Annotated in this window: 47 protein-coding genes, 1 tRNA gene and 1 pseudogene (2 of these 49 running past the window's edge); 16 read left to right on the top strand and 33 right to left on the bottom strand. The window is 73.4% G+C overall.

What is annotated here, in order from left to right; genetic code table 11:
* Positions 1–661, bottom strand: partial view of a MerR family transcriptional regulator gene (locus ACWGIS_RS05125; protein ID WP_453361028.1) — the 5' portion only. Its footprint begins 107 nt before the window's first position; 661 of the gene's 768 nt are visible here — the first part of the coding sequence; its start codon is at positions 659–661; its stop codon lies beyond the left edge, outside the window.
* Positions 662–771: 110 nt separating this feature from the next.
* Here ACWGIS_RS05125 and ACWGIS_RS05120 point away from each other — a divergent pair, with 110 nt between their 5' ends.
* Together ACWGIS_RS05120 and ACWGIS_RS05115 are read left to right on the top strand one after the other, a co-directional pair.
* Positions 772–2,046 (top strand): ion channel protein, encoded by a 1,275-nt coding sequence (locus tag ACWGIS_RS05120; protein ID WP_453361027.1) that lies wholly within the window; start codon positions 772–774, stop codon positions 2,044–2,046.
* Between the two features lie 34 nt (positions 2,047–2,080).
* Positions 2,081–3,487, top strand: a complete 1,407-nt coding sequence (locus tag ACWGIS_RS05115; RefSeq protein WP_453361026.1) for a glutamate decarboxylase — start codon at positions 2,081–2,083, stop codon at positions 3,485–3,487.
* A 19-nt stretch (positions 3,488–3,506) separates the two neighbouring features.
* On the opposite strand, the gene ACWGIS_RS05110 is transcribed toward ACWGIS_RS05115, so the two are convergent.
* From ACWGIS_RS05110 to ACWGIS_RS05085, 6 genes are all read right to left on the bottom strand, one after another.
* Positions 3,507–4,235, bottom strand: a complete 729-nt coding sequence (locus ACWGIS_RS05110; protein WP_453361097.1) for an ABC transporter permease — start codon at positions 4,233–4,235, stop codon at positions 3,507–3,509.
* Positions 4,236–4,297: 62 nt separating this feature from the next.
* Positions 4,298–5,251, bottom strand: a complete 954-nt coding sequence (locus tag ACWGIS_RS05105) for an ATP-binding cassette domain-containing protein (protein WP_453361025.1) — start codon at positions 5,249–5,251, stop codon at positions 4,298–4,300.
* A gap of 87 nt (positions 5,252–5,338) precedes the next feature.
* Entirely contained in the window at positions 5,339–5,980 is a 642-nt protein-coding gene (locus ACWGIS_RS05100; RefSeq protein ID WP_453361024.1) for a PadR family transcriptional regulator, read from the bottom strand.
* Positions 5,981–6,028: 48 nt separating this feature from the next.
* The gene (locus tag ACWGIS_RS05095; RefSeq protein ID WP_453361023.1) at positions 6,029–6,577 is read right to left on the bottom strand and encodes a DinB family protein; all 549 of its coding nucleotides are present in this window, start codon (positions 6,575–6,577) and stop codon (positions 6,029–6,031) included.
* 102 nt (positions 6,578–6,679) lie between these two features.
* The gene (locus tag ACWGIS_RS05090; RefSeq protein ID WP_453361022.1) at positions 6,680–8,140 is read right to left on the bottom strand and encodes an aldehyde dehydrogenase family protein; all 1,461 of its coding nucleotides are present in this window, start codon (positions 8,138–8,140) and stop codon (positions 6,680–6,682) included.
* 159 nt (positions 8,141–8,299) lie between these two features.
* Positions 8,300–9,124, bottom strand: a complete 825-nt coding sequence (locus ACWGIS_RS05085; RefSeq protein WP_453361021.1) for a helix-turn-helix domain-containing protein — start codon at positions 9,122–9,124, stop codon at positions 8,300–8,302.
* A 360-nt stretch (positions 9,125–9,484) separates the two neighbouring features.
* Here ACWGIS_RS05085 and ACWGIS_RS05080 point away from each other — a divergent pair, with 360 nt between their 5' ends.
* Positions 9,485–9,994 (top strand): ATP-binding protein, encoded by a 510-nt coding sequence (locus tag ACWGIS_RS05080; RefSeq protein ID WP_453361020.1) that lies wholly within the window; start codon positions 9,485–9,487, stop codon positions 9,992–9,994.
* Between the two features lie 108 nt (positions 9,995–10,102).
* On the opposite strand, the gene ACWGIS_RS05075 is transcribed toward ACWGIS_RS05080, so the two are convergent.
* From ACWGIS_RS05075 to rpmG, 8 genes are all read right to left on the bottom strand, one after another.
* Entirely contained in the window at positions 10,103–10,366 is a 264-nt protein-coding gene (locus tag ACWGIS_RS05075; protein ID WP_453361019.1) for a DUF397 domain-containing protein, read from the bottom strand.
* Positions 10,367–10,539: 173 nt separating this feature from the next.
* Complete coding sequence (locus tag ACWGIS_RS05070) at positions 10,540–11,049, bottom strand: SRPBCC family protein (RefSeq protein WP_453361018.1); 510 nt, start codon at positions 11,047–11,049, stop codon at positions 10,540–10,542.
* Positions 11,046–11,390 (bottom strand): ArsR/SmtB family transcription factor, encoded by a 345-nt coding sequence (locus tag ACWGIS_RS05065; RefSeq protein ID WP_453361017.1) that lies wholly within the window; start codon positions 11,388–11,390, stop codon positions 11,046–11,048. The genes ACWGIS_RS05070 and ACWGIS_RS05065 overlap by 4 nt, the downstream gene beginning before the upstream one ends.
* A 7-nt stretch (positions 11,391–11,397) precedes the next feature.
* On the bottom strand, positions 11,398–11,772 hold the full coding sequence (locus tag ACWGIS_RS05060) for a VOC family protein (RefSeq protein WP_453361016.1): 375 nt from the start codon (positions 11,770–11,772) through the stop codon (positions 11,398–11,400).
* A gap of 72 nt (positions 11,773–11,844) precedes the next feature.
* Complete coding sequence (gene rpsR, locus ACWGIS_RS05055; protein WP_453361015.1) at positions 11,845–12,075, bottom strand: 30S ribosomal protein S18; 231 nt, start codon at positions 12,073–12,075, stop codon at positions 11,845–11,847.
* A 3-nt stretch (positions 12,076–12,078) separates the two neighbouring features.
* Positions 12,079–13,278, bottom strand: coding sequence for a CobW family GTP-binding protein (locus ACWGIS_RS05050; protein ID WP_453361014.1), 1,200 nt, complete (start codon positions 13,276–13,278; stop codon positions 12,079–12,081).
* Complete coding sequence (locus tag ACWGIS_RS05045; protein WP_453361013.1) at positions 13,278–13,532, bottom strand: type B 50S ribosomal protein L31; 255 nt, start codon at positions 13,530–13,532, stop codon at positions 13,278–13,280. Before ACWGIS_RS05045 ends, ACWGIS_RS05050 begins: the two co-directional genes overlap by 1 nt.
* 5 nt (positions 13,533–13,537) lie before the next feature.
* The gene (gene rpmG, locus ACWGIS_RS05040; protein WP_037717627.1) at positions 13,538–13,702 is read right to left on the bottom strand and encodes a 50S ribosomal protein L33; all 165 of its coding nucleotides are present in this window, start codon (positions 13,700–13,702) and stop codon (positions 13,538–13,540) included.
* Positions 13,703–13,764: 62 nt separating this feature from the next.
* Here rpmG and rpmB point away from each other — a divergent pair, with 62 nt between their 5' ends.
* The 4 genes from rpmB (at position 13,765) to ACWGIS_RS05020 (ending at position 15,735) form a co-directional block, all read left to right on the top strand.
* Positions 13,765–14,001 (top strand): 50S ribosomal protein L28, encoded by a 237-nt coding sequence (rpmB, locus tag ACWGIS_RS05035; RefSeq protein WP_453361012.1) that lies wholly within the window; start codon positions 13,765–13,767, stop codon positions 13,999–14,001.
* Entirely contained in the window at positions 14,001–14,306 is a 306-nt protein-coding gene (rpsN, locus tag ACWGIS_RS05030) for a 30S ribosomal protein S14 (RefSeq protein WP_453361011.1), read from the top strand. The genes rpmB and rpsN overlap by 1 nt, the downstream gene beginning before the upstream one ends.
* A 59-nt stretch (positions 14,307–14,365) precedes the next feature.
* Positions 14,366–14,881: a hypothetical protein gene (locus ACWGIS_RS05025; RefSeq protein ID WP_453361010.1), complete on the top strand. Its 516-nt coding sequence runs from the start codon at positions 14,366–14,368 to the stop codon at positions 14,879–14,881.
* A 320-nt stretch (positions 14,882–15,201) separates the two neighbouring features.
* Positions 15,202–15,735, top strand: coding sequence for a DUF4232 domain-containing protein (locus ACWGIS_RS05020; protein ID WP_453361009.1), 534 nt, complete (start codon positions 15,202–15,204; stop codon positions 15,733–15,735).
* A 49-nt stretch (positions 15,736–15,784) separates the two neighbouring features.
* On the opposite strand, the gene ACWGIS_RS05015 is transcribed toward ACWGIS_RS05020, so the two are convergent.
* Entirely contained in the window at positions 15,785–16,927 is a 1,143-nt protein-coding gene (locus ACWGIS_RS05015) for a DUF2786 domain-containing protein (RefSeq protein ID WP_453361008.1), read from the bottom strand.
* 127 nt (positions 16,928–17,054) lie between these two features.
* Here ACWGIS_RS05015 and ACWGIS_RS05010 point away from each other — a divergent pair, with 127 nt between their 5' ends.
* From ACWGIS_RS05010 to ACWGIS_RS04995, 4 genes are all read left to right on the top strand, one after another.
* On the top strand, positions 17,055–17,801 hold the full coding sequence (locus ACWGIS_RS05010; protein ID WP_453361007.1) for an ABC transporter ATP-binding protein: 747 nt from the start codon (positions 17,055–17,057) through the stop codon (positions 17,799–17,801).
* On the top strand, positions 17,795–20,029 hold the full coding sequence (locus tag ACWGIS_RS05005; RefSeq protein ID WP_453361006.1) for an FtsX-like permease family protein: 2,235 nt from the start codon (positions 17,795–17,797) through the stop codon (positions 20,027–20,029). Before ACWGIS_RS05010 ends, ACWGIS_RS05005 begins: the two co-directional genes overlap by 7 nt.
* A gap of 31 nt (positions 20,030–20,060) precedes the next feature.
* Positions 20,061–20,798 carry a Clp protease N-terminal domain-containing protein gene (locus ACWGIS_RS05000; protein WP_453361005.1) on the top strand — a complete coding sequence of 246 codons (738 nt, stop codon included), beginning with the start codon at positions 20,061–20,063 and terminating at the stop codon, positions 20,796–20,798.
* Positions 20,799–21,169: 371 nt separating this feature from the next.
* Complete coding sequence (locus ACWGIS_RS04995) at positions 21,170–22,870, top strand: bifunctional 3'-5' exonuclease/DNA polymerase (protein WP_453361004.1); 1,701 nt, start codon at positions 21,170–21,172, stop codon at positions 22,868–22,870.
* 25 nt (positions 22,871–22,895) lie between these two features.
* On the opposite strand, the gene ACWGIS_RS04990 is transcribed toward ACWGIS_RS04995, so the two are convergent.
* Both ACWGIS_RS04990 and ACWGIS_RS04985 read right to left on the bottom strand, forming a co-directional pair.
* A complete protein-coding gene (locus ACWGIS_RS04990; protein WP_453361003.1) occupies positions 22,896–26,996 on the bottom strand; it encodes a BTAD domain-containing putative transcriptional regulator in 4,101 nt (1,366 codons plus the stop codon).
* A gap of 352 nt (positions 26,997–27,348) precedes the next feature.
* Positions 27,349–28,242, bottom strand: a complete 894-nt coding sequence (locus tag ACWGIS_RS04985; protein WP_453361096.1) for a glycosyltransferase family 2 protein — start codon at positions 28,240–28,242, stop codon at positions 27,349–27,351.
* Positions 28,243–28,510: 268 nt separating this feature from the next.
* Here ACWGIS_RS04985 and ACWGIS_RS04980 point away from each other — a divergent pair, with 268 nt between their 5' ends.
* From ACWGIS_RS04980 to ACWGIS_RS04965, 4 genes are read left to right on the top strand one after another with little or no spacing between them, the layout of a single operon-like run.
* Positions 28,511–28,927, top strand: a complete 417-nt coding sequence (locus ACWGIS_RS04980) for a hypothetical protein (RefSeq protein ID WP_453361002.1) — start codon at positions 28,511–28,513, stop codon at positions 28,925–28,927.
* A complete protein-coding gene (locus tag ACWGIS_RS04975) occupies positions 28,924–29,565 on the top strand; it encodes a hypothetical protein (protein WP_453361001.1) in 642 nt (213 codons plus the stop codon). Before ACWGIS_RS04980 ends, ACWGIS_RS04975 begins: the two co-directional genes overlap by 4 nt.
* A 12-nt stretch (positions 29,566–29,577) precedes the next feature.
* Entirely contained in the window at positions 29,578–34,353 is a 4,776-nt protein-coding gene (locus ACWGIS_RS04970; protein WP_453361000.1) for a putative T7SS-secreted protein, read from the top strand.
* A 14-nt stretch (positions 34,354–34,367) separates the two neighbouring features.
* Positions 34,368–35,138 carry a hypothetical protein gene (locus ACWGIS_RS04965; RefSeq protein ID WP_453360999.1) on the top strand — a complete coding sequence of 257 codons (771 nt, stop codon included), beginning with the start codon at positions 34,368–34,370 and terminating at the stop codon, positions 35,136–35,138.
* A 76-nt stretch (positions 35,139–35,214) separates the two neighbouring features.
* Here ACWGIS_RS04965 and ACWGIS_RS04960 read toward each other — a convergent pair.
* From ACWGIS_RS04960 to bldG, 11 genes are all read right to left on the bottom strand, one after another.
* Positions 35,215–35,288 (bottom strand) — tRNA-Thr (locus tag ACWGIS_RS04960).
* A 107-nt stretch (positions 35,289–35,395) separates the two neighbouring features.
* Positions 35,396–37,054 carry an alpha/beta hydrolase gene (locus ACWGIS_RS04955; RefSeq protein WP_453360998.1) on the bottom strand — a complete coding sequence of 553 codons (1,659 nt, stop codon included), beginning with the start codon at positions 37,052–37,054 and terminating at the stop codon, positions 35,396–35,398.
* Between the two features lie 85 nt (positions 37,055–37,139).
* On the bottom strand, positions 37,140–38,345 hold the full coding sequence (locus ACWGIS_RS04950) for a DNA polymerase III subunit delta' (protein WP_453360997.1): 1,206 nt from the start codon (positions 38,343–38,345) through the stop codon (positions 37,140–37,142).
* Positions 38,346–38,764: 419 nt separating this feature from the next.
* Entirely contained in the window at positions 38,765–42,088 is a 3,324-nt protein-coding gene (gene tmk, locus ACWGIS_RS04945; protein WP_453360996.1) for a dTMP kinase, read from the bottom strand.
* A 144-nt stretch (positions 42,089–42,232) separates the two neighbouring features.
* Positions 42,233–45,046 carry a type I DNA topoisomerase gene (gene topA / locus ACWGIS_RS04940; RefSeq protein ID WP_453360995.1) on the bottom strand — a complete coding sequence of 938 codons (2,814 nt, stop codon included), beginning with the start codon at positions 45,044–45,046 and terminating at the stop codon, positions 42,233–42,235.
* 259 nt (positions 45,047–45,305) lie between these two features.
* A complete protein-coding gene (locus tag ACWGIS_RS04935) occupies positions 45,306–45,503 on the bottom strand; it encodes a hypothetical protein (protein ID WP_453360994.1) in 198 nt (65 codons plus the stop codon).
* Between the two features lie 481 nt (positions 45,504–45,984).
* Complete coding sequence (locus ACWGIS_RS04930; RefSeq protein ID WP_453360993.1) at positions 45,985–47,502, bottom strand: DUF7059 domain-containing protein; 1,518 nt, start codon at positions 47,500–47,502, stop codon at positions 45,985–45,987.
* A gap of 246 nt (positions 47,503–47,748) precedes the next feature.
* The gene (locus tag ACWGIS_RS04925; protein WP_453360992.1) at positions 47,749–48,339 is read right to left on the bottom strand and encodes a small secreted protein; all 591 of its coding nucleotides are present in this window, start codon (positions 48,337–48,339) and stop codon (positions 47,749–47,751) included.
* A gap of 205 nt (positions 48,340–48,544) precedes the next feature.
* Positions 48,545–50,953 carry a sodium-translocating pyrophosphatase gene (locus ACWGIS_RS04920; protein WP_453360991.1) on the bottom strand — a complete coding sequence of 803 codons (2,409 nt, stop codon included), beginning with the start codon at positions 50,951–50,953 and terminating at the stop codon, positions 48,545–48,547.
* 316 nt (positions 50,954–51,269) lie between these two features.
* Positions 51,270–51,713, bottom strand: coding sequence for an ATP-binding protein (locus ACWGIS_RS04915; RefSeq protein WP_453360990.1), 444 nt, complete (start codon positions 51,711–51,713; stop codon positions 51,270–51,272).
* Positions 51,714–51,841: 128 nt separating this feature from the next.
* Positions 51,842–52,183, bottom strand: a complete 342-nt coding sequence (gene bldG / locus ACWGIS_RS04910) for an anti-sigma factor antagonist BldG (RefSeq protein ID WP_010986038.1) — start codon at positions 52,181–52,183, stop codon at positions 51,842–51,844.
* A gap of 81 nt (positions 52,184–52,264) precedes the next feature.
* On the opposite strand from bldG, the gene ACWGIS_RS04905 reads away from it, so the two are divergent.
* A complete protein-coding gene (locus ACWGIS_RS04905) occupies positions 52,265–54,865 on the top strand; it encodes a DEAD/DEAH box helicase (protein WP_453360989.1) in 2,601 nt (866 codons plus the stop codon).
* Positions 54,866–54,911: 46 nt separating this feature from the next.
* Here the strand turns inward: ACWGIS_RS04905 and ACWGIS_RS04900 are convergent.
* The 4 genes and pseudogenes from ACWGIS_RS04900 to ACWGIS_RS04885 all read right to left on the bottom strand — a co-directional run.
* Positions 54,912–55,109, bottom strand: a pseudogene (locus tag ACWGIS_RS04900) (Rv3654c family TadE-like protein); the annotation flags it as partial.
* A gap of 1,250 nt (positions 55,110–56,359) precedes the next feature.
* Complete coding sequence (locus ACWGIS_RS04895) at positions 56,360–56,761, bottom strand: TadE family type IV pilus minor pilin (RefSeq protein ID WP_453360988.1); 402 nt, start codon at positions 56,759–56,761, stop codon at positions 56,360–56,362.
* Between the two features lie 157 nt (positions 56,762–56,918).
* A complete protein-coding gene (locus ACWGIS_RS04890; RefSeq protein WP_453361095.1) occupies positions 56,919–57,161 on the bottom strand; it encodes a DUF4244 domain-containing protein in 243 nt (80 codons plus the stop codon).
* Positions 57,162–57,295: 134 nt separating this feature from the next.
* A protein-coding gene (locus ACWGIS_RS04885) for a type II secretion system F family protein (protein ID WP_453360987.1) crosses the window boundary here: on the bottom strand, positions 57,296–57,671 show its end. The gene runs 389 nt beyond the window's last position; only the last 376 of its 765 coding nucleotides appear in the window; the start codon falls outside the window, past its right edge; its stop codon occupies positions 57,296–57,298.

Raw genomic sequence — 57,671 nt, 5'->3', positions numbered from 1 at the left:
TCTCGCCGAGTCCCCGGTGCGTCTCGTACGGGCACGGGTAGAACCACTCGGTGATGTGCAGGCGGTGCTCCTCGGCCATGTCCATGGCCGGGCGCCCGGACGGGGGTTCGCCCGCCGCCATGAGGGCGCCGTAGCGCTCGCCCCAGGAGGCGACCTCCGCCTGCATCCGCTTCCAGTCCTCCTTGGTGTAGCGGGCCGCGCGGCGCTGCGACTCGGCGTACGCCTCCGTGCCGCCCCAGCGCCGTTCGGCCTCCTCCGCGTGCTCCTCGGGGTCCTTGCCCCCGAAGACCTCGAACTTCTCCTCGGGTGTCAGGTCGATGCCCATCGTGCGTGCCTCCATGGCGTGTTCCACGGCCGCGACCATCTTCTGCAGCTTCTCGATCCGGGCGGTCAGCAGTCCGTGCTGGCGGCGCAGGTGCGCGCGCGGGTCCGCCTTCCCGGTGGCCTGATCGTCGAGCAGGGCCGCGACCTGGTCGAGCGGGAAGCCGAGCTCCCGGTAGAACAGGATCTGCTGGAGCCGGTCGAGGTCGGCGTCGCCGTAGCGGCGGTGCCCCGCGGGGCTGCGCTCGCTCGGCACGAGCAGGCCGATCCCGTCGTAGTGGTGCAGCGTGCGCACCGTGACGCCGGCGAACCCGGCGACCTGGCCCACTGAGTAGCTCACTTCCGCTCCCTTCCGAGTACGTCCCTCAGCCTGCGCCCTGACGTGGCGTGAGGTGCAAGCCGGAATTCCTCGGGAGGTTATGCGGCTTATGTCCGTCTAGGGTGTGGCTCGTGAGCACCGAAGCCCCGGCTGCGCCGGGCCGGACCCCCGCCCGGCGTCTGCTGCCGCTGATCGTGCCGTCCATACTCGTAGGCATCGCCGCGGCGCTCGTCCTGCTGGGCGTCAGCTGGGTCGCCGACCGGCTCCAGGACGTCCTGTGGCAGACCCTCCCGGACGCGCTCGGGATCGGCCGCTACTCGTCGCTCTGGATGATCGTGGTCCTCACGGCGACCGGCATCGCGGTGGGCCTGGTCATCTGGAAGGTGCCGCGGCACGCGGGCCCCGATCCGGCGGCCAGCGGCCTCGTCGACCCTCCGCTGGCGCCCGCGGTACTGCCCGGACTGCTCGTCGTCACCGTCCTCGCGCTGGCGGGCGGGGTCAGCCTGGGCCCCGAGAACCCGATCACGGCGACCAACATCGCCCTCGCCTGCTGGCTGGGCGCCCGGATCGCCCCCGGCTCCCCCACCATGCTGTGGCTGTCGCTGGCGGCGGCGGGAACGGTCGGTGCCCTGTTCGGCACCCCGGTGGCCGCCGCGCTGATCTTCTCCGAGGTGCTGGCCGAGCAGCCGGGACGCGGCGCTCTCTGGGACCGGCTGCTGCCGCCGCTGCTCGCGGGCGGCACGGGCGCGCTCACCGTCACCCTGCTGGCCCACCCGAGCTTCGACCTCTCACTGCCCGCGTACTCGGGGCCGCACTGGGGCGACCTGCCCGGCGCCCTGGTCGTCGCCTCGCTCGGGGCGCTGGCCGGCATGGCGGCGGTCTACGCCCTCCCGTACGTCCACGGCCTCTTCGCGCGGCTCGGGCGCCCGTGGCTGGCGCTTCCCCTGGGCGGTCTGGTGCTCGGCCTGCTGGGCGCGCTGGGCGGGCATCTGACGCTCTTCAAGGGCCTGGACGAGATCAAGGTCCTGGCCGCGAACCCGGACGGCTGGTCCTCCGGGGAGTTCGCGCTGATGACCGTCGTGAAACTCGCCGCGCTGCTCGTCGCGACCTCCTGCGGGTTCCGCGGCGGCCGGATCTTCCCCTCGGTCTTCGCGGGGGTGGCCCTCGGCCTGTGCGCCCACGCCCTGGTGCCCGAGGTGGACGTCACGCTCGCCGTGGTCTGTGCCGTGCTCGGGGTGCTGCTGGCCGTCACCCGGCAGGGCTGGATCAGCCTCTTCACCGCGGCCGTCCTGGCCGCCGACACGGCCGTGCTGCCGCTGCTCGTCATGGCGTCGGTGCCGGCCTGGCTGCTGGTGACCGGGCGCCCCCAGATGCAACTGCGCGCCGACGGAACCCCGCTCCGCTGACCCCACTCCCCCACCTCATCCGCACGGAGGCGACATGGCGCTCCACAAGGGCCCCGCACAGCACGAAGACCGCCCCCTGTCCGTCAACCCCTTCTACGGGCAGACCAACCCCGTCAGCTGCATGGAGGAGGCGCCGCCCACGCACCGCCTCCCCGACGGCCCCCTGCCGCCCACCACGGCGTACCAGCTGGTCCACGACGAACTCATGCTGGACGGCAACGCCCGGCTGAACCTCGCCACCTTCGTCACCACCTGGATGGAACCGCAGGCCGGGGTGCTGATGGCGGAGTGCCGCGACAAGAACATGATCGACAAGGACGAGTACCCGCGCACCGCCGAGCTGGAGCGGCGCTGCGTGGCCATGCTGGCCGACCTGTGGAACGCGCCCGACCCGGCGGCCGCCGTGGGCTGTTCGACGACCGGGTCCAGCGAGGCGTGCATGCTCGCCGGCATGGCGCTCAAGCGCCGCTGGTCCACCCGGAACGCGGACCGCTACCCCGGCGTCCGCCCGAACCTCGTGATGGGCGTGAACGTCCAGGTCTGCTGGGACAAGTTCTGCAACTTCTGGGAGGTCGAGCCGCGTCTCGTGCCCATGGAGGGCGAGCGCTTCCACCTCGACCCGAAGGCCGCCGCCGAACTGTGCGACGAGAACACCATCGGTGTCGTCGGCATCCTCGGGTCGACCTTCGACGGGTCGTACGAGCCGATCGCCGACCTGTGCGCGGCCCTCGACGAACTCCAGGAGCGCACCGGCCTGGACATCCCCGTCCACGTCGACGGCGCGTCCGGCGCGATGGTGGCGCCCTTCCTCGACGAGGACGTGGTCTGGGACTTCCGGCTGCCGCGGGTGACGTCCGTCAACACCTCCGGGCACAAGTACGGCCTCGTCTACCCCGGCGTGGGCTGGGCGCTGTGGCGCGACAAGGAGGCGCTGCCCGAGGAGCTCGTCTTCCGGGTCAACTACCTGGGCGGTGACATGCCGACCTTCGCGCTCAACTTCTCCCGGCCGGGCGCGCAGGTGGTGGCGCAGTACTACACGTTCCTGCGGCTGGGCCGCGAGGGCTACCGGGCGGTGCAGCAGACGACCCGCGACGTGGCCCGCGAACTCGCGCGCCGGATCGAGGGGATGGAGGACTTCCGCCTCCTGACCCGGGGCGACGAACTGCCGGTGTTCGCCTTCACGACGAAGCCCGAGGTGACGGCGTACGACGTCTTCGACGTGTCCCGGCGGATGCGCGAGCGCGGCTGGCTGGTGCCCGCGTACACCTTCCCGCCGAACCGGGAGGACCTGTCCGTGCTGCGCGTCGTGTGCCGCAACGGCTTCTCGATGGACCTGGCCGACCTCTTCGTGGACGACCTGAGCCGGCTGCTGCCCGAACTGCGCCGGCAGCCGCGCCCCTCGACGCACGACAAGGGCGCGGCCACCGGTTTCCACCACTGAGGCGGGGCGCGGGCCCGCGTCAGCGGCTGAGGCGGGCGAACCTGCGCACCGCCAGCGGGAAGAACACCGCGAGCAGGGCGAGCGGCCAGGCCACGGCCGCCCAGACGTGGCCCGGCTCGCCGCCCGGGCCGCCGACGAGGTCCCGTACCGCCGTCGCCGTCTGCGACATCGGGTTCCACTCGACGGCCGTGCCCAGCCAGCCGGGCATGGCGTCCGGGGCCGCGAACGCGTTGGAGAGGAAGCCGACCGGCCAGACCAGGATCTGCACCGCCTGCACCCACTCGGGCTTCCCCGCCACCATCGCCAGCAGGATGCCGATCCAGAGCATCGCGAACCGGAAGAGGAGCAGCAGGCCGAGGGCGCCCAGGAAGGCGCCCGGGCCGCCGTGCACGCGCCAGCCGATCGCGTACCCGACCCCGGCCAGCACGAGCAGGGACAGCGCCGACTGGAGCATGTCGGCGGCCGAACGGCCCACCAGGAAGGCGCCGTCGGCCATCGGCATCGAGCGGAAGCGGTCCACGACGCCCTTGTTGAGGTCCTGGGTGACCGCGAGCATCGTGCCCTCCAGGCCGAAGGCCATGGTCAGCGCGAGCATGCCGGGCACCAGGTAGTCCACGTAGGCGCCGTCCACCTCCCGGCCGCCGCCGACCAGATGGGCGAACATCAGCAGCAGCATCACCGGGAAGACCAGGCCGACGAGCACCCTCACCGGCTGCCGTGCCCAGTGGGCGAGTTCGCGGCGGGTCATGGTCCAGCAGTCGGTCAGGGCACGGCCCCCCGAGCCGATCCGGCCCGTCTCGTACGTGGTGCTCACACGGCCTCCTTCACGCGCCGGCCGTCCCCGGTGAGGTGCAGGAACACCTCGTCCAGGGTGGGCCGCCGCAGGGCGATGTCCTCCGCCTCGATCCCGGCCTCCTCCAGGGCGCGCACCACCCCGGCGAGTGCCGCCATCCGGTCGGTGACCGGCGCGCTGAGCAGGCGCCGGTCGACGTCCACCGAGACGTCCTCGGCGGGCAGCGGCAGCAGGGCCGCGGCGGCGCCCAGCAGGCCGCCCTCGCGCAGCACCACGTCGATGCGGTCACCGCCGGTGCGCGCCTTGAGTTCGTCGGCCGTGCCGTCCGCGACGACCCGGCCCCGGTCGACGAGCGAGATGCGGTCGGCGAGCTGGTCCGCCTCCTCCAGGTACTGCGTGGTGAGCAGGACCGTGGTGCCGTCGCCGACCAGGGACCGCACCGCCGACCACACCTCGGCGCGCCCGCGCGGGTCGAGTCCGGTCGTCGGCTCGTCCAGGAACAGCACCTCCGGTCCGGTGATCAGGGAGGCCGCCAGGTCCAGCCGGCGGCGCATGCCTCCGCTGTACTTCCCGACCGGCTTGCGGCCGGTGTCTTCGAGGCCGAAGCGCTCCAGCAGCTCGCCGGCCCGCACGCGCGCGTGACGGGCGCCCAGGTGGTGGAGCCGCCCGAACATCTCCAGGTTCTGCCGGCCGCCGAGCTCCTCGTCGAGCGCGGCGTGCTGGCCGAGCAGGCCGATGCGGCGCCGTACCCGGGCGGCCTCGCGCACCACGTCGCACCCGGCGACCTCCGCGCGCCCCGCGTCCGGCCGCAGCAGGGTGGTCAGCACCCGCACCGCGGTGGTCTTGCCCGCCCCGTTCGGCCCCAGCAGCCCGTGGACGGTGCCCCGCCGCACCGCCAGCTCCAGCCCGTCCAGCGCCGCGCTGTCCCCGTACCGCTTCTCCACGCCCTCGACGGCGATCGCGTCGGTCATCCGGCTCCCTCCACCCAAGAACTCCGAGTAGTCAAACTTGACCACCAGGGCGAAGGTACGGCCCGGAACCTCATTCGTCAAACTTGATTAGTCGCGGTCCCCGGGATGCGGCGTCCCCGTCGCGTACGGGTTCTCCTCGCCCTCCGCCAGCACCCCGACGAACGGTTCACCCTCGCCCGCGAAGGTGTACGCGCCGCCCTCGACGCGCTCGATCAGGCCCCGGGTCCACTCGGCGTCGGCGTCCGCGGTGTGCACCCAGAGGTTCATGATCTCGCCGATGTGGCCGAGCTGCTCCGGACCCTCTTCGGGCACGTAGTGCCCGGTCACCGCGGAGCGCCACGCCTCGATCCGGCGGATCCGCTCCTTCAGCAGCCCCACCGCCTCGTCCCGCGGCAGCTCGACGAGGAAGCCGATGCCGGCCGACTTCACGTCCATCTTCTGGTCGTACGAGGTCAGCGACTCCCGCAGGAGGGCCAGGAACTCCTCGGTGCCGCGGTCCGTGATCTCGTACTCGGTGCGCGGCGGCCCGCCGGCCGTGGAGGGCGCGATCTCGTGGGCGAGCAGCAGTCCCTGCTTCGCCATCTGCTTGAGCGCGTGGTAGATCGAACCCGGCTTGGCGTTGGACCACTCGTGCGCGCCCCAGTACTCCAGGTCGTTGCGCACCTGATAGCCGTGGGCCCGCCCGTGCTGGCGCACCGCGCCCAGCACGAGGAGACGGATCGCTGACATGGGGTCCAGATTAGGACCCCGCCCCCCACGGACCCGCCGCCGGGCCGGTCAGCCCCGGCCGCCGCCCCGCTCCTCGGCGACCAGCTCGAAGGCCGTCCGCCCGTCCAGGGACTCCCGGACGATGTCGGCGTGGCCCGCGTGCCGGGCCGTCTCGGAGATCAGCCGCAGCATCACCCAGCGCATGGACACCCGCTCGTCCGGCGGGAACCAGGGGTCGTTCGGCAGCGGGAAGGTGTCGTCCAGACTCGGCACCGAGCGGATGAACGCCTCGGTGGCCGCCGCGACCTTCTCCCAGTACGCGAGCACCCACTCCGGGGTCTCGTCCCCCACCAGCACGAAGCACTCGTGCCAGGTCGACTCGTCCCGCCGGACGGCCGGCGGCTCGCCCTGGGCGCGGGCGATCCACCCCTGCTCGACCTCGGCGAGGTGCTTGGCCAGCCCGGCCAGGGACAGCGCGCTCGCGCTCGGCCGGCTCGTCGCCTGCTCCGCGGTGAGCCCGAGCAGGGTGCGCCGGACGCCGCCGCGCTCGCCCTCCAGGAACGCGAGCAGCGCGCCCCGCTCGTCGCCGTGCGCTTCCGCGGGAACGTGAGTGACCATGACGGGCCGCCTTTCGTGGATGCCGTTGCCGTTCTCTCCGACACCCACGACGCTACGGACCCTTGCGGTCAGGTGCTGTCCGCAAGGGAGCGCGAAACGCGGCTAGAACGGGAAGAAGCTGCGCCCGTGCTGGACGGAGATCCACTTCTGCGTGGTGAACGCCTCGACCGTCGCCTCGCCGTTGAGGCGACCGATGCCGGAGCGCTTCTCGCCGCCGAAGGCGACCAGCGGCTCGTCGTGGACGGTGCCGTCGTTCACGTGGAACATGCCGGTGTCGATCTGCTTGGCGAAGGCGACACCGCGCTCGACGTCCGCCGTGTGGACGGCGCCGCTGAGGCCGTACGGGGTGTCGTTCACCAGGCGCACCGCCTCCTCCTCGCCGTCGAAGGGGACGAGCAGCGCCACCGGGCCGAAGATCTCCTGGCGGAGGATGCCGGAGTCGGCGGGCAGGTCGGTCAGCACGCTCGGCTCGACGAGGTTGTCGGTGGCCGCGCCGCGCAGCAGGGCCGTGGCGCCCTCGGCGAGGGCCTGGTCGACGACGCCCGTGATCGCGTCCGCCTGGGAGGAGTTGATGACCGGGCCGATGACCGTCCGCGGGTCGCTCGGGTCACCGGTCTTCAGGCCCTTGACCTTGGTGACGAACTTCTCGGTGAACTCGGCCAGCACGGAGCGGTCCACGAGGATCCGGTTGGCCGCCATGCAGACCTGGCCCTGGTGCACGTACCGGCTGAAGACCGCCGCGTCCACGGCGTAGTCGACGTCCGCGTCGTCCAGCACCACCAGCGCGCTGTTGCCGCCGAGTTCGAGCACCGAGCGCTTGAACTGCGAGGCGCAGACGGTGGCGACGTGGCGGCCCACCGCGTCCGAGCCGGTGAAGGAGATGACCTTGGGGACCGGGTGCTCCAGGAAGGCGTCGCCGATCTCGGCGATGTCGGTGATCACGACGTTCAGCAGGCCGCCGGGCAGACCCGCGTCCTCGAAGACCTTGGCGACCAGCGAGCCGCCGACGATCGGGGTGTTCTGATGCGGCTTGAGGACCACGCCGTTGCCGAGCGCGAGGGCGGGCGCGACGGACTTCAGCGACAGCAGGAAGGGGAAGTTGAAGGGGCTGATGACACCGACCACGCCGACCGGGACGCGGTAGACGCGGTTCTCCTTGCCGTCGACCGGCGACGGCAGGATGCGCCCCTCGGGACGCAGCGCCAGCTGGATCGACTCGCGCAGGAACTCCTTGACGAGGTGCAGCTCGAAGCCGGCCTTGAGGTGGGTGCCGCCGAGCTCCGCGATGATCACCTCGGTGATCTCCGCCTCGCGCTCCTCGATGATCCTGAGGGCCCGCTCGAAGACGGCGCGGCGCGCGTACGGGTTGGTCGCGGCCCACTCCTTCTGGGCGCGCTGGGCCGCGCGGTACGCCTCGTCGACCTCGTCGACCGTGGCTATCGTGATCGAGGCCAGCTTCTCCCCGTCGTACGGGTTGAAGTCGATGATGTCCCAGGATCCGGTACCGGGACGCCACTCGCCGTCGATGTACTGCTGTGCCAGGTCGGTGAAGTAGGACGACATGTGATCCCTCAATCCCAGTGCTGCCGGGGCAGACGTCCGGTCAACGTCTGATCACACGTCATCGTACTGGTGTGCAAAGGGAGTTGAGGGCCGCTCGGGACAGTCGGCGAGGACTCCCCGCAGCCCCCGGGGACCGCGCGGAACGCCCGGCCGACCGCGTTAGGAGAGCTGGAGGAGGCCCCTCAGCAGGTCCCGGCTCTCGGACGGCCCGGGGCTGTCCTGCTGGAGCTCCTTGAGCGCGCCCTCGTACTGGGTGACGTCCTCGCGCTTGTCCAGGTAGAGGGCGCTGGTGAGCTGCTCCAGGTAGACGACGTCCGACAGGTCGGACTCGGGGAAGCTCAGGATGGTGAAGGAGCCGCTCTCCCCGGAGTGGCCGCCGAAGCTGAACGGCATGACCTGGATCTTGATGTTCGGCCGCTCCGACAGCTCGATCAGGTGCTGGAGCTGCCCGCGCATCACCTCGCGGTCGCCGTAGGGACGGCGCAACGCGGCCTCGTCCAGGACGCAGTGGAACTCGGGGGCCCGCCCGGAGACGAGGTGCTTCTGGCGCTCCAGGCGCAGGGCCACCCGCCGGTCGACGTCCGCGGCGCTCGCGCCCTTCATGCCGCGCCGGACGACCGCGTGCGCGTACGCCTCGGTCTGCAACAGGCCGTGCACGAACTGCACTTCGTAGGAGCGGATGACGTGCGCCGCGCCTTCGAGGCCGACGTAGGTCGGGAACCAGCTGGGCAGGACGTCGGAGTAACTGTGCCACCAGCCCGCGACGTTGGCCTCTTTCGCGAGGGAGATGAGAGACGTCCGCTCGGCCTCGTCGGTGATGCCGTAGAGCGTCAGCAGGTCCTCGACGTCACGCGTCTTGAAGCTCACCCGTCCCAACTCCATGCGGCTGATCTTCGATTCGGAGGCGCGGATCGAGTAGCCGGCCGCTTCCCGGGTGATCCCGCGCGTCTCCCGCAGGCGCCTCAGGTGCGACCCCAGCAGCATGCGCCGCACCACCGAGCCTCCGCCAGCCTCCACTGCGGTCGACCGGGGGTACCCCCATGCCTCACCAGCGCTCACGTTCTCCGCCTCCCCAACCGTGTGCAGGGGCCGAAGTCTGCCACTAAAACACTTCAAGCTGTACTCGTTCGGTTACAGAAACGGAAAGCAACCACAGGAAAGGATCAGTTGAGGGCAAACAATGGGGAAGAAGGTGACAGAAGAAATGCGCAGGAATGGGTGTCAGAGGTATCGATTCCGGCGCGTGCACGTGCATCTGCCCTTGCATCTGCTGAACGCTTTCGGAACCATGGCTCCCGCGCCACCGCTGCATCGCCACGACCGCGAACCCCGGGAGTGCCTCGCATGGGGACGAATGGATCGACCATGCTCGAGCCGTTACGGCAGGGGCTTCCGCCGCTCGACCCTGCGGCCGTGTCCAGCGCCGCCTCGTGCGCCCTGCCCGCCCGCTTCGAAGCGGTGCGTGAGGCACGGCAGTTCACCCGCAGGACACTCGACCAGTGGGACATCGGCGACCGCTTCGACGACGTCTGTCTGGTCGTCTCCGAACTCGTCACCAACGCCCTGCGGCACGCGCTGCCCGCGGACACCCCGCGCGCCGGCGAACAGGACCCGCCGGTGCGGCTGCACCTGATGCGCTGGACGACGCGACTGGTGTGCGCCGTGCGCGACCCCAGCAACGAGAGTCCGGTCGCACGCGACTCGGACGACTTCTCGGCGGAGTCGGGGCGCGGCCTCTTCCTGGTCGAGTCGTTCGCCGACGGCTGGGGCTGGCATCCGCTCGCGGGCAGACTCAGCGGCAAGGTCGTGTGGGCGCTGTTCCGCCTGCCACCGGCCGGGGCCGCCACCGAATGACGGACCGCGGCGCCTCTTGGCGCCGCGGTTCTACGCGCGTCACCACGCAATTACCGAGCGTCACACGAGATCGCGGCCGCCGGGCGTCCCGGACCGCGGCGGCCGCACTCAGGCGCCCGCTATCAGGTGGTCGAACTCGCCGTCCTTGATGCCCAGGAGCATGGCCTCTATCTCCGCGCGCGTGTAGACCAGCGCCGGCCCCTCCGGGAAGCGCGAGTTGCGGACGGCCACGTCGCCGCCAGGAAGCCGCGCGAACTCCACGCAGGAACCCTGCGAGTTGCTGTGTCTGCTCTTCTGCCAGTTCACCCCATGCAGCGCCGTGGCCGCCATGCCGTTGTACACGTCGTCCACGTCGCACACGTCGTGGTCCACAGGTTGCTCCCCGGGTGGTGCATTGGCTGATGTGACCATTGATGCAGCGGTCAACTGTCCCGGATCATAGCTGTGTTCATGTGCAGATGCATGAGCAGATGCACGTGCACGCGGGGTGGTCCCACGGTTACAGCTGTTACCGGTTCTTGACCGCTGCACGCCGTCCCGGCCGCCTACAGCCGGTCCAGCGCCTGCCCGAGGGAACGCAGCACCTGCGAACGCCAGCCGCCGCCCATGATCTTCCGCGCCGTCAGCTGCGCGGGGTCGTCCGGGTCGAACCCTTCGTGCACTAGGAAGAGACGCGTCCCGCGCCCTTCCTGTTCCAACGTCCACGTGATGGTCCAGTCCGCGGGACGCGCGGGGTCGGCGTCGGCCCAGCGGACGCGCAGCATCCGCTCGGGCTCGTAGGCGAGCACCCGTACGTCGACCGTGCCGGAGAAACCCGTGTTGGGCCGGGGGACGGAGGTCAGCGTGTACCGGTGACCGACCTCCAGCCGGAAGTCCTCCGAGCCCGGCATCTGCCACTGGGCGAGGAGGCCGGGGTCGGTGAGCGCGCGCCAGACCTTGGCCGGCGGGTGCGGGAAGAACTGGTCGACGCGGACGGTCGTCAGGTCGTCGTCGACGGCGAAGTCCTGGGCGGGTCCGTCAGCGGGTCCGCCTGCGGGTTCGTCTGCGGGGCTCATGGCTCGTCATGGTCGGGCATGCGGTCCAGCAGATCGCCGAGGCCCTTCAGCCGGTCGCGCCAGAACCGCTCGTACGGATGGAGCCAGTCCTGCACCTCGGCGAGCGGGGCGGCCTCCAGCCGGTAGATGCGCCGGCGCCCGGCCCGCTCCTCCGACACCAGGCCGGCGTCCCTGAGCACCTTGAGGTGCTCGGAGAGGCTCGGCCGGCGCATGTCGAAGTGGTCGGCGAGGGCCTGGACCGGCTGCGGTCCCTCGTCGCGCAGCAGCCGCAACACCTCGCGGCGGGTGCCGTTGGCGAGCGCGGCGAAGAGGCGGTCCTCACGGGCCCCGGTGATCGTCATGTCGCGTTCAGAAGCCTTCCTTCTCCGTCAGCAGCATCAGACCGTTGCCGTCCGGGTCCCGGAAGGAGGCCATCCGGCCCCAGGGCAGGTCGCCCGGCCCGTCCACCTCGACTCCGGCGGCCGTGAGCCGGGCGCAGTCGGCGTCGACATCGGTCGTGACCAACATGATCCCCCGGGTCTCACCCGGCACGAAACCACCCATGCCGGGTCCCGAGAGCGTGAAGACGGTCTGCGCGCCCCTCGGCGCGACCTGGAGCCAGCGGCCGGGAGGCGTCTCCCGGTCTGCGGTGACCTCGAAGCCGAGGACCTCGGTGTAGAAGCGCAGGGCCCGGTCCTGGTCGGCGACGGGGAGGGTGACGAAGGAGGCGTGGGTGATGTCCATGGGCATCACGATAGGTAGGAGTTTCCCTACGAGTCAAGCGTAGGGAGACTCCTACCTGTTGGTGGGCGCAGGTCAACGGGAGGAGTAGGGCAGCAGCGCCATCTCCCGGGCGTTCCTGATCGCGCGGGCGAGCAACCGCTGCTGCCGCGCCGTCACACGGGTGACCCGGCGGCCGCGGATCTTCCCCCGGTCGGAAAGAAACCCGCGCAGCAGATCGGTGTCCTTGTAGTCGATGTACGTGACGTCGGCCCGGATCGGCGGGCGGGAGCGGGACGGGGCGGTCCCACGGGCGGCTCGGGGCACGGGTCAGACCTCCAGCAGGGAGTCGAAGGCGGGCGGGAGCAGCTTCCAGGCGTCGGGCCCGGCGGCGTACTCGGCGTCGGTCAGCAGGCAGGACTCCAGGAGCGGTCCGAGTCCGTCCCGGTCCAGGCCGGGTGAGGTGAAGACGAGGTGCTGGCAGCGGTCACCGTGCTCGGGATGCCAGTCGAGTGCCGCGGCGGCACGGCGGACCGGCGGGACCAGGTCCCAGGCGGCGTCCGGCAGCGAGGCGAGCCAGGGCCCGGCGTTCTCCACGCACAGGGCGCCGCCCGCCGCGTCCCAGTGCAGCAGCGTGTCCGGCCGGTCGGCGAGCCAGAACCGCCCCCGGCTGCGGGCCGCCGCGCAGGTCAGGTCCTCCAGCGCCGCGTACAGCCGCTGCGGGTGGAACGGACGCCGCCGACGCCACACGAAGGTGGCGACCCCACTCGCGTCGTCCTCGGCCGGCAGCCGCGCGCAGGCCGGATGCTGGGCCGCGGCCGCCGCCTCCACGTCGAAGCCGGCGAACGCGGCCCGCACCAGCGCGGACCGCGCCGGACGTACGGGCGGCACCGGCGCCCCCTCCCGGGCCGGGTGCACCGGGGCAGCGGGCGTGCCGACCGCCACCCGGCGGGCCGTCGGGTGGAGCTGGGTGAGCAGGGCGTGGTCCTCCTCGTCCGCCTCCGCGGAGGCGGTGACGGCGAGGACGGGGGCATACTCCAGCTGCCGTGCGAACGTGTCGGCGACCGTGCGCCGGTCGGTGGCGGCGGCGGCCAGACCGCGGTCCGCGAGGTCGTCGCCGTTGGCGAGGCAGGGCAGGACGAGGGCCGGGTCGACGGCGGTGATCACGCCCGTCACCGTCAGTCCGGCGGCCGCGACCACCTCGGTCATCGCCCTGGGCTCGACGGAGTCCCAGAGCTCGACCACCGCGAGCCGGGTGCGCCCCTCGTACGAGAGCCGCCGCAGCTCCGGCACGAGGTCCTCGCGCAGGGCGCAGCAGGCGCAGTCGCCGACGAGGGGTGTCTCCCCCGCCGACACGATCCCGGCCGCGTCCCTGACCGTGCGCGCGACCGTGCCCCGCACGGCCGACGCGAGGTCGTGGTGGAGGGCGACGCTGTCCGGCACCTCGGCGAGCAGCTGGGCGACGGCGGCCCGCCGCGCGTCCGCGTGCAGGCCGCCGACGATCACGACGGACAGGCCGCGGGACCCCATCAGCGGTCTCCGCGCTTGCCGTACCGCCGCTCGAAGCGCTCCACCCGGCCCGCCGTGTCCAGGACGCGCGCGGTGCCCGTGTAGAAGGGGTGGCTGACGTTCGAGATCTCCACGTCGACGACCGGATACGTCCGCCCGTCCTCCCACTCGACCGTCTTCGCGCTCCTCATGGCCGAGCGGGTGAGGAAGGCGTGGCCCGCGGCGCGGTCGCGGAAGACCACGGGTCCGTACGGGGGATGGATTCCCTCGCGCATGCCGCTCAGCGCTCCTCTCGGAAGTCGACGTGCCGCCCGGCGACCGGGTCGTACTTGCGCAGGGTCATGCGGTCCGGGTCGTTGCGGCGGTTCTTGCGGGTGACGTAGGTGAAGCCGGTCCCCGCCGTGGACCGGAGCTTGACGACCGGACGGAGTTCGTTGCGTGCCATGCTGCTACCTTACTGAAAACGACTCCCATTACCAATACGAGAAAAAGAGAGGTGCGTCACCCGTGTCCGCCCACTGCATGCTGACCGGCGCCCGCCCGGGCTTCGGCAACTCCGTCTCCCACTCCCACCGGCGCACGTCGCGCCGCTTCGATCCCAATGTCCAGCGCAAGCGCTACTGGCTGCCGAGCGAGGGCAGGTTCGTGCGGCTGCGGCTGAGCACGAAGGGGATCAAGACGGTGGACTCCATCGGCGTCGAGGCGGCCGTCGCCCGCATCCGCGCCCGCGGGGTGCGGATCTGATGGCCAGGAAGAGCAAGATCGCGAAGAACGAACGGCGCCGGGAGACCGTCGCGCGCTACGCCGCCCGGCGCGCCGAACTCAAGGAGATCCTGCGCCGGCCCGGCTCCACCGCGACCGAACGGGACGCCGCCCGGAAGGAGTTGAGCGGGCAGCCCAGGGACGCCAGTGCCACCCGCGTACGCAACCGGGACGCCGTGGACGGGCGCCCGCGCGGCTACTTCCGCTCCTTCGGCCTCTCCCGGGTGAAGCTGCGTGAGCAAGCGCACGCCGGATTTCTCCCCGGGGTCCGCAAGTCGTCCTGGTAGCTTGCTGCGGTCGTCCCGGCGACCTCGGTCGTCACCCGCCCACCCTTGGGGGACTTGCAGTGACTTCGGCGACCTTCCCGCGCCAGCGGGTGCGGAGCGCGGCCGCGGCCGCGGGACTGGCGGCCGCACTCGTGCTGACCGCCTGCAGCAGTGACGGCGACTCGGGCTCCGGCTCCGCCACCTCGGCGAGCCCGACGGCCACCGCGAGCGGTGACACCGGAGGTTCCGGGGGCTCCGGGGGCTCCGGGGGCACGGGCGGCTCGGGGAAGCTCCAGGGCAGCTGGCTCGCCACGACGGACGGCAAGGCCGTGGCGCTGGTCGTCAACGGCAAGGAGGCCGGTCTCTTCGCCACCGGCGGCACCGTGTGCAGCGGCACCGCGGGCAAGGAGGCGGACATGCAGATGATCCACCTCAAGTGCACCAAGGGCGCCGCCGACCGCACCGACGGCATGGTCGAGTCCATCGGCGCCACGACCATGAAGGTCAAGTGGGAGGGCGGCCTCGTGGAGACCTACCGCAAGGCCGAGGGCGGCAAGCTGCCCTCCGGACTGCCTTCGGCGGGCCTCGGTTCCTGAGCCGTCCGACCGTCAGCCGTGTACCGACCCACGGGCCGCGCGATCCTTCGGGGTCGGCGGCCCGTGGGCGTTCGGGGCCGGCGGGCCTCGGTTCCTGAGCCGTCCGACCGTCAGCCGTGTACCGACCCACGGGCCGCGCGATCCTTCGGGGTCGGCGGCCCGTGGGCGTTCGGGGCCGGCGGCCCTTGGGCGTTCGGGTCGCCGGAACCGTCTGGGCCGTCGGCGGTCGCGATTCGGGTGCGAAAAGGTGGGGCGCGCGGTGGACGCGGGCCGGGTTGCGTGATGATCCATGTGCACCGTCACGACCACTGGGGGAACCCATGCGCGCCCTTCCCATCGCCGTCACCGTCCTCACGGCGGCTCTCACCCTGTCCGCCTGCGACGACGGCGGCGCAGGCGGCGACACCGACGCCAAGCCCTCCGCGGCCTCCGGCACCTGCACCGCCGACCACGTCGGCATCGAGGTCGGCCCCGGCAACGCCGCTCCCGCCGCCGGCGACACCGGCAACATCCCCGTCACCGTCACCAACCGCGGCCCCGCCGACTGCACCCTGCACGGCTTCCCGCGCGCCGCGCTGCTCGGCGGTTCCGACAGCTGGACCATCGCCACGCAGGAGGGGGCGAACCCGGTGAAGGTGAAGCTCAAGCGGGACGAGGCGGCGGCCTTCACGATCACGTACGTACGGGGACCCGCGGGCGACTCCGCGAAGAGCGCCGACGCCGAGAAGGTGGAGATCGGCCTGCCCGGGTCGGACGCCACGCAGTCCTTCCCGTGGACGTACGGCCCGGTCACCCTGAAGGGCGGATCCGCGCCGGACGCCTCGGTCAGCCCGTTCCAGACGGCGGGCGACTGAGCCGGGCCCGTACGCCCGGCGGAGTCCCGGCGTACGGGCCCGGCTCGGGTCAGTCCAGCCGGGGGCGGGAGCCGACCTGGGCGCGGTCGGCCGCCGCCGCGCCCTCTTCCCAGCCCGCGGCGTCCGTGATCCCGCGCAGCCGGGTGGTCACCGTCCGCGGGAACATGTCCTCCATCCGGTCCGCGACGGCCACGTCGCGGGCCGCGAGGACCGGCAGCAGCTCACCGGCCGACTCGGACACCTGCCCCTCGGCGGCCGCCGCGAGACGGTCGCCGATCCGGTGCGCGTACGCCGCCAGGAAGGACTGCCGGAACGTCTTGGTGCGCTTGCGTCCGCCCGCCCGCTGCGCGGCCTCCGCCTTCGTCATCGCGGTCGTGGCCTGCACGAGCAGCGAGGTGTGGAGGAGTTCGACGGCCTCCAGGTCGGGCTCGAAGCCGACCACGGTGGAGAAGCCGAGGTCGTCGTTCCACACCGCCCGGCAGCGGTTCGCCCGGGCCACCGCGTCCAGCAGCACCGCCTTGGCCGTCTCGTACGGCGCCTCCACCCCGACCCGGCAGGCGCCCGGCGCGTCCTTGGCGTGCGTACGGGCCGCGAGCAGCGCCTCGTCGATGCTGTGCCGCGCCATCAGCTCCTGGGCCTTGGCGCTCAGCGCCTCCGCCTCCTCCGGGAACCCGGTCGCCTCCGCCTTGGCGAGCAGCGCGCGGATCCGCCCGAGCATCCGGGAGTCCTGGGCGGTCCGCCCGGAGTCGCGGCCGGAGGCGGGGCGGGGTGCGTCGAGCGGCTCGATCGAGGGCAGCCGCAGCAGCAGCCGGTACAGCTCCAGGACGGCCGTCGCGTGGGAGAAGCGGTCGGTGGGCGGAGCCGGCTTCCCGGCCGCGAGTTCGTCGAGCTGCGCCGCCCAGCGCGGCCCCCGGGCGCCCTCCTGCCGCCGCTTCGACTGCGCCACGATCAGCTCCGACGCCAGCCGCACGTGGACGTCGTCCAGCTCGCGCCGCACCAGGCGTACGACATCGGCGGGCTGCCAGCCCCGGCGCCACGCGGCGGCGACGAACTCCTCGCCCCGCCGGGCCAGTTCGGCGTCCGAGGCGGGGTCGGCGGCGAGCAGCGAGGCGCCCGCGTCGAGGGCGGAGTCGGTGTCGGCGTAGAGGGCCTCGAAGGCGCGCTCCACGGTGCCGGGCGTGCTGCTGGTCATCCCTCGATCGTGCCACGCCGGCGGACCGGGCCCCGCCCGGCCTGCGGGGAGGGTGGGTCCAGCCCTACCCCGGGGACGCCCGCTGGTGGTCGTGTGCGCGGGCGCGGCGGGCGGTTCGCTGGGAGGCATGACCACCACAGCCGTGCGCATCCGATCCCTGCGCCGTCACTACGGCGCCGTCGCCGCCCTGAACGGGGTCGACCTGGACTTCGCGGAGGGGAGCTTCACCGCCGTGATGGGGCCCTCGGGGTCGGGCAAGTCGACCCTCCTGCACTGCGCGGCGGGGCTTGACCGGCCCACCTCCGGGACGGTGACCGTGGCCGGGACCGAGCTCGCCGCGCTGAGCGAACGGCGGCGGACGCTGCTGCGGCGGGAGCTGATCGGGTTCGTGTTCCAGTCCTTCGGTCTGCTGCCGTCGCTCACCGCGGCGCAGAACGTCGCGCTGCCGGCGCGGCTGGCCGGGCGGCGCCCCTCGCGCGGGGCGGTGCGGGAGGCGCTGGAGCGGGTGGGGCTGGCCGGGCGTGCCGGGCACCGTCCCTCGCAGCTGTCGGGCGGCCAGCAGCAGCGGGTCGCCCTGGCCCGGGCACTGATCACCCGCCCCGCCGTCCTCTTCGCGGACGAGCCGACAGGGGCCCTGGACACCGTGGCCGGCCGCGAAGTGCTGCTGCTCCTGCGGGAGTCGGTGGACCGGGAGGGGCGGACGACCGTGATGGTCACGCACGACCCGGTGGCCGCCGCGTACGCGGACCGCGTGGTCTTCCTGGTCGACGGGCGGCTGAGCGGGGAGCTGTCGGCGCCGACGGCGGCGGACGTCGCCGCGCGGCTGGCCCGCCTGGAGGGCCCGCGCACGGCTCCGGCGGGTGCGCCGTGCTGACGGTGGCGTCGCTGCGCACGCGATGGGCCTCGCTCCTCGGCTCGTTCGTCGCGGTGGCGCTCGGGGTCGGGGTGACGGCGGCGATGGGGCTCTGCCTCGCCGCGGCGCAGGACCCCGGCGCCCGGGGGCCCCAGCGCTTCGCCGGGTCGCCGGTCGTGGTCATGGGCCGGGACACGCTCACGGTGGAGGTGCGGCGGGGGCCGTCCACCGCGCACGTGTCGAAGAAGCTGGCGCATCCACACCCTGTGGACGGCGAACTGCTGCGTCGGCTCAGGGACTTGGGGCCCGTACGGATCGACGGGGCGGCCCGGCACGCGGTCGGCGTCGACGCGCCCGCGGCGGCCGTGCGCGAGGTGGTCCGCAGGTTCTCGTCGGAGGCCCGGTCCCCGGCGGAAGCCGGGTCCTCGGCGGAGGCCGACGGGGGTGGCCGGGCGCGCGTGCTGACGGGAGCGGACCGCCGGCTGGCCGATCCGGCGGCGGCGCGGGACGCCGGGGCGCTGGTCGGCGTCGACGCTCTGCTGGGGACGGCGGCCGGGGTCACGGTGTTCGTCTCCGTCTTCGTGACGGCGTCCACGTTCGCCCTCGCGGGGGCCCTGCGGCGGCGGGAGTTCGGGCTGCTGCGGCTGGCCGGGGCCACGCCCGGGCGGGTCCGGCGGCTGCTGCTCGGGGAGGCCCTCGCGGTGGGCGTCGCGGCCTCGGCGGCGGGGTGCGCGCTGGGGGCGTGGGGAGCGCCGCGGCTGGTGCGGGCGCTGGTGGAGGGAGAGGTGGCGCCGCCGTGGTTCGCGCTGCGGGGGACGACGTACTGGCCGTACGAGGTCGCGTGCGCCGTCGGCCTGTCGGTGTCCGTCGCGGGCGCGTGGGCCGCAGCGCGCCGGGCCGGCCGGACCTCTCCTGCCGAGGCGCTGCGCGAGGCGGCGGTGGACACGGGAGTGCTGCCTCGGCCGCGACGGGTGCTCGGGCTCGTGCTGCTGGCGGCCGGGCTCGGTCTGCTGGCCTGGCAGCTCGGGACCGAACCGGCCGAGCTGCTCAAGCGCAAGACGTACACGACCCGGCCGATGCTGCTGGTCACGGCGGTGGCCGCGCTGGCACCCGCCCTGGTCCGGCCGCTCGCGGGGCTGGTCCGGCTGCCCGGCGCGACGGGTCTGCTGGTCCGCGAGAACGCGCGCGCCTCCGTGCGGCGGACGTCGGCCGTGGCCGCCCCGGCCCTGGTGACCGTGGCACTGGCCGGCTGCCTGCTCGGGTCGGCGGGAACCGTCGCGGAGTCGGGGGCGAGGGAGGCCCGTGACCTGACGCGCGCCCGGTTCGTCGTGACCGGCGACGCCCTCAGGCCGGTGCGGGTGCCGGGCGCGACGGTGTCGGGCACGGCATCCACGGCCGTGTTCGTCCGGGAGGAGGGGACGGCGCTGATCCGGTCGGAGGCGCGGGCGGTGACGGACGTGGCGGCGTTCGCGTCGGTGGCACGGCTGCCGGTGGTGGCCGGGGACGTACGCGACCTCGACGACCGCTCCATCGTCGTGAACGAGGAGTGGGAGCGGCACGAGGTGGGTTCCCGGGTCCTGGTGTGGCTCGGCGACGGGCGGCCGGCCCGGCTGCGGGTCGCCGCCGTGCTGGCGCGGGGCACCGGCGACAGCGGGGCGTACGTGACCGCGGCGAACGCGCCCCGGGCCCCTCTCGACCGGCTCGACGTGGGGGTGCGGAAGGGCGCGGACCCGGCGGCCGTCGCGGCCCGCCTGCGGGCGGCCGGCACCGGCGGGCAGGTCCGTACGACCGGGGCCTGGCTCGCGGCGGCACATCCGCGCTCCGGTCCGCAGACCCGGCTCGGGCTGTTCGTGGTGCTGGGCATCGCCCTGGTCCACGCCGTCCTGTCGCTCGCGGGCACGTCGCTGATGGCGACCTCCGCGCGGGGTGCGGAACTGCGGTCGCTGCGGCTGGCGGGGGCCACCCGGGCACAGGTGCTGCGGGTGGTCGCGGGCGAGTCGGTGGTGGGGGTCGCCGTGGGCGCGGTCCTCGGCGTCGCCGTGACCGCCGTGAGCCTCGGCGGACTCGCGATCGCCCTGGGGCGCCTGTCGGCCCCGGTGACGGCGGCGGTGCCGTGGGGGCTGCTCGGCGGCTGCGCGGGGGTGTGCCTGGTGGTCGCGGTGGGTGCCTCGGTGGCGGGCGCGGCGCGGCTCACCCGTCTCGACCACCCGTCGGCGGGCCGCACGAAGGGGATGTCAACTTCGGGTTGACACCCTTCCACTGTCAACCTACGGTTGACACATGACGACGAACCCGGCGGGCAAGGCGACCGTGCGCCTCGACGACCTGATCGAGGCCATCAAGAAGGTCCACACCGACGCACTCGACCAGCTCCAGGACGCGGTGATCGCCGCGGACCACCTCGGCGAGGTGGCCGACCACCTGATCGGCCACTTCGTGGACCAGGCCCGGCGCTCCGGCGCCTCCTGGACGGACATCGGCAGGAGCATGGGCGTCACGCGGCAGGCCGCCCAGAAGCGTTTCGTGCCCAAGGCCGAGTCGGACCTCGACCCGAGCCAGGGCTTCGGGCGCTACACCGAGCGCGCCCGGAAGGTGGTGATGGCCGCGCACAACGAGGCCAAAAGCGCGGGGAACGCCGAGGGCCTGCCCGAGCACCTCGTCCTCGGCCTGACCAGCGAACCCGAGGCACTCGCCGCCCGGGCGGTCACGGCGCAGGGCGTGACCCTGGACGCCGTCCGCGCGGCCGCCGCCGGCGCGCTCCCGCCGGCCTCCCCCGAGGTCCCGGAGCTCGTGCCCTACGGCCCCGCGGCGAAGAAGGTCCTGGAGCTCACCTTCCGCGAGGCCCTGCGCCTCGGCCACAACTACGTCGGCACGGAGCACATCCTCCTGGCCCTGCTGGAGCACGAGAACGGCGAGGGCGTCCTGACCGGCCTCGGCCTGGACAAGCCGACGACCGAGAACCACGTCACGCGGGCCCTCGCGGACATCCAGCAGCGCCTGGCCCAGACGGCGGAGTGACCCGACCCGGGGCACGGCGGACCGGGCGGAACGGTCGGACCGGGAGGCGCGGTCGGGACCGGGAGGCGCCATCGGGACCGGACGAGCGGGGCCGGGCAGGACCGAGCGGGATCAGAGGCGTCGGCGTCGGACCCGGACCGCGTGTCCTGGGGCGCCCTCCGCGACCCGGGTCACCCTGTCCCCGTCGCCCGCCGGCCCTTGGTCCCCCGCCCCCGTCGCCCGCAAGGGCGGGCTGGCGCCCCTCGGACGGGCACCCGCCACCGCTCCCCGTCCGGCCCCGCGCGGGCAGGCGTCCGGGACACGGACGCGGCGGCGCGCGGCGCGCGGCGCGGAAAACGCCGATGTCAGACCCCCCTGCGACACTCGCAGACATGACGGACCGGTGGGCGCTCGCCCCGGCCGAGGACGGCGGCGCCGAAGTCGTCGCCCTCGGCCGGGACGGGCTGCCCGCGGGACCGGTCCGGCGCGAGGCGGACCTCGTCGAGGCCGTGCGGACACGACCCGACGTGGTCCGGTGGGTGTGGCGGTCGACGGCCGAGGTGTATCCGCGCCTGCTCGCCGCGGGGGTGCGAGTCGAGCGGTGCTACGACATCGAGGCGGCCGAGACCCTGCTGCTCGGCCACGAGGGGCGCCTCGGTGAACCCCGGTCGGCGGCCGCCGCCCTCGCCCGGCTGCGCGGCGGCCCCGTGCCCCAGGACCCGCCCCAGCGTTCCGCCGAGCCCGGCTCGCAGTCCTCCCTCTTCGAACCGCGCCCCACGCGCGTACCCCTGGGCGACCTCCTGGAGGTGTACGCGGACCAGCAGCGCCGGCACGACGCGGCGGCGCACCCGGACCGGATGCGGCTGCTGACGGCGGCCGAGTCCGCGGGCATGCTGGTGGCCGCCGAGATGAACGGCTCGGGGCTCCCCTGGAGCGCGGACGTCCACCGCGAGGTCCTGCACGAACTGCTCGGCGAGCGGTACGCGGGCGGCGGCGAGCCCCGCCGCCTGGCCGAGCTGGCGGACGAGGTGTCGGCCGCCTTCGGCCGGCGGGTGCGCCCCGACCTGCCGGCGGACGTCGTGAAGGCGTTCGCCCAGGCCGGCATCAAGGTCAGGTCCACCCGGCGGTGGGAGCTGGAGTCCGTCGACCACCCGGCCGTGAAGCCCCTGCTGGAGTACAAGAAGCTGTACCGGATCTGGGTCGCGCACGGCTGGTCCTGGCTCCAGGACTGGGTCAGGGACGGCCGTTTCCGCCCCGAGTACCTGCCGGGCGGCACGGTCACCGGCCGCTGGGTGACGAACGGCGGCGGCGCCCTGCAGATCCCCAAGGTGATCCGCCGCGCCGTCGTCGCCGACCCCGGCTGGCGGCTCGTCGTGGCCGACGCCGACCAGATGGAACCGCGCGTACTGGCGGCGATCTCCCGCGACCCCGGCCTGATGGAGGTCGCCGGCCGTGAGAGCGACCTGTACCAGTCGGTGTCCGACCGGGCCTTCTCCGGTGACCGCGCCCAGGCGAAACTCGCCGTCCTCGGCGCGGTGTACGGGCAGACGTCCGGCGACGGACTGAAGAACCTGGCCCTGCTGCGCCGCCGCTTCCCCCAGGCCGTCGCCTACGTCGACGACGCGGCCCGGGCGGGCGAGGAGGGGCGCCTGGTGCGGACGTGGCTGGGGCGGACGTGTCCCCCGGCGGCGGGTTCCGGCGAGGGGGCGGAGGAGGCCGGCATCCCCCAGGACACCCCGGCGGACGCGGGCGGCACGGACACCGCCGACCAGGGCTGGGTCCCCGGCTACGCGTCCAGCGACTCCCGCGCCCGGGGCCGCTTCGCCCGCAACTTCGTCGTCCAGGGCAGCGCCGCCGACTGGGCCCTGCTGGTGCTCGCCGCCCTGCGCCGCACCTGCGCGGGCCTCGCCGCCGAGCTCGTCTTCTTCCAGCACGACGAGGTGATCGTGCACTGCCCCGCCGAGGAGGCCGACACGGTGGTGACCGCGATCCGCGAGGCGGCGGAGCTGGCGGGCACGCTCACCTTCGGCCGCACCCCGGTCCGCTTCCCGTTCACCACGGCCGTGGTGGAGTGCTACGCCGACGCGAAGTGAGCGGCCCGCACGAAGCGGCGGCAGGTCACCTCGCGGCGAGCAGCGCGGCCAGCTCCTCGACCACCGGCGTGTCCCTGCCCGCCAGCGCGTCGAGCGCCGACTCCCACTCCGCGTAGGCCTCATCGATGCGCCCCCGGGCACGGAGCAGCAGCCCGCGCTGGTGGCGGGCGAGCCCCTGCGTGAACCGGTCCGCACGCCGGTCGGCCCGGCGGAGCAGCACCTCGCACTCCCGGGCGGCGCGTTCCACCGACCCGAGCCGGCGCAACGCCCGCACCAGCCCCAGCCGGGTCTGCGACTCCCCGTGCCAGTAGCCGTGCCCGTCGAGGATGCGCAGGCTCTCCTCGAAGTGCGGTACGGCGGCGGAGGGTTCACCGAGGGTGAGGTGCGCGAAGCCGATGTTGCAGTGGGCGGAGTGCCGCAGGATCACGTCGTCCGTCGCGTCGCCGATCGCGAGGCTGCGCTTGTGGTGGGCGATGGCGGCCCGGGGGTCCGTGTGCTCGTACAGGTTGCCCAGGTGGCTGTAGGTGACGGCCTCCGTGTGCGGGTCGCCCAGCGTGCGGGAGAGCTCCAGGCTCTGGAGCAGCGCCTCACCCGACTCGGCGTAGCGTCCGAGCCCTTCGAGCAGCATCCCGCGGTTGTTCAGTCCCCGGCGCACGCAGGACAGCACGCCGAGCCGCCGCCAGACGGCCAGCGCCTGATCGTTCAGGGCGAGCGCGTCGGTCGTGCGTCCCGTCATGAAGTGCAGTCCCGCCAGGTCGCCGAGCGCGTACGCCTCCGCCGCCTCGTCGCCGAGCCGTCGCGCCGCCCCGAGCGCCGCCCGCTGGATCACCTCCACCTCGGCGACCCGGCCGCTGCGCTGCACGTACGGGTGGATCAGGCGCGCCAGGACAAGGACGTGCGGGTGGGAGTGCGCGTAGCGCTCGACGAGGGCCACCACGTTCTCCAGCTCCTGGTCACCCCAGGCGAACGCCTCCCCGGCCGAGGCGAACGGCGGCACGGACCCGACGTCGGCCGCGTGCGACGGGGGCTGCGAGGCGGTCGGGCGGCTCCGGTCCTCGCGGTCCGGACCGGACTCGACGATGGCATCGAGGGACCGAGCGGCGACGGCGGCGTACCAGCGCAGGGCACGCTCGACGACGCAGGCACCATCGCCCCCGAGACCGGCGCCCCCGCCAGCACGGCCACCGACGGACGGGACCGGGCTTGCGTCACCGGTGCCTACGCCGGCCCCAACACCAGTGCCGGTGGACCGGGCCGGGCTTGCGTGGCCGGTGCCTACGCCGGTGCTGGTGGACCGGGCCTGGCCTGCGTCACCGGTGCCTACGCCGGCCCCAACAGCGGTGCTGGTGGACCGGACCGGGCTTGCGTCACCGGTGCCTACGCCGGCCCCAACACCGGTGCCGGTGAGCCTTTCCGTCCCGCTGAGTCCGGTCGGCTCCGTGCCGCCGGTCCCGCCGTCCTCCGGCGCCCCTACGTCATCCGTCCCGGATCGCCCTCCGGTCCCAGCGGGCCCACCTGTCCCGCTGACCCCGGTCGCCTCCGTGCCGCCGTCCCCCGTCGACGGCCGCGCGATCTCGCGGGCGAAGTCGCGGACCAGGTCGTGGGGTGCGTAGCGGCCGTACGCCGTCTCCTCCAGGAGGGCGACGTCGACCAGCCGGTCCAGCGCGGCCTCGGCCCGCCGAGCGTCGGTGCCGGTGAGCCGGGCGAGGAGTGGCACCCCGTACCCGGGGAGATCGAGCGCTCCGATGCGGAGCAACGCCAGCGCGGCGTCCCGGTCCGCCTCCCGCGTGGAGGTGCGCAGCGCGTCGTGGGCCACGGCCAGCGACCTGCGCACGCTCAGGTCGTCGTACTCGAAGTGGTGCAACCGCCCTTCGGTGGCCGCAAGTTGCCCGGCGAGGACGTCAGGCGTGAGGGCCCGGCGGGCGGCGAGGCGGGCCGCGACGATCCGCAGGGCGAGCGGCAGACGGCCGGTGAGTTCGACGAGCGGGTGCGCGCCGTCGAGCCCCTCCTCCCGCCCGGACACCGCGCGCAGCAGCTCCGCGCTCTCCTCGTCGGACAGCGGCGGGAGCGGGAAGCGGTGGGCGCCGTCGAGCGCGGTGAGCGGCGAACGGCTCGTCACGATCACCGCGCACCCGGCACCGGCCGGCAGCAGCGGCCGTACCTGTGCGGCGTTCGCCGCGTCGTCCAGCACCATGAGCGTGCGCGTCGGCGCGAGCACCGAGCGGAGCAACGCCGATGCCGCGTCCGGGTGTTCGGGGATGCGGCGCGGCTCGGTGCCGAGGTCGCGCAGCAGCGAGGCGAGCGCCTGTCCGGGCCCGAGCGGGGTCATCCCCGGCGTGGCACCGTGCAGGTTGACGTACAGCTGGCCGTCGGGGAAACGTTTCCGCAGAGCGTGGGCGACGTGCAGCGCGAGGGCGCTCTTGCCGACGCCGGCCATGCCGCTGAGCACGGCGAGCGCGGCGGCGTCCGGACGCCGGCACGTGCCCTCGCCGGTTCGGAGGTCCGCGCCGGTACGGGGCTCCGCGCCGGTTCGGTTTTCCGCGCCGGGGCTCCCGTCCCCGTGGCCGCCGCTCCGCTCCTGGGGGCCGTCGCCCCGGCCGCCGTCGCCGCTCCTCGGTGTACGGGTGCCCCCGCTGCTGTCGCCGTCGCGGCCCACCCGCCGACCGTCACCCCGGTCGCCGTCCCCGTCGTCCTCGCGGGCCAGGACGCGGCGGAGGCTCTCGATGATGTCGCGACGTCCGATGAAGTGGGCCGGCGCGGGCGGGAGTTGAGCGGGGAGAGGGAGACCGGCGTCCGTTGCGGGCGGAGCTGCGGACTCGGTGACACCTGCCGCGCCGGCGCCCACGACGGCTGCCGCACCCGCTCCCGAGGAAGCCGCCGAACCCACCTCCGCGAGAGCCGCTTCACTCGCCCCCGCGGGAGCCGCCGAACCCACCTCCGTGCGAGCTGCCGCACCCGCCCCCGGGGGAAACGCCTCCCCCGCCTCCGCGAGAGCCGCTTCACTCGCCCCCGCGGAGGCCGCCGAACCCACCTCCGTACGGGCCGTCGCGCCCGCCCCCGCAGGAGCCACCGCGCCCGCATCCGTGGTCGCCGCCGAACCCGCATCCGTCCGAACTACCGCACCCACGCCCGTAGGAGCCGCCGAACCCGCATCCGTGGTCGCCGCCGAACCCGCCCCCGTCCGGGCCGTGGAGCCCACCTCCGTGGGAGCGACCGCACCCGCGTCCTCGGAGGCAGCCGTCCGCCCCTCCCGTCCCGTCGGCTCCCGGGGCGGCTCCGTGCCCTGGCACCCCTCGCACCCCTCGGACGCTTGCGGACCGGTGACGGACTCGCCCGTCCCGGTGTCCCCGTCTTGGAGGATCTCCAGGTGGGCCTCGCGCACCGCGGGCCCCGGCTCGATGCCGAGTTCGCCGATCAGCCGGGCCCGGAGATCGCGGTGCACGGCCAGCGCCTCCGCCTGCCGGCCCGTGCGGTGCAGGACGAGCATCAGCAGCCGGTGGAAGGACTCCCGCAGCGGATGCCCGGCGACGAGGGCCGCCAGTTCGGGCGCCAGCCGGTTGAGTTGGCGGCCCGCGGCACCCGTGGTCCCGTCCGCCGCCTCCGCGAGACGCAGTTCGGCGTCGTACCGCCACTCCAGGAGCTGGAGCCGCGCCTCCTCCAGCCGGGGGACGAGCGCGTGGCCGCCGGTGTGCGGCGGCAGGCCGCTGAGCGGCTGCCCGCGCCACAGGGCGAGCGCGGCGTCCGCCTCCCGCCGTACGAGGGCCCAGTCGCGCCGGGTGTGCGCGGCGCGGGCCGCGGTGAGGCGGCGCTCGAAGACCTGGACGTCCAGTTCGCCGTCGCCGATCCGCAGGAGATAGCCGGGGGCCACGGCACGCAGGCGCGTCGGGCAGTCGAGGAGGCGCCGCAGCCGGGACACGTGGTTCTGCAACGAGGCGTGGGCGGAGGCCGGCGGCGCGCCGTCCCACAGCGCGTCCTTGAGCACGTGCACCGGGACGACCCGGCCCGGTTCGAGGAGCAGCGCGACCAGCAGGGCGCGCGTCTTGCCGCCGCCGACCGGGGTGACGGAGCCGTCCGCGCCGTACAGGACAGGCGGACCCAGCAGTCCGAACCGCAGCCCGTCCCGCATCACGCCGCCCCACTGCCTTCCCGCGGAGTCCGCTTCGGGCGGCCACGCCCGGCGACTCCGCGCCGACTTACGACGAGTTCCCGCCGACCGACTCGCGATTCCTTGGAGAACCGTTGGCCACATGTTAGCGATCCGTTGGTGCGGTCTGATGTGATCACATCATCGAATCTGGCCCGACGGCGCGCGCGTACGCCGCGCAACTCGGGGGAGTGACGCCGCCGCGGCCGGATTCGGGAACGCGGGAGGGCCCCGGTCGCCAGAGGTGAGCGACCGGGGCCCTCGTCCGCCCGGAGACGGTGGGCGGACGTGCGCGTTCCGCGGCCCTCACGGGGCCCGGCGCTCGCCGCGAAGGTCAGATGACCGGCGGCCGTCCGAGCCGGGTGAGCCGCCAGACCGTCCGCCACCGCATCGGCCGCCGCTCCCCGCCCGACACCCGGAACCCCTCCACGAAGCCGCCGAACCAGGCCCGCAGCCCGCCCGCCGACCGGGTGCGGACGAGCGTGAGCAGCACCCAGACGCCGAGGTGGACGGGGATGAGCGGCAGGGGCAGCCGCCGCCGCACGAGCCAGACCCGGTTGCGGGCGGTCACCCGGTGGTAGATGGCGTGCCGCGCGGGCGAGGTCTTCGGGTGCTGGAGCAGCAGTGCGGGCTCGTACAGGACGGTCCAGCCGGCGTCGGCGGCGCGCCAGGCGACGTCGGTCTCCTCGTGGGCGAAGAAGAACTCGGCCGGCCAGTCCCCGATCTCGTCCAGCATGCGCATGGAGAAGGCGTGCCCGCCGCCGAGGAATCCGGTGACGGGTCCGCCGCGCAGGGGGTCACGGGCGCCGACGCGGGGCACGTGCCGCCGCTGGGTCTCGCCGTGCTCGTCGGCGATGCGGAAGCCGACGATGCCGAGCCGCGGGTCGCCCGCGAAGAGGTCGCGCACCCGGCGCAGCACGTCGGCGTCGACGAGGAGCCCGTCGTCGTCGAGTTCGACCACGACGTCGATGTCCCCGAACTCCCGCAGGGTCCGCAGGCCCACGTTGCGGCCGCCGGGGCAGCCGAGGTTCTCGTCCACCTCGACGGGCGTGACCTCGCCGGGCAGTCCCAGCCGCTCGGCGAAGTCCGGCAGCGGGCAGCCGTTCCCGACGATCACGATCCGCGCGGGCGCGACGTCCTGCTTGGCGACGGACGCCAGCAGCGCGTCGACCTCGGCGGGCCGGTTCCCCATGGTCACCACGGCAACTGCGATCCGCGGTTCTGCCACCACGACACCCACCTCATCTCGGCCGACGACTAGTGCGCGATGCTAGCCGTTCACCGCCTCGTACCCCGTCGTACGGCCCATGTCCTCATTCCTGCCGCCCGTTCGCGCGCCGGGCGTGTGTCCCGTCCACGGAAGGCGGTCCCCGGACGGCGTCCGTCCGTCCCCGCGAGCGGCCGGTTCCGCGCGGAAACCTTCACGAGAACCGACACCCTCGTGCCCCGCGTCCTGCTCTACGGTGCCGTCAGTCACCCATGACCCGGGAGGAACCGTGCAGCAGCCGAAGGCGGCGCTCGCCGAGCGGACGGCCGACCGCAGACGCGGGGACGGCGACCCCCGCGCCCTGGTCGGGGAGATGCGGCGCTCGGTGCTGCTGGTGCCGGTGGCCGACGGCGGTCTGTGGTCGGTGCGTTCGGGCGGGGTGCGGTGGATCTGCGGATTCAGCGACGAGGCCGCGCTGGCCCGGTTCGCCCTGCGTCACGGACCCGGCGACCGGCCGATGGAGTACGCGGCGCTGCTCGGGGCGCGCATCGTCGACGAGATCGTGCCCTCCCTCGGTGAACCCGCCGGTCTCGCCGTCGACATCGCCACGGAGGACGGGGCGATGTTCTTCCCGCCGGTCGCCGGCATCGTCCCCGACGCGGTAGCCGTCGACACCGGCCGCCCGGCCCCGGAGGCGCGCCAGTGAGCGGTGACGACGCGGACCTGAATCTCGACAAGGCGTCCGTCGCCAAGTTCACCCAGGGCATCGGCGCGACGATCGACCAGCTCGGCGAGCTGGGCGGCCCCACCGGCTCCATCATGGGGAAGGGTTTCTCACAGCTGGCGATGACCGGGATGGAGGCCGGGCACCACGGCCTCTCCGTCGACTTCGAGGACTTCTGCGAGCGCTGGGAGTGGGGCGTACGGGCCCTGGTGCACGACGCCAGTGCGATCGCGGACCGCCTCGGCCTGGCGGCGGGCACCCTGTGGGAGCACGACCGGTACGTCGAGGGCGCGGTCAAGGTGGGCGTCAACTCGGTGTTCGGCGGCAACCCGCACGCGAGCGAGGAGGACATCGCCGCGCAGGACTGGGGCGACGTCTTCACGCCCGACGCCCTGGACCCCGACTGGAGTGCCGAGTCCTGGGACAAGGCCGGTCAGGACATGGAGCAGACCTGGAAGGACACCGGCCGGACCGTGCTCACCGAGGGCCAGGGCGGCCGGCGGTCCGAGGCGCTCAACGACGTGCTCGGCATCTCCGACGACCAGTGGAACCAGGCGCTGGACGACACCTTCGGCCCCTCGCCGGAGGAGCGCGCCGCACAGGACCAGCAGGGCGAGTAGGGGGAACCGGGCATGGGCATCGGCGACTTCATCAGCGACATCACCCCCGACTCGGTCGAGGACGCGGTCGAGGACGGCGCCGAGTGGGTGGGCAACCGGGTCGAGGACGCCGGCAACTGGACCGCCGACCGGCTGGACGACGTCGGCTGGGAGTCCGGCGCCGACTGGGTGCGCGAGCAGTCCCGCTCGGTCGCCAACCGGCTGGGCGCCGAGGTCGAGGAGATGGACCTCGGGCAGACCGAGGACAAGACCAAGCTGGTCTACGGCAGTCCCGCCAAGATCAACGCGACCGCCGCCACCCTGCGTACCTTCCAGACGGCGTTCGACGACACCGGCGACGGACTCAGGGGCCTCGACTCGTCGCGGCTGAAGGGCGAGGCCGCCGAGGCGCTGCGCACCGCGGTGGGCACTCAGCCGCCCAAGTGGTACACCGCCGCCGACTCCGTCGCGAAGGCGGTCGGCGCCCTGGAGACGTTCGCCGACACCGTCACCTGGGCGCAGGGACAGGCGCAGACCGCGATCGACAAGTGGAAGAAGGGCGTGAAGGCGTCCGAGGACGCCGCCGACGCCCACCGCAAGAAGGTCGACGACTACAACGGCGCCGTCGACCGCTACAACGCGCAGCCCGCCGACAGGCGCGACCCGGCCTCCCTCCCGCCGAAGCCCGCCGCGACCTTCGAGGACCCCGGCAAGAAGCTGATGCAGGAGGCGCAGGACCTCCTCGCCGACGCCCGCACGCAGCGCAACACGGCGGCGGAGACGGCGCGTTCGGCCGTCCGCGCCGCCCGCGACATGGCCCCCCGCAAGCCGTCGTACGCCGAGCAGCTGCGTGACGGGCTCCAGGAGGCCCAGTTCATGGGCGACCACGTCGGCGGCGGCCTCATCAAGGGCACCGCCGGGCTGCTGAACTTCGTCCGCAGCGTCAACCCGACGGACCCGTACAACATCACGCACCCCGCCGAGTACGCCACCTCCCTCAACAGCCTCGCCGCGGGGCTGGTCGTCGCCGCCAACGACCCGGTCGGCACCGGCAAGCAGATGATCGGCGACTTCATGAAGGACCCGGCGGAGGGCTTCGGGCGGCTGATCCCCGACCTCGCGCTGACCGCGGCCACCGGGGGCGGCGGCGCCGCCGTGAAGGGCGTCCGCCTCGCCGAGGACGCCGCCGAGGCGGCCCGGCTGCGCAGGCTGATGGACGACAGCCCGGACGGCACGCACAGCCGGCCCGACGGGGAGCGCGTCAGCGACGGCACCGACCCGGTGGACCTCGCCTCGGGCCGGATGTACCTGCCCCAGACCGACGTCGAACTGCCCGGCATCCTGCCGCTGGTCTTCACCCGCCGCACCGAGTCCGGCTGTACGGCCGGCCGCTTCCTCGGGACCGCCTGGACGTCCACCGTCGACGAACGCCTGCAGATCGACGCCATCGGCGTCGTGCACGTCACCGCCGACGGGCTGCTGATCCCGTACCCGCACCCGGCCCCCGGCCTGCCCACCGCGCCGCGGCCGGGCCGCTTCCGCACCCGCCTCGCGCGGGACACCGACGGCGGCTACACGGTCACCGACCCCGACACCGGCCTGGTCCGCCGCTTCACCGCGCCGCCCGGCCGCGAACCCGGAGACGACGGCGTCGCCTGGCTGTCGGACCTCACCGACCGCAACGGCCACACCGTCACCGTCGACCGCGCCGACGACGGCCTGCCGCTGGCCGTGGTCCACTCGGCGGGCCACCGCCTCGAACTGACCACCGTGGAGGGCCTGGTGACGGGTCTGTCCCTGGCGGGCGCGGGCGAGGACGGCACGGACCTGCGGCTGATGAGCTACGGCTACCGGGACGGCGACCTCGCCACCGTCACCAGGCCGTCGGGCGCCACCACCACCTTCCTCTACGACGAGCGGCACCGCGTCATCGCCTGGACCGACTCCAACGGCAGCCGCTACGACTACGTCTACGACGACCAGGACCGTGTGATCGCCGAGGGCGGCGAGGCCGGGCACGTCCAGATCACCCTGGCCTACACCGGACCCGACCCCCGGACGGGCCACCGCACCACCACCCTCACCACCGCCCAGGGGCACACCACCCGCCACCTGTTCGGCGCCGGCTGCCGTCTCCTGGCCGTCACCGACCCGCTCCGCCGCACCACCCGGTTCACGTACCACCCGGACGGCAGCCTCGCGACCCGCACCGACCCGCTGGGCCACACCACCGCCTTCTCCTACGACGAACACGGCCGTCCCGTCCGCACCGTGCGCCCGGACGGAGGCGAAGTACGGGCCGTACGCGGCCCGTTCGGGCTGCCGGTGGAGGTCACCGGGCCGGACGGCACCCGGATGGTCCACGCCTACGACGCCCGGGGCAACCGCACGGCGGTCACCGACCAGTCCGGCGCCACCACCCGCTTCACCTACGACGACGCCGGCCGCCTCACCTCGGTCACCGACGCCCTCGGCGGCACGACCCACGTGGTGTGCGACGCGGCGGGACTGCCCGTGGAGGTCACCGACCCGGCGGGCGCCGTCACCCGCACGGAACGCGACGGCCTGGGCCGCCCGGTCCGCGTCACCGACCCGACGGGCGCCGTCACCCTCCTCGGCTGGTCCGCCGACGGCCGACTCGCCCACCGCACGGGCCCCGACGGGGCGACCGAATCATGGACCCACGACGGCGAGGGCAACCGCCTCACCCACACCGACCCGTCCGGCGGCGTCACCCGCTTCGAGTACACCCACTTCGACCTGCCGGTCGCCCGCACCCAACCCGACGGCGCCCGCTACGAGTTCACGCACGACAAGGAGCTGCGCCTCACCCGCGTCACCGACCCGCGCGGCCTCACCTGGAGTTACGAGTACGACGCGGCCGGCGACGTCGTCTCCGAGACCGACTTCGACGGCCGCACCCTCACCTACCGCCTGGACGCCGCGGGCCGGCTCGCCGCCCGCGTCGACGCCCTCGGCGGAACCGTCTCCTTCGCACGCGACCGGCTCGGCCAGGTGGTCCGCAAGGACGTCGACGGCCGCGTCACCGACTACGTCCACGACAAGGCCGGCCGGCTGCTGGAGGCCACCGGCCCGGACGGCGACCTGCGGTACCGCTACGACCGGTGCGGCCGCACCAAGACGGAACAGGTGGACGGCCGCCTCGTCACCTACGCCTACGACGCCCTGGGCCGCCGCACCCGCCGCACGACCCCCACCGGGCACGTCACCACCTACGCCTACGGCGCCGACGGACGGACCCACCGTCTGACCACCGGCGGCCTGCCCGTCGACTTCACCCACGACGCCGCCGGCCGTGAACTGACCCGCGTCCTCGGCGAATCGGTCACCGTGACGTCCGCCTGGGACGAGGCCGGACGGCTCTCCGCGCAGCACATCACCGCCGGCGCCCGCACCGTCAACAGCCGCGCCTACTCCTACCGCGCCGACGGCCACCTGACCTCCGTCACGGACCACCTCTCGGGCACGCGCGCCTTCGACCTCGACCGGGCGGGCCGGGTCACCGCCGTCCGCGCCCGCGACTGGACGGAGCGGTACGCCTACGACGACGCCGGCGACCTGACCTCGGCGTCGCTGCCGTCCGGCCACCCCGGCGCGGAGTCCGCCGGACCGCGCGCGTACACCGGCACCACCCTCACCCGGGCCGGCGGCGTCCGGTTCGCGTACGACGCCCTCGGCCGGGTCACCCTCCGGCAGAGGACCCGCCTCTCCCGCAAGCCCGACACCTGGCGCTACACGTGGGACACGGAGAACCGCCTCACCTCCGTGACCACCCCCGACGGCACCCGCTGGCGCTACCGCTACGACCCGCTCGGCCGCCGCACCGCCAAACAACGCCTGGCGGCCGACGGCGAGAGCGTGGCCGAGGAGGTCCGCTTCACCTGGGACGGCCTGACCCTGTGCGAACAGACCGGCCACGAGCCGGACCGGCCGCACACGATCGCCCTCACCTGGGACCACCGGGGCGCCACCCCCCTGACCCAGACCGAGCGCATCCTCACGGCCGACGACGGCCAGGCGGAGATCGACCGCCGCTTCTTCGCCATCGCCACCGACCTGGTCGGCACCCCCACCGAACTGGTCGACGAGTCGGGCGACATCGCGTGGCGCTCCCGGTCCACCCTCTGGGGCACCACCGCCTGGGCCCGCGACAGCAGCACCTACACGCCCCTCCGGTTCCCCGGCCAGTACCACGACCCCGAGACCGGCCTCCACTACAACTGCTTCCGCTACTACGACCCGGAAGCCGGCCGCTACACCTCCCCCGACCCCCTCGGCCTCGCTCCCGCGCCGAACCCGGTCGCGTACGTGGACAACCCCTTCGCCGGGTCCGACCCGCTGGGCCTCATGCCCAAGTACACGAAGGAGGAGAAGGCCCAGCAGGCCCGGGAGAAGGCCGTCAAGACCGCGGACGAGGTCGTGGAGCGGGCCCAGGGCGACCGGATGAGGAAGGACGGCAACTACCACGCGGACACCCGGCACGGTTTCAGCGACGAACGCGTCCTGGAGATCCTCAAGAAACCGGACGCGATCTACCACTCGACGGCGGGCAGCGGGAACCTGATCTTCCGGCAGGGCGAGGACGTCGTGGTGACCCGGGGAGGCGGCGCCGGAGGCGGCAACGTGATCACGGCCTACGGTCCGTCCGGCCTCAAGGGCGACTCCGGGGCGCAGGCACTGGGCGGCCTGCCCACCGACCCCGGCGGGCCGATCACCCACGCCGACGTCGTGGAGGGCAGGATTCCGTCCAAGAACGGCTACATGGCTCCGGCGGAGCAGATCAAATGAGGCGGGCACCGACCATGAGACTGACCATCGCCGATGACTGGCACGCGAGCGTGACCGACACCCCGCTCGCCGCCTCCCCCCGCTTCACGGGCGACTCCGTGAACCTCGCGCCCTATACGGGCCGGGAGGAACGCGAGCGGTTCCTGGCGGCCACCTTCGGCAGCCAGGACTGGCTGTGGGACAGCCCGGACATCCTCCGCTTCGACCCGGACAGCCGGGACCTGGTGGCGGCCGAGTTCCAGCTGCCGTACGTGTCGTCCTACGCCGAGACCACCACGCGCGTCCCCGTTCTGCCCCCGCTGCGCCCGGGCGGCCTCCGCGCGGACGAGGTGCGGGACGTCCGGCTGGAGATGTGCACGGTGCTGTGCCGCGTACCCGGGGACGCGGCGCTGACCTGCCTGCGCGACCTCGACGTCCTCGACGCGCCGCTTGAGGCCCGCATCGGGATCGGCCCGGACCTGGCGCTCCTGGTCCAGCACGGCACCGTCGCCGGCTGGAGCCTCACCGACCCCGCGCGCCATCTGACCGCCGTCCACACCGCGCCGGAGACCGCCCCGCCGTCCCCGGCCACCCGCCGGCTGCTCAGCGCCTGCGTGGACCTGGTCTCGGAGCCGCTCCTCGAAGCGGTGCAGGACCGCGAGCCCGCCGCCCTGGCCCGCCTCCGCGAGGTCCACCAAGCCCTGCGGACCCAGTCCGAGGACCGCCGACGGGCCGACGCGCTCCTGGCGCTCATCGGCAACCTGGCCGAGGACTACGCGGACGGCCCGACGGGCCAACACCCGTGACCCCGGGCGGGGGCGCCGCCCCCGCACAAAAGCAAAAGCCCCAGGTCACGGCGAGTGAGTCCTGAGGCTTCGGCAGAGCCGCCTTCGGGATTCGAACCCGAGACCTACGCATTACGAGTGCGTTGCTCTGGCCATCTGAGCTAAGGCGGCGCGCTGTCCGCACCATGGTGCGATCAGCAACGTCGGTAAGTCTACACAGTTTCGGGGAGTGCTCCGCACACGCCCCGGGGCCCTCGGCACCGGGGCGGGCGACGGCCCTACGAGCAGCGCTTCTCCTTCGCAGGGGCGGCTCCCTGGAGCAGATAGCGGTTGATCGCGGAGTCGATGCAGGTGCTGCCGCGACCGTAGGCGGTGTGGCCGTCGCCGTTGTACGTGAGCAGCGTCGCGGAGGAGAGCTGGTCGGCCAGCGCCCGGGCCCAGGCGTAGGGGGTGGCCGGGTCCCGGGTGGTGCCGACCACCAGGATCGGGGCCGCGCCCTTCGCCTCGATGCGGTGGGGCTCCCCGGTCGCCCGGACCGGCCAGTACGCGCAGTTCAGGGACGCCCACGCCAGGCCCTTGCCGAAGACCGGGGACGCCTTCTCGAAGGCGGGGAGCGCCTTCTCCACCTCGTCGGGGGTCGAGAAGGCCGCCGGGAGGTCCAGGCAGTTCACGGCCGCGTTGGCGAACATCAAGTTCGTGTAGCGGCCGTTCTCGTCGCGCTCGTAGTAGCTGTCCGAGAGGACGAGCAGGCCGGCGCCGTCCTTGTCCTTCATGGCCGAGGTGAGGGCCTCGCGCAGCTGCGGCCACGCCGACTCGTCGTACATCGCCGCGATCACGCCGGTGGTGGCCAGGGCCTCGCCGAGCATCCGGCCGTCCGCGTCGCCCGCCGGGACGGGCGTCCGGTCGAGCGCGTCGAAGAACGCCCGCAGGTTCTTGCCGGCCTGTTCCGTGCTGGTGCCCGAGCCGCCCAGCGGGCAGTCGCTCTGCCCCACGCAGTCCTTCGCGAAGGACTGGAACGCCGTCTCGAACCCGGCCGTCTGGTCCTCGTTCAGCCTGCGGGCGGAGAGCGAGGGGTCCATCGCCCCGTCCAGCACGAGCCGGCCCACCCGGTCGGGGTACAGCCCGGCGTACGTCGCCCCCAGGAAGGTGCCGTACGAGGCGCCGACGTAGTGCAGCTTCCCGTCGCCGAGCACGGCCCGCAGCACGTCCATGTCCCGGGCCGCCTCGACCGTCGACACGTGCCGCAGCAGCTTGGGCGAGCGCCGGCCGCAGCCCTCCGCGAACTCCTTGTACGCGGCGACCAGTTGCGTCTGCTCCTTCCGGTCGTCCGGGGTGGCGTCGGTCTGCGTGTACGCGTCCATCCGGGGCCCGGTGAGGCAGGTGACCGGCTCGCTGCGGGCCACGCCGCGCGGGTCGACCGCCACCATGTCGTAGCGCGCGCGGACCTCCGCCGGGTACCCGATGCCCGCGTACGACTGCAGGTAGCCGATCGCCGAGCCGCCCGGCCCGCCCGGGTTCACCAGCAGCGAGCCGATCCGCTTCCCCGGACCCGTGGCCTTCTTGCGGGCGACGGCCAGCTTGATGTCCCCCGCGGCGGGATCGTCGTAGTCGAGCGGCGCCTTCATCGTGGCGCACTCGAAGCCGGGGACACCGCACGCGCGCCAGGCGAGCTTCTGCCCGTAGTACGGGGAGAGGGCCGAGGGCGTGGCCGTGGGGAGCGCGGTCAGCGCCGCGTCCGCCGTCGACGCCGACGTCGAGCCGCCCGAGGAGCACGCGGAGACCAGCAGGGCCGTGACGGCGAGCAGCGTGCCGCCGGTGCGCAGGGGGCGCCGCACGCCCGTGGACCGGGCCGGGCGGGGGGACCGGGCGGAAGCGGAACGGAGGGACCAGGTCGGCCGGGGGGACCGCGACGGCCGCGGGGAGCGCCTGAGGTGCATCCCGCGAGCGTAACCTTGCGCGATCGATCGGTCACCATCAGTGGCAGAAGCGCCTCGTACGAGTGACCCTGTCAACGACGGCCGGTCAGCCCGCTCTCAGGGTGACCGCCATCGCCTCCACCGCCAGGAGCGGGGCCACGTTCCGGTCGAGGGCCTCGCGGCAGGCGGCGATCGCGTCTATCCGGCGCAGGGTCGCCTCGGGCGAGCTGCCGCGCGCGATGCGCTCCAGGCTGTCCTGCACCTCGGTGTTGGCGATGGCGACACGGGAGCCGAGCTGGAGGGCGAGGACGTCGCGGTAGAAACCGGTGAGGTCGATCAGCGCCAGGTCGAGGCTGTCGCGCTGCGTACGCGTCCGCCGCCGCTTCTGCTTGTCCTCCAGGTCCTTCATGACTCCCGCAGTGCCGCGCGGCATCCGGCCGCCCTGGCTCGCGCCGAGCGCCGCCTTCAGGTCGTCGGTCTCCTTGACGTCGACCTCCTCGGCGAGCTGCTTGGCGTCCTCCGACGCCGTGTCGATCAGCTCCTGGGCCGCCTTGAGGCAGCCGCCGACGTCGTCGATCCGCAGCGGCAGCTTGAGGACGGCGGCCCGGCGCGCGCGGGCCCGCTCGTCCGTGGCGAGCCTGCGGGCCCGGCCGATGTGCCCCTGGGTGGCACGGGCGACGGCCGCCGCGACCGCCGGCTCGATGCCGTCACGGCGCACGAGGATGTCGGCGGCCGCGTCCACCGGCGGGGTGCGGAGGGTGAGGAGACGGCAGCGGGAGCGGATGGTCGGCAGGACGTCCTCGATGGAGGGGGCGCACAGCAGCCAGACCGTCCGGGGCGCCGGTTCCTCGACGGCTTTCAGGATGACGTTGCCCGCGCCCTCCGTGAGGCGGTCGGCGTCCTCCAGGACGATGACCTGCCAGCGGCCGTTCGCCGGGGACATCTGGGCGCGGCGGACCAGGTCCCGGGTCTCCTTCACGCCGATCGACAGCAGGTCGGTGCGGACGATCTGCACGTCGGCGTGGGTGCCGACCAGGCTCGTGTGACAGCCGTCGCAGAATCCGCAGCCGGGGACCCCGCCCAGGGCGCGGTCGGGGCTGACGCACTGGAGCGCCGCCGCGAACGCCCGCGCCGCCGTGGAACGGCCCGAGCCGGGCGGCCCCGTGAACAGCCAGGCGTGCGTCATCTTCGACGCCTCCGGCGGCGCCGTCTCCGCGACGGTCGCCGTCACCAGGGCGTCGGCGTCACGGGCGGCGCCGACGAGCTGCACGGTCACCTTCTCCTGGCCCACCAGGTCGTCCCACACGGGCATGGGAGCACCGCCCTTTCGTCACACGTCGCCTTGCCGCGTCCCATTGTGCGGGAGCGCACTGACATCCCCGCCAGGCATAGGCACACGACAGACCCATGACCTCACCTGGTCCCGCCCGGCGACCCACTGAATTGCGCCAGGCGCAGGCGCGCGACGAACCCACGACCCCACCGGTCCCCCGCCCGGCGACACCGAATCCCCCCGGCGCGAGGCGCAGGACGAACCCACGACCTCACCCGTCCGCCCCTCCACCCGGCGACGACGAAGGCGGGGAGCCCACCGGGCTCCCCGCCTCACGCACCCCCGGCACTCGACCCGCCGACGCCCGGCGCCACGGCGCCCCTCTCCCACGCCGGACCACCCGGCGCCGACTCAGGGCCGCGTCAGGCGACGCCGCTACGAGGTCGCGTCACGCCCGGTCAGCGCCCCCGTCGGCCCCGGCCTCGGCCGCGTCCCCCGTCCCCGTCCTCGTCGTCGCGCGGGCCGAGCAGTTCGTCCGCGAGGGTCGGGAGGTCGTCCAGCGGGGTCTCCTCGGCCCAGTCGGAGCGGCGACGGCGCGGGGTGCCCGTCTCGTCGATCTGCGGCAGCTCACGCGTGCGTTCGTTGCCGCCCTCGGCCGTGTCCGGGCCCGCGTTCCGCCGGCGTTCGTCGCCCGCGGAGGGCTCGTCGCGGAAGAAGCCCGGCGGCACGCGGTCCGACGGGTCGGACGCGGTGCCGCGCGCCGGGGGCCGGCCCGCGTCGCGTACGGGCGGCAGCACCTCGGTCTCGTCGGCCGGGCGGTCCGCCCGGACCGGGGGCAGCACGGTCGTCTCGTCCGCCGCGCCGGGCGCCACCGGGGGCAGTACGGCGGTCTCCTCCGCGGCGGAGGGCGGTACCGGGGGCTTCGGCAGCTTGGCCGTCTCCTCGGCGTCCGGACGGAATCCGCCACCGGAACGGGACCCGCCGTCCCGGCGCGCACCGGCGTCCCGCTCACCGGGCTCACCGGGCCGCACGGGCGGCAGCACCGCGGTCTCGTCCGCCGGGCCGCCGGTGGCGTTCGACGGGGTCACGACCGGCGTCGGCACGGTCAGGTCGTCGTCCGGCGCCGGCCTCGCAGGGGCCGCGGGGGCCGCGGGTGCCGAGCCGAGCGACGTGGCGGCGCTCACCGCGGCGGCCGACGCGGCAGCGGCCTCAGCGGCCGCCCGCCGTGCCTGCTCCGCCCGCATCAGGGCCTCCTCGGCCTTGCGCTGCTTCTCCAGGCGCCGCTCCTCGGCCTCGGCCCGCAGCCGGGCCTCCTCCTCGGCCTGCTTGCGCCTGCGCTCCTCCTCGGCGGCCCGCGCCTGCTCCTCGGCGAGCTTGCGGACGCGCTCCTCCTCGGCACGGCGGCGGGCCTCCTCGGCGCGCTGCCGGGCCTCCTCGGCCTGGCGCTCGGCCTCGCGGCGCTGGGCCTCCTCCAGCTCGCGCTGCTTGCGCTCCTCCTCCTCGGCGCGCAGCCTGGCGAGCTGCTCCTGGCGCTCCCGCTCCAGGCGCTCCTCCTCGGCCTTGCGCGCCGCCTCCTCCTCGGCCCTGCGCCGGGCCTCCTCCTCGGCCTTGCGCCGCGCCTCCTCCTGGGCCTTCACCTCGGCCTCGGAGAGGGGCAGCATCATGTCGAGCCGGTGCCGGACGACCGTGGTGACCGCCTCGGGCTCCTGGCCCGCGTCGACGATCAGGTAGCGCCCCGGGTCGGCGGCGGCCAGGGTCAGGAAACCGGACCGCACGCGCGCGTGGAACTCGGCCGGCTCGGACTCCAGGCGGTCGGGCGCCTCGGTGAACCGTTCGCGGGCGGTCTCCAGGGAGACGTCGAGCAGCACGGTGAGGTGCGGCACGAGTCCGTTCGTCGCCCACCGCGAGATCCGGGCGATCTCGGTCGGCGACAGGTCGCGGCCGGCTCCCTGGTAGGCGACCGAGGAATCGATGTAGCGGTCGGAGATGACGACGGCACCGCGTTCGAGCGCGGGACGCACCACGGTGTCCACGTGCTCGGCGCGGTCGGCGGCGTAGAGCAGGGCCTCCGCGCGGTGCGAGAGACCGGCCGAGGACACGTCCAGCAGGATCGAGCGCAGCCGCTTGCCGACCGGGGTGGCCCCCGGCTCGCGGGTGACCACGACCTCGTGGCCCTTGGCGCGGATCCACTCCGCGAGGGCCTCGGCCTGCGTGGACTTGCCGGCGCCGTCGCCGCCCTCCAGCGCGATGAAGAAGCCTGCGGCGGCGGGCGCCTGCGCGGGGTCGTCACCGCCGCGCAGCGCGTCCCGCAGGTCGTGCCGCAGCGGGACGCCGGAGCGGTCGTCGACCTTGGCGAGCACCAGCGCGGCCACCGGCAGCAGCAGGGCGCCGACCAGCATCAGGGTGAAGGCTGCGCCGCCGTGCGCGAAGACGAACTTGCCGTTCTCCAGGCGGTGCGGCCCGATGGCGGCGGCCACGAGCGGGGCGATCAGCACACCGAGCGCCACGAACACCCGGACGACGGCGTGCAGGTGCTCGGTCGTCCGGGGCCGCCGGTACTCCTCGGTCTCCTGGTCGAGCAGGGTGTGCCCGGTGTTGGCGGCGACGCCCGCGCCGACACCCGCGAGGCCCACTATCAGCAGCACCGAGGTGACGTCCGGCACGAGTCCGGCGGCGAGCAGCGCGACGCCGGTGAAGGCGATGGCCAGGGCGAGCAGGCGGCGCCGCGACAGGGAGGGCAGCAGGGACGGCGCGGTACGGATGCCGATCACGACGCCGCCGGTCAGCGCGAGCACCAGCAGCCCGTACGTGACCGGCCCGCCGCCGAGGTCCTTGGCCTGGAGCACGAAGACGGCGACGGCGGCCGCGACGGCTCCGGCGACCGCGGCGCAGGCCGGCACCAGCAGCGGTACGGCTCCGGTGCGGCCCTTGTCGACGCCGGTGCCCGTCTTGGGCCGGCGCAGGCCCTCCAGGGGCGAGCGCGCGCGGGGCGTCCGCGAGTCGGGCAGCTCCAGGGAGACGAGCACCGAGAGCGAGGCGGCGAACAGTCCGGCGGCCACGTACGAGGCGAGGGCCGCCTGGTGCTGCTCGAACCAGTCGAGCCCCGCGCCCAGCAGGTTGTTGAACAGCGAGACCACGACGAGCGCGGCGGCCGCGAGCGGCACCGTCACGAAGGCGGTCCGCAGCGACAGGCGCCGCAGGGCGTCCATGTGGTCCGGCAGCGGGCGCACCGTGGCGCCCTCCAGGGGCGGCGCGGGCAGCAGCGCGGGCGCCGCGCTCTCGCGGCACACGGTCCAGAAGCGCTCGGCGACACCGGTCACGAAGGCGGTCACCAGGAGGGCGGCCAGCGCGTCATCCGGGGTCCAGTCGATCCACAGCGGCGCGACGATCAGCAGCGCGGCGCGCACGCCGTCCGCGCCGACCATCGTCCAGCGGCGGTCGAGCGGACCGTCCTGGGAGGTGAGGGAGCCGAGCGGCCCGAGGAGTACGGCCCCGAAGAGGAGGGTCGCGAGGATGCGCGTCCCGAAGACGGCAGCCACGGCGACGCTCACCCCGCGGTAGCCGCCGCCGAAGGAGCCCTCGGCGATGGCGGCCTGGAGGGCCAGCACGACCAGGACCAGCAGGGCGAGGGCGTCGCCCACCCCGCTGACGAGCTGTGCGCTCCACAGCCGTTTCAACTGGGGTCGCCGCAGGAGTGCGCGCACGGCACGCTCCCGGGAATCTGCGACCAGGGCGTCGTCGGGGGCCCGGTGGTGGGCCGTTGGCTGCTCGGCTCGCGTCATCCTGACAGCCTATCCGGAGGGGCCAGCTCCCCGAAGGGGCGGCCGAACATACGGACGCCCCCACACCCGAAGGTGTAGGGGCGTCCGCGAGCGGGTAGCCGAAGTCGGCCGCGGCCGGGTGCCGGTGGGGTCCGGCGGGCGGTCTCAGCCCTCCGACGCGGCCGTCTTCTTGGCGGTGGTCTTCTTGGCCGGAGCCTTCTTGGCGGTCGTCTTCGCGGCCGTCGTCTTCTTCGCGGCGGTCTTCTTGGCCGGGGCCTTCTTCGTCGCCGCCTTCTTGGCCGGCGCCTTCTTCGCGGTCTTCTTGGCCGGGCCCTTGGCGCGCTTCTCGGCGAGCAGCTCGAAGCCGCGCTCCGGGGTGAGGTCCTCGACGCTGTCGCCGGACCGCAGGGTCGCGTTGGTCTCGCCGTCGGTGACGTACGGGCCGAAGCGGCCGTCCTTCACCACGACCGGCTTCTGGCTGACCGGGTCCTCGCCGAGCTCCTTCAGCGGCGGCTTGGCGGCCGCGCGTCCACGCTGCTTGGGCTGCGCGTAGATGGCGAGCGCCTCTTCGAGCGTGATGGTGAAGAGCTGGTCCTCGGAGGTCAGCGACCGCGAGTCCGTGCCCTTCTTCAGGTACGGGCCGTAGCGGCCGTTCTGCGCGGTGATCTCCACGCCCTCGGCGTCCTTGCCGACGATCCGCGGCAGCGACATCAGCTTGAGGGCGTCCTCGAGCGTCACCGTGTCCAGCGACATCGTCTTGAACAGCGAGGCCGTACGCGGCTTCACGGCGTTCTTGCCCGTCTTCGGGGTGCCCTCGGGCAGCACCTCGGTGACGTACGGGCCGTAGCGGCCGTCCCTGGCGATGATCTGGTGGCCGGTCGCCGGGTCGGCGCCGAGCTCGAAGTCGCCGCTGGGCTTGGCGAGCAGCTCCTCCGCGTACGCGACGTCCAGCTCGTCGGGGGCCAGGTCCTCGGGGACGTCGGCGCGCTGGTGGTTCTCGGCGTCCTTCTCCCCGCGCTCGACGTAGGGCCCGTAGCGGCCGACGCGCAGCACGATGTCGTTGCCGACCGGGAAGGAGGACACCTCGCGGGCGTCGATGGCGCCCAGGTCGGTGACGAGTTCCTTGAGGCCGCCGAGGTGGTCGCCGTCGCCGTTGCCCGCCTCCGCGGCACCGGTGGCCTCGCCCTCGCCGAAGTAGAACCGCTTCAGCCACGGCACGGACTGGGCCTCGCCCCGCGCGATGCGGTCGAGGTCGTCCTCCATCTTGGCGGTGAAGTCGTAGTCGACGAGCCGCCCGAAGTGCTTCTCCAGGAGGTTGACCACGGCGAAGGAGAGGAACGACGGGACGAGCGCCGTGCCCTTCTTGAAGACGTAGCCGCGGTCGAGGATCGTGCCGATGATCGACGCGTACGTCGACGGGCGGCCGATCTCGCGCTCCTCCAGCTCCTTGACGAGGCTGGCCTCGGTGTAGCGGGCCGGGGGCTTGGTGGCGTGGCCGTCGACCGTGATCCCCTCGACGGAGAGCGCGTCGCCCTCGCCGACCTGGGGCAGCCGGCGCTCGCGGTCGTCCAGCTCCGCGTTCGGGTCGTCCGCGCCCTCGACGTACGCCTTGAGGAAGCCGTGGAAGGTGATGGTCTTGCCGGACGCGCTGAACTCGGCGTCGCGGCCGTCGGAGGCCCGACCCGCGATCTTGACGGTGACGGAGTTGCCGACCGCGTCCTTCATCTGGGAGGCGACGGTCCGCTTCCAGATCAGCTCGTAGAGCCGGAACTGGTCGCCCGTCAGGCCCGTCTCGGCCGGGGTGCGGAAACGATCACCCGAGGGACGGATCGCCTCGTGCGCCTCCTGGGCGTTCTTGACCTTCCCGGCGTACGTGCGCGGCTGGGCCGGCAGGTAGTCGGCCCCGTACAGCTGCGTGACCTGGGCACGGGCGGCGGTGACCGCCGTGTCCGACAGGGTGGTGGAGTCCGTACGCATGTAGGTGATGAAGCCGTTCTCGTACAGCTTCTGGGCCACCTGCATGGTCGCCTTCGCGCCGAAGCCGAGCTTGCGCGAGGCCTCCTGCTGGAGCGTCGTCGTACGGAACGGGGCGTACGGCGAGCGGCGGTACGGCTTGGACTCGACCGAACGGACCGCGAAGGCGGTGTCCTGGAGGGCGGCGGCGAGCGCGCGGGCGTTCGTCTCGTCCAGGTGGAGCGTGTTCGGGCTCTTGATCTGCCCGAGGGAGTCGAAGTCGCGGCCCTGGGCGACGCGCTTGCCGTCGACCGTCGTGAGCCGGGCGACCAGGTTGGACGGGTCGCTCGCGTCCCCCGCGCGGCCGGTGCCGAAGGTGCCGGTCAGGTCCCAGTACTCGGCGGAGCGGAAGGCGATGCGCTCGCGCTCCCGCTCGACGACGAGGCGGGTGGCCACGGACTGGACACGGCCCGCCGACAGCCGCGGCATGACCTTCTTCCACAGGACCGGCGAGACCTCGTAGCCGTAGAGGCGGTCGAGGATGCGGCGGGTCTCCTGGGCGTCGACCATGCGCTTGTTGAGCTCGCGCGGGTTGGCGACGGCGCTGCGGATCGCGTCCTTGGTGATCTCGTGGAAGACCATCCGGTGGACCGGGACCTTGGGCTTCAGGACTTCGAGGAGGTGCCAGGCGATGGCCTCGCCCTCGCGGTCCTCATCGGTGGCGAGGAAGAGTTCGTCGGAGTCCTTCAGCAGGTCCTTGAGCTTCTTGACCTGCGCCTTCTTGTCCGCGTTGACGACATAGATGGGCTGGAAGTCGTGCTCGACGTCGACACCGAGGCGGCGCACCTCACCGGTGTACTTCTCGGGCACCTCCGCGGCGCCGTTGGGGAGGTCGCGGATGTGCCCGACGCTCGCTTCGACGACGTAGCCGGGGCCGAGGTAGCCCTTGATCGTCTTCGCCTTGGCGGGCGACTCGACGATGACGAGTCGGCGGCCGCCGTGTGCGGTGTCGCTGGTCGGGGACAACTTCGCTCTTCTCTCCGGATCGACGCGGGGGGTCTCCCCAGGCCTTGCTCCCGGGGGTCGTGTCGTGCTGACGCTGCGGAGTGTGACGGTACATCCCGCCCCCGTGTCAAACGGGAAAAGCCCGCAACGGCCACTCGAACGGTAACCCGACTACCGCCATTCCTGCCGCCCGGAGTGGCGACCAGCTGTTTCGCCCCCATCCGGAGCGTGACCTCTCAATTACCGGCGGCCATCCGTCCGGAGGCCGGGGAGCCCCTCCCTACGCGCGCGTGAAGCACCACACGCCGAGCACCAGCGCACCGGCCGCCGCGAGGCTCGCGAGCGCCGCCGATGCGACGGGGTTCACACCGAGGGCGACGGGCTCGCGGTGCCGCAGCCGTACCGCGGTCCACGTCAGCAGTCCCGCGCCGAACAGGGCGAACGCCGTCCCCGCGAAGATCGCCGGTCCGCTCTCCATCGCTGTGTCCTTCCCGCCCCGGTGGTCCAGGCTCGGGAGGCTGGCACGCCCGGACGGCGGGCGGGGAAACCCACGGTGAACGCGGAGCGGAGGGCGGTCCCGGTGCGCCCCGGGCGGGACCGGCGGCCACGGCCCCCCGCCGGGGAGCGGTGCCCGCCGCGTCGCCCGCCGGTGTGTCCAATCCGTCGTGGCCGGATTCTCGCGGGGGACGCTTTTACCGCCTGCCGCGCGGCCACGCTTCCACCCCGACGCCCGGCGACGCTTCCGCCGGACGCGCGCTTCCGCTTTCCCCCCGACGCCGGGCCACGCTTCCACCCCGACGCCCGGCGACACTCCCGGCCGGAGGCCCGGCCACGCTTCCATCACGACGCCCGGCGACATTCCCGCCCGGAGGTGCGACCACGCATCCGCCCCGGCGCCCGGCGACACTCCCGCCCGCCCGGACGCCCGGTGACGGTTCACGCCCGGCCGCCGTCGCCGGTCACTGCGCGGGTTCGAGGAAACCCTGTTCCACCAGCAGCCGGATCTGCTCGGGCGTGCGGTCGCGCAGGAGGACCGGGTCCTCGCCGACCAGCTGCGCGATGGCGTCCAGAATCCGCCCCGCGCTGAGCGTGCCGTCGCACACGCCCGCGAAGCCGGCGCCGACCGTGTCCACCTTGGTGGCGCGGCGCATCCCGCGGTGCTGGCGCAGCACCACGTGCTCCGGGTCCTCGGCGCCGGGCAGCCCGACCTGCTCCTGGACGACCTCGGCGACGAGCCGGAAGTGCCCGGCGAGCAGGGCCGCGTCGTCGTGCGCCCGCAGGAAGTCGACGCGCTCGAAGTGCGCGCGCACGGCGTCCCCGAGCGGCTGTTCGACCGGATGCGGCCATTCCTCGACCGTGATCGAGGGCTCGGCGGCGCCGGTCCTGCGGAGCGTGATCCAGCCGAAGCCGACGGCTTTCACCTTGCGCGCCTCGAACTCGTCGAGCCAGGCGTCGTACCGCTCCTGGTACTCGGCGGGGTCACTGCGGTGGTCGCCCGCGTCCCGCAGCCACAACTCGGCGTACTGCATGACGTCCTGCACCTCGCGCTGCACGATCCACGCGTCGCAGCCGCGCGGCACCCACGAGCGGAGCCGGTCCTGCCAGTCCTCCCCCTCCACGTGCTGCCAGTTGGCGAGGAACTGCGCGTACCCCCCGTCGTTCAGCCGCTCCCCCGCCTCCTGAACGAGCGTGCGGCACAGATCGTCCCCGCCCATCCCGCCGTCCCGGTAGGTCAGCCGGGCACCGGGCGAGATGACGAAGGGAGGGTTCGACACGATCAGGTCGAACGTCCGGTCGCCGACCGGCTCGAACAGGGAGCCCTCGCGCAGCTCGGCCGCCGGGGCGCCGGACAGCGCCAGGGTGAGCGCGGTGATGTGCAGGGCGCGGGGATTGAGGTCGGTCGCCGTCACGTGCGTGGCGTGCTGGGCGGTGTGCAGCGCCTGGATCCCGGAGCCGGTGCCGAGGTCGAGCGCGGAGGCGACGGGCGTGCGCACGGTGATCCCGGCGAGCGTGGTGGACGCTCCGCCGACGCCCAGCACGACGCCTTCCTCGCGGCTGCCGATGCCGCCGGCTCCGCCGACCGCGCACCCGAGGTCGGACACGATGAACCAGTCCTCGCCGTCGGTCCCGCCGTACGGCCGGATGTCCACGGTCGCGGCCACCTCGTCGCCGCCGACCGACGTCAGCCAGCCGCTGTCCAGGCACTCGGCGACCGGCAGCACGTCCGCCACGCGCGCGTGCGGCACCGGCTGCTGCAGCAGGAACAGCCGTACGAGCGCCTCCAGCGGCGTGTCCCCGCGGGTCGCCCGGAGCGCGGGCACGGTCTCGCTGCGCGCCAGCGCCGCGTACGCGGGCGCTCCGAGCAGGTCGAGCATCCCGTCGGCGGTGTAGGACGCCCGCAGCAGGGCGTCCCGCAGCCAGGCGGCGACGTCGGGACGGTCGGACGAGGGCAGCGGTGACAGGCTGGTGTGGCTCACCACCCCATTGTGACCCGCGGGGCGCCGGTGGCGCTGTGGCGGGCACGCGCACCGGCACCGGCCGGGCGAGGGCGCGGTGAGCGCCGGGCACCCGCGTCTGTGCCGGGCGACGACACGCGGGCAGGCACGCCGGTGCCCCACGACGTGCGTACGGGCGCCCGGCACCGGCGGCCGGAATCCGGACCCACCGCGGCGCCCCCGGCCCGGGTGTGTCGCGCGGGCCGGGGACCGGACGGGCCGGGCCGCTCAGCCCTTGGTGACCTCGGGCGAGCCGGACGCGCTCTTGCAGCTCTCCTGCTGGGCCATGGCCTTGCCCACATCGCCCTCCTCGAGCTTCTTCAGTGCGTCGTTCCCGCTCTGACTCAGCTTGTCGAGTTCGGTGGCGACGTCCTTGAGACCGTCGGCGAACTTCGCCTGGTCCTTGGTGTTCAGCCCGTCGACCTGCTTCTTGAGGTCGGCGTACGAGGAGGAGATGCCGTTGAGTTCCTTGACCGCGTCGGTCTGCTTCTTCTCGCCGTTGTCGACGTTCGGCGGTCCGGCCTTGTCCACGGCGGTGCCGATCGCCTTGTAGGCGTCGGACATGTCCTGGAACGCCTTGGAGTCGGTCGACTGCACCGCCTTGGGCGTGCTGTTGTCCGAGGTCTCCTTCTGGATCGCGGCGTTGGCGGCCTCGATCTTCTGCGCCTGCGGTTTCACCGCGTCACAGACCTTCTTGGCCCAGGCGTCCAGCTCCTTGTTGCCGTCGTCGCTGCTGCATCCCGACAGCGCCATCACCAGTACCGCACCGCCGGACACCGCGGCCGCGAGCTTCTTGTTCACCGGATTGGTCCCTTCCATGGCTCTCGGCCCCGGAACATACACGCCAAGTGGGGGACAACCGCGTGACGAACGTCCGCTTGATCCGTTATTGCAGCCATTTGCACCAAGCGAGATAAGGCTAACAACGACAGCGTGAACGGACACGGGCGGGCGGACGGCACGTCAATGTGCGCCGCCCGCCCGCCCGTTGACCGGTACCCGGCCAGGCGTGCCTTTCCCGTGGCTACGAAACCACCGCCGGATCAGGCGACTTGGCGGACCGCTCCGCCTTGTCGTCCTCGTCACCCATGGCGATCCCGCGTCGCTTGGAGAGGTAGACGGCGCCCACGATCACGAGCAACGACAGCACCGCGATCAGTACCCGCATACCGACGCTCTTGTCGTCGCCGTACGAGAACTTGACGACCGCGGGCGCGATCAGCAGCGCCACCAGGTTCATCACCTTGAGCAGCGGGTTGATCGCGGGTCCCGCGGTGTCCTTGAAGGGGTCGCCGACCGTGTCGCCGATCACCGTCGCGGCATGCGCCTCGCTGCCCTTGCCGCCGTGGTGGCCGTCCTCGACGAGCTTCTTCGCGTTGTCCCAGGCGCCACCGGAGTTGGCGAGGAAGACCGCCATCAGCGTGCCGGTGCCGATCGCCCCCGCGAGGAACGAGCCGAGCGCGCCGACCCCGAGCGTGAACCCGATCGCGATCGGCGTCAGCACGGCGAGCAGTCCGGGCGTGGCGAGTTCACGCAAGGCGTCCTTGGTGCAGATGTCGACGACGCGCCCGTACTCGGGTTTCTCGGTGTAGTCCATGATCCCGGGATGCTCGCGGAACTGCCGCCGCACCTCGTAGACCACGGCCCCCGCCGACCGGGACACCGCGTTGATGGCCAGCCCCGAGAAGAGGAAGACCACCGCGGCGCCGGCGATGAGCCCGACCAGGTTGTTGGGCTGCGAGATGTCCATCATCAGGTTGAGCGGAGCGCCGCTGCCGGAGACCTTCTCGCCGACCTCGTCCGCGGCCGTGGTGATCGCGTCCCGGTACGAGCCGAAGAGCGCCGAGGCCGCGAGGACGGCCGTGGCGATGGCGATGCCCTTGGTGATGGCCTTGGTGGTGTTGCCCACCGCGTCCAGGTCGGTGAGCACCTGGGCGCCCGCGCCCTCGACGTCGCCGGACATCTCGGCGATGCCCTGCGCGTTGTCGGAGACCGGGCCGAAGGTGTCCATCGCCACGATCACACCGACCGTGGTCAGCAGGCCGGTGCCGGCCAGCGCCACCGCGAACAGCGCCAGCATGATCGACGTACCACCGAGCAGGAACGCCCCGTACACGCCGAGGCCGATCAACAGGGCGGTGTAGACGGCCGATTCGAGTCCGATGGAGATGCCGGCGAGGACGACGGTGGCCGCGCCGGTGAGCGAACTCTTGCCGATGTCCCGCACGGGCCGGCGGGTCGTCTCGGTGAAGTAGCCGGTCAGTTGCTGGATCAGCGCGGCCAGCACGATGCCGATCGCGACGGCGATGAGCGCGAGGATCCGCGGATCGCCGCCCTTGCCCTGGATCGCCGCGTCGGTGACCCCGTCCAGATCGGCGTAGGACGACGGGAGATAGGTGAAGACGGCCAGCGCCACCAGGGCCAGCGAGATCACCGCGGAGATGAAGAAGCCGCGGTTGATGGCGCTCATCCCGCTGCGGTCCGCCCGGCGTGGCGCCACCGCGAAGATGCCGATCATCGCCGTGACGACCCCGATCGCCGGGACGATCAGCGGGAACGCGAGCCCGGAGTCGCCGAACGCGGCCTTGCCGAGGATCAGCGCGGCGACCAGCGTCACCGCGTACGACTCGAACAGGTCCGCGGCCATACCGGCGCAGTCGCCGACGTTGTCGCCCACGTTGTCGGCGATGGTCGCGGCATTGCGCGGATCGTCCTCCGGAATGCCCTGCTCGACCTTGCCGACCAGGTCGGCGCCGACGTCGGCGGCCTTGGTGAAGATGCCGCCGCCGACACGCATGAACATCGCGATCAGCGCGGCACCGAGACCGAAGCCCTCCAGGACCTTCGGCGCGTCGGCGGCGTACACCAGCACCACGCAGGAGGCGCCCAGCAGACCGAGCCCCACCGTGAACATGCCGACCACGCCGCCCGTGCGGAAAGCGATCTTCATGGCTTTGTGCGAGACGGCGGTGAGATCCTTTTCGGGCTCGCCCTCCGCCGGAGTCGCTTCCCGTGCGGCGGCGGCCACACGGACATTGCTGCGTACGGCGAGCCACATGCCGATATAACCGGTGGCCGCCGAGAACGCCGCGCCGATCAGGAAGAAGATCGATCGGCCCGCCCGCTGATTCCAGTCGTCCGCGGGCAGCAGCATGAGCAGGAAGAACACCACGGCGGCGAATACGCCGAGTGTCTTCATCTGCCGCCCCAGGTAGGCATTGGCGCCCTCCTGGATCGCCTTCGCGATCTCCTTCATGCTGTCGGTGCCCTCGCCCGCGGCGAGGACCTGGCGCACCAGGATTCCGGCGACCACGAGTGCCGCGAGCGCGACGACCCCGATCACCATCACGATGATGCGGTTGTCGTCCGTCAGTACCGCGGCTGCGAGGGTAGTGGGGTGGTCAAACTCATGAGGGGTAGAAAGCCCCGCCATTCGTCCTCCTTGACGCTTGGGCTGAGCTCAAGATGTGGACGGATTGTAGGTACCGGAACCTGATCAAAACAGTGTGCGGCAAACAGAATTGGCCTTCACAGGCCCTTCGGTAAATGATCGCCTGTGAACGCGGAACCCGAAAGCGGTAATGGCCCAAAAGCGTTGACGCCCGAGTTCCACGGCACGGGAACCGATCGTGAATGAATTCACGAAAAGGCGCCCCCTCGCACCGCGCACCAAAAAGGGCCCCGCTGAGCAGGGCCCTTGAGGTACTACGGGTGGAGCGCTTGTGTCTCGGGGGGTTACGCCGGAGGCGTCACGGGATGAGCGCGGCGGGCGGCGTGGTCGGCCAGCTCATCCTGATCAGTCCGCCGTTCTCGCCGGCGGTCACCTCGACGTCGTCGACCAGACCGCTGATGACCGCGAGGCCCATCTCGTCCTCCTCGGTCTCCACGTCCGGCTCGTCGGACGCGCCACGAGCGCCGGGCACCCGGTCGCCCGGGGCCGAACGCGGCGCCTCGTCACCGACCTCGATGGAGAACTGCTTCTCGTCCTCGATCAGTGACACCCGGACCGGCGCCGACGTACCGCTGCTCTGATGCAGCCCGACGGCACGGGTGCAGGCCTCGCCCACGGCGAGCCGGACCTCGTCGAGTACGGCCTCGTCCACTCCGGCCCTGCGCGCCACCGCTGCCGCCACCAGTCGGGCGGTCCTGACGTGCTCGGGCAGCGCGCTGAAGCGGAGTTCAACGGTGGCCATGCATCCCCCTAAGAACTACGGGCGTGCTGTCAGGGGGCCGGGCCGCCGAGACCCGTCCCCCCGCGTTGCTTCTGCCGTCCTGGGCACGCGACTGCTGCCGTCCTGTGGCACGCGGCCCGTCGGACGGGTCAGTCGGTGGCCGCCACCGCTTCCTCGACGGAGGTGTGGATGGGGAACACCTTGGTCAGGCCGGTGATACGGAAGATCTTCAGAATGCGCTCCTGGTTGCAGACCAGCCGCAGCGAGCCCTCATGGGCACGCACACGCTTGAGGCCGCCGACCAGCACGCCGAGCCCGGTGGAGTCGAGGAAGTCCACGCCCTCCATGTCGACGACAAGATGGAAATTGCCGTCGTTCACCAGCTCGACCAGCTGTTCGCGCAGCTTCGGCGCGGTATATACATCGATTTCGCCACCGACCTCGACGACCGTACGATCGCCGACGGTACGGGTCGACAGGGACAGGTCCACGGATCCTCCAGCACCTTGCTAATCGAGCGGTCATCCCAAGGGACACCTCGGCAGAGCCCCCGGGACGGTTCGCCAGCCGCGATGGCATTCAATCACTTACCGGCAGGCGTGCACGACGCCTTGGCTCCATTGTCCGTCACGCCAGTGACACACTCGGTCCCGATGGCCAAGAATCACCGATCCGATCACACCCGGACGGACACCGCTTCCAGCCCTTCGCCGGGCACGGTCCTGGACCGGCTCGCCTCGGGGCCGAGCCGGGCTTCGCGCATCACTCATACGGAGCACTTGCCCCCGCGTGCGGGTCGGCATGCCGTCTGGCCCGACCGGATCCGGTCCGAGGTCGTCGCCGCCGTGCAGGCCGCCGGCATCGAGCACCCCTGGGCCCACCAGGCACGCGCCGCCGAGCACGCCCTCGACGGCGAGTCGGTGATCGTCGCCACGGGCACCGCCTCCGGCAAGTCCCTGGCGTACCTCGCGCCCGTCCTGACGGCCCTCCTGGACGGCTCCGAGGCCCCGAACGGCCGCGGCGCCACCGCCCTGTACCTGGCCCCCACCAAGGCCCTGGCGGCAGACCAGTGCCGATCCGTGAAGGAACTTTCACAACCGCTCGGAAACGCCGTGCGCGCCGCGGTCTACGACGGCGACACGCCGGTCGAGGAACGCGAATGGGTACGTCAGTACGCCAACTACGTCCTCACCAACCCCGACATGCTGCACCGCGGGATCCTGCCGTCCCACCCCCGCTGGTCCTCCTTCCTGCGGTCCCTGCGCTACGTCGTCATCGACGAGTGCCACACCTACCGCGGCGTCTTCGGCTCGCACGTCGCCCAGGTGCTGCGCCGCCTGCGCCGACTCTGCGCCCGCTACGGCTCCTCCCCGGTCTTCCTGCTGGCCTCCGCCACCGCCGCCGAGCCCTCCGTCGCCGCGGGCCGCCTCACCGGCCTGCCCGTCGTCGAGGTCGCCGACGACGCCTCCCCGCGCGGTGAACTCGTGTTCGCGCTGTGGGAGCCCCCGCTGACCGAGCTGCACGGCGAGAAGGGCGCACCCGTACGGCGTACCGCCACCGCCGAGACCGCGGACCTCCTCACCGACCTGACCCTCCAGGGCGTGCGCTCGGTCGCCTTCGTACGCTCCCGCCGCGGCGCCGAGCTGATCGCGGTCATCACCCAGGAGCGGCTCGCCGAGACAGACCGTTCACTGGTCCGGCGTGTCGCGGCCTACCGGGGCGGCTACCTCCCCGAGGAACGCCGCGCCCTCGAACGCGCCCTCCACTCCGGCGAACTCCTCGGCCTCGCCGCCACCACCGCCCTCGAACTCGGCGTCGACATCTCCGGCCTCGACGCCGTCGTCATCGCCGGCTATCCCGGCACCCGCGCCTCCCTCTGGCAGCAGGCGGGCCGCGCCGGACGCTCCGGGCAGGGCGCGCTCGCCATCCTGGTCGCCCGCGACGACCCGCTGGACACCTTCCTCGTGCACCACCCCGAGGCCCTCTTCGACCAGCCCGTCGAGTCCACGGTCCTCGACCCCGACAACCCCTACGTCCTCGCACCCCACCTGTGCGCCGCCGCCGCCGAGATACCTCTCACGGACGAGGACCTCGACCTCTTCGGTCCCGCGGCGTCGGATCTGCTGCCGCAGCTGGAGGCCGCGAAGCTGTTGCGCCGCCGCACGAAGGCCTGGCACTGGACCCGCCGGGAACGCGCCGCGGACCTCACCGACATCCGCGGCGGCGGGGGCAGCCCCGTCCAGGTCGTCGAGTCGGGCACCGGCCGGCTCCTCGGCACCGTGGACGAGGGCGCCGCGCACACGGCGGTCCACGAGGGCGCCGTCCACCTCCACCAGGGCCGCACGTACCTGGTGCGGAAACTGGACCTGGAGGACTCCGTCGCCCTGGTCGAGGAAGTCGCTCCGCCGTACTCGACGGTCGCCCGCGACACGACCTCCATCTCCGTCCTGGAGACGGACGTCGAGGTCCCCTGGGGCGACGGCCGCCTGTGCTACGGCTCCGTCGAGGTCACCAACCAGGTCGTCTCCTTCCTGCGCCGCAGGCTCATCACCGGCGAAGTGCTCGGCGAGACCAAACTCGACCTCCCTCCCCGTACGCTGCGCACCCGCGCCGTCTGGTGGACGGTCACCGAGGACCAGCTGGACGCCGCCCGGGTGAACCCCGAGATCCTCGGTGGCGCCCTGCACGCCGCCGAGCACGCCTCGATCGGCATGCTGCCGCTGTTCGCCACCTGCGACCGCTGGGACATCGGCGGCGTCTCCCTCCCGCTGCACCCGGACACCCTCCTGCCGACCGTCTTCGTGTACGACGGCCACCCTGGCGGCGCGGGCTTCGCGGAACGCGCCTTCCACACCGCCCGCGCCTGGCTGACCGCCACCCGGCAGGCCATCGCCTCCTGCGAGTGCGACGCCGGTTGCCCGTCCTGCATCCAGTCCCCCAAGTGCGGCAACGGCAACGATCCGCTGCACAAGCGGGGTGCCGTGCGGCTGCTCACGGTGCTGCTCCAGGGAGCCCCCGAGCCTGAGGCGTCCGACCGCCCGGCGGAGGGTCCGTCGGAACAGGCCCCGCCCGACCCGAGGGACCCCCAGGACCGGCCGGACCTCCTGGGACCGCCGGCCCCCGTGGGCCTGGGCGACCCGGAGGAACGGGGAGACCCGCAGGCCCCGCTCTAGACCGGACCTCGGTGGCGAAGAGACCTCGTCCGGACGCCGCCGTGACGTCCGAGACCTCGCCGACGAGGCCGCACCGCACGAGACGGGCGCCCTGCACCCATGCCACCCGCTCCGCCCCGGCACAGGCCGACGTGGCGCCCTTCGACCAGTGGTCCGCCGCCGCGAGCGCCGCGAGGTCGGCCGCGGCGGCCGCCCGATGCCGGGTCACCGCCGCCTGCCCGACGCTCAGCACGACCCCGAACACCACACACAGCACGGCGACGGCCCCGACCACCCAGACGGACGCGGACCCCCTGTCGGACGCCCCGAGGGGCGGGACGAGCGCGGAGCCTCTATCGGGCGTCCAGGCCACACGGACGGGGGGTGAGCCTTCTTCGGCCGCTCTGGCCTCCCTGGCCGCCCGGACGGGCGGTGTGCCTTCGTCGGCCGCTCTGGCCGCCCGGACGGATACCGGCCCGCTGCCGGACGTCTCGACCGCAGGGACGGGCGTCACCTCCCTGTCGGGCGTCCAGGTTGCTTGGACGGGCGCTGAGCCTTGGTCGGACGCCTTGGCCGCCCGCGTGGACGCTGAGCCTTCGTCGGACGTCCTGGCCGCCCGCGTGGACGCCGGGCCCCTGTCGGACGCCCCGATCGGAGGGACGGGCGCCACCCCCCTGTCGGGCGTCCCGGCTGCTCGGACGGGCGCTGAGCCTGCGTCGGACGCCCTGGCCGCCCAGGCGGACGCCGGGCCACTGTGGGGCGCCCCGACCAGCCGGACAGGTGCCGGCCGTCCGGAGGGGACGGATGCTGATCGCGTGTCTGACGGCACGGATGCCGACGCGTTGCGCCAAACGGGTGCCTGGCCGTTGTCCAGCGGCTTGGAAGGCCGACGGGGCCGGACGAGCGTCGGGCCCCTGAGTGACGACAAGAACAGACGAGCCGTACTGGGCCGGACGGGTGGTCGGCCTCTGTCCGAGGACACGGACCGCCGGCTTAGGCGGACAGGTGTCGGGGCGCTGCCAGATGGCACGAGCAGGGAGACCTGGCTAGGCCGAATGAGTGTCGGAGCCCTGTCGGGCCGGGCCCGCGCCGAGGACGGGCCGGACAAGGCCGCGGGCGAACGGTCCAGGACGCTGGCACGTTCGCGGCCGCGACCGCGAGTAACGCCGGCTCCGGCGCTGGTGCCAAAGCCGGTGCCGGTGCCGGTGCCGGTGTCACCGTCGGTGCTGGCGCTGGTGCTGGCGCCACCGTTCCTTCCACCACCACGGCCTCCACCTCGGCCACTGTCACTGCCACTGCCACTGCCACTGCCACTGCCACTGCCACTGCCACTGCCACTGCCACTGCCACTGCCACTGCCACTGCCACTGTCAGACCGAACCAGCCCTAGCGACCGACCGTTCCCAGCCAACCCCAGCGTTCGACCCTTCCGCGCCCGACCCAGGCAGCCGCCCAACGGGACCGCCAGATACCCGACCCCAGCCCCCGTCCTCACCCGGCCGCGTCCCGTACTCCTCACCTCCTCACCCCTGTCGCCACTGAGTCCCCCGTCATCTCAGTCACCCCACCCGTCCAAGCCACCACGCCGACCCCGGCGGCCCCGACCGTCTCCTCCGCCAACGCCACGGCCTCGTGACGCAGTTCGAGGGTCAGGCCGTCCGGGCCCGGCGGGTGGGCCGCGACCGTCACGCGCACCAGGTCGCCGTCACGGCGTACCGTCACCCGCGCCCCGCTCGGTGCCGCGCGGCGTGCCAGCGCCGCCACCGCTTCCGGCGGGTCCTGGCGAGCCGCCGCCCGGGCCCCCGCCCTCGCCGCGTCCACGCACTGGATCTGCGCGGACGCGGCCAGCAGAGCCCAGACGAGGGCCATCGCGAACAGCACGAGGGCGGGCAGCACGACGGCGGTCTCCGCCGTCACGAATCCCCGGTCCCGTTCCCTCCGCGGGCCACCGTGCGAGCCGACCCGGAACTCCGGCCGCCCCCGCCCGCCTGGCCCCCGGCCCCGTGACCAACGCGTCCTCGCGTGCGAGCGAGCGCCCGGCGTACGGACCCGCGCCCACCACGCCCCGCTCGCCTCACATCCGGACATCGAGTGCTCGTCCCACGATGTCCTGCAACTCCCCGCTGACCTGCCCGCTGGTCAGCACCTTGTAGAGCACCGCGGCGAAGCCCACCGCCGCGATGATGCCCATCGCGTATTCGGACGTGACCATCCCCGCGTCCCTCCGCGCAGCCCGCACACGGTCCCCGTGCTTCGCGCGCACCCCGTCCACCAGAGCCCTCAGTCCCGCCCGTACCGCCCGTGTCGCCTTGCCCATCTCAACCCCCGTGAGGTCCGTCTTCATTGCCATCCGTCCGCGTCACCACCTGCGCCGCCAGCCGCCAGCCGCTACCCGCCGCCGTCAGCGCTTCGCCGCTCCTGTCATCCACCTCCACCTCACACACCTCCACCTCACAAGGCGCCCTCGGCCAGGCCGATCACCACCGGCAGCACTCCGACCGCGATGAACGCGGGCAGAAAGCACAGTCCGACCGGCGCGGTCACCATGACCCCCGCCCGGCGCGCCCGAGCCTCGGCGGCGCGGCCCCACTCGGCGCGGGCCTCCGCGGCGATGCGGGCCACGGGCGTCGCTGCCGGGACCCCGGATTCACCCGCCCGTTCCAGCAGCCGGGCGAGCGCGGCGGCCCCCGGCATCGAGGCGAGTGCCCGCCAGGAGTCGGCCGGTTCACCACCGAGGCGGACCTCGGCGGCGCCTCTCGCCAGCCGCTCCCCCACCGGTCCGCGCAGGGCCTCTCCCACGGCACGCGCGGCCGCGACGGGGCTTGCG

The organism is Streptomyces sp. NPDC054842 (assembly GCF_053611025.1).
This window is presented reverse-complemented; position numbering and strand designations above follow the sequence as displayed.

Coding starts and splice junctions, on each gene's coding strand:
- ACWGIS_RS04925 (WP_453360992.1), bottom strand. CDS start 48,339: ATGGAAGGGACCAATCCGGTGAACAAGAAGCTCGCGGCCGCGGTGTCC.
- ACWGIS_RS05065 (WP_453361017.1), bottom strand. CDS start 11,390: ATGACGATCACCGGGGCCCGTGAGGACCGCCTCTTCGCCGCGCTCGCC.
- ACWGIS_RS05015 (WP_453361008.1), bottom strand. CDS start 16,927: ATGACCAGCAGCACGCCCGGCACCGTGGAGCGCGCCTTCGAGGCCCTC.
- ACWGIS_RS04890 (WP_453361095.1), bottom strand. CDS start 57,161: ATGGGCAAGGCGACACGGGCGGTACGGGCGGGACTGAGGGCTCTGGTG.
- ACWGIS_RS04950 (WP_453360997.1), bottom strand. CDS start 38,345: ATGCCCGTGTGGGACGACCTGGTGGGCCAGGAGAAGGTGACCGTGCAG.
- rpsN (WP_453361011.1), top strand. CDS start 14,001: ATGGCCAGGAAGAGCAAGATCGCGAAGAACGAACGGCGCCGGGAGACC.
- ACWGIS_RS05100 (WP_453361024.1), bottom strand. CDS start 5,980: ATGTCAGCGATCCGTCTCCTCGTGCTGGGCGCGGTGCGCCAGCACGGG.
- ACWGIS_RS05010 (WP_453361007.1), top strand. CDS start 17,055: ATGACCACCACAGCCGTGCGCATCCGATCCCTGCGCCGTCACTACGGC.
- ACWGIS_RS04965 (WP_453360999.1), top strand. CDS start 34,368: ATGAGACTGACCATCGCCGATGACTGGCACGCGAGCGTGACCGACACC.
- tmk (WP_453360996.1), bottom strand. CDS start 42,088: ATGACGCGAGCCGAGCAGCCAACGGCCCACCACCGGGCCCCCGACGAC.
- ACWGIS_RS04955 (WP_453360998.1), bottom strand. CDS start 37,054: ATGCACCTCAGGCGCTCCCCGCGGCCGTCGCGGTCCCCCCGGCCGACC.
- ACWGIS_RS04990 (WP_453361003.1), bottom strand. CDS start 26,996: ATGCGGGACGGGCTGCGGTTCGGACTGCTGGGTCCGCCTGTCCTGTAC.
- ACWGIS_RS05045 (WP_453361013.1), bottom strand. CDS start 13,532: ATGCGCGAGGGAATCCATCCCCCGTACGGACCCGTGGTCTTCCGCGAC.
- ACWGIS_RS04970 (WP_453361000.1), top strand. CDS start 29,578: ATGGGCATCGGCGACTTCATCAGCGACATCACCCCCGACTCGGTCGAG.
- ACWGIS_RS05085 (WP_453361021.1), bottom strand. CDS start 9,124: ATGCTGCTGGGGTCGCACCTGAGGCGCCTGCGGGAGACGCGCGGGATC.
- ACWGIS_RS05095 (WP_453361023.1), bottom strand. CDS start 6,577: ATGGTCACTCACGTTCCCGCGGAAGCGCACGGCGACGAGCGGGGCGCG.
- ACWGIS_RS05070 (WP_453361018.1), bottom strand. CDS start 11,049: ATGAGCCCCGCAGACGAACCCGCAGGCGGACCCGCTGACGGACCCGCC.
- ACWGIS_RS04905 (WP_453360989.1), top strand. CDS start 52,265: ATGGCATTCAATCACTTACCGGCAGGCGTGCACGACGCCTTGGCTCCA.
- ACWGIS_RS05115 (WP_453361026.1), top strand. CDS start 2,081: ATGGCGCTCCACAAGGGCCCCGCACAGCACGAAGACCGCCCCCTGTCC.
- ACWGIS_RS04920 (WP_453360991.1), bottom strand. CDS start 50,953: ATGGCGGGGCTTTCTACCCCTCATGAGTTTGACCACCCCACTACCCTC.
- ACWGIS_RS04995 (WP_453361004.1), top strand. CDS start 21,170: ATGACGGACCGGTGGGCGCTCGCCCCGGCCGAGGACGGCGGCGCCGAA.
- rpmG (WP_037717627.1), bottom strand. CDS start 13,702: ATGGCACGCAACGAACTCCGTCCGGTCGTCAAGCTCCGGTCCACGGCG.
- ACWGIS_RS04935 (WP_453360994.1), bottom strand. CDS start 45,503: ATGGAGAGCGGACCGGCGATCTTCGCGGGGACGGCGTTCGCCCTGTTC.
- ACWGIS_RS05105 (WP_453361025.1), bottom strand. CDS start 5,251: ATGACCGACGCGATCGCCGTCGAGGGCGTGGAGAAGCGGTACGGGGAC.
- ACWGIS_RS04915 (WP_453360990.1), bottom strand. CDS start 51,713: ATGGCCACCGTTGAACTCCGCTTCAGCGCGCTGCCCGAGCACGTCAGG.
- ACWGIS_RS05050 (WP_453361014.1), bottom strand. CDS start 13,278: ATGGGGTCCCGCGGCCTGTCCGTCGTGATCGTCGGCGGCCTGCACGCG.
- ACWGIS_RS05020 (WP_453361009.1), top strand. CDS start 15,202: ATGCGCGCCCTTCCCATCGCCGTCACCGTCCTCACGGCGGCTCTCACC.
- ACWGIS_RS05080 (WP_453361020.1), top strand. CDS start 9,485: ATGGGGACGAATGGATCGACCATGCTCGAGCCGTTACGGCAGGGGCTT.
- ACWGIS_RS05000 (WP_453361005.1), top strand. CDS start 20,061: ATGACGACGAACCCGGCGGGCAAGGCGACCGTGCGCCTCGACGACCTG.
- ACWGIS_RS05110 (WP_453361097.1), bottom strand. CDS start 4,235: ATGACCCGCCGCGAACTCGCCCACTGGGCACGGCAGCCGGTGAGGGTG.
- ACWGIS_RS05060 (WP_453361016.1), bottom strand. CDS start 11,772: ATGGACATCACCCACGCCTCCTTCGTCACCCTCCCCGTCGCCGACCAG.
- ACWGIS_RS05090 (WP_453361022.1), bottom strand. CDS start 8,140: ATGTCGTCCTACTTCACCGACCTGGCACAGCAGTACATCGACGGCGAG.